Here is a 57,671-nt window from a genome sequence, read left to right as displayed (position 1 = left end):
AAAAACTTCCTCACTAATCACTCAGACTGGGTCATCGACGGCAACTACTCTTGGTGCTGCTATGAGGAAAGGATGGAGCAAGCTGACCAAATCATCTTTCTCAATTTTTCACCATGGACTTGTCTCTTTCGAGCCTTTAAACGGTATCTCACATACCGAGGCAAGGTCAGAGAAAGTATGGCTGCAGGTTGCCCCGAACGCTTTGACTGGGACTTTATCCGATGGATTCTCTGGGATGGGCGGAGCAAATCCGCTAAGGAACGCTACAAGGGGATTCAAGAAACCTATCCAGAGAAAGTAATTCTCCTCCGGTCTCAAAAGGAGATAGACCACTTCTTAGATAATCTCGCATATAACAAGAAAAACCAACGTACCTAACGTTGGTTTTTTGCTATTACCCAATCATACTTCCGTTTGGTACAGCTGGATCAACTGTGAGAAGGGTTAGTTTGCCATCATGTTCAGCTGAGAGAATCATCCCTTGGCTGACATATTTTTTCATCATCTTACGAGGTTTGAGATTGGCAACGATTTGAACTTTCTTGCCGACCAATTCTTGTTCGTTTGGATAGTATTTAGCTATTCCTGAGAGGATTTGACGGTCTTCGCCATCACCAGCATCTAATCGGAATTGAAGCAACTTATCAGAACCTTCTACTTTGGAAACTTCTTTGACTTCTGCGACACGGATTTCAACCTTATCAAAGTATTCAAACTTGATTTCATCCTTGTTGAGTTTGAGTTCAACTTCATCCGGATTCCATTCTTTTTCGACTGCTGGTTTGTTGCCTTCCATTTGTTCCTTGATATAGGCAATCTCTTCTTCCATGTCCAGACGTGGGAAGATTGGTGTTCCTTTGGCAACTACTGTCACACCTGCAGGGAAATCAGCCAAGCTCAAGTTCTCAAGGCTAGAAACTTCTGCTAGACCAAGTTGAGTCAAGACTGCACGACTGGTTTCCATCATAAATGGCTCAATCAAGTGAGCTACAATACGAAGGCTAGCTGCCAAGTGGCTCATCACACTTGCTAATTGGTCACGAAGAGCTTCATCCTTAGCCAAGACCCATGGAGCAGTCTCATCAATGTATTTGTTAGTACGTGAAATAAGAGTCCAGACTGCTTCAAGTGCACGTGGGTAGTCAACTGCTTCCATGTGTGTATGGTAGTCAGAGATAGATTGCTCTGCTACTTGAGCAAGAGCATTGTCAAATTCAGTCACACCTTCTACATAGGCTGGAACTTTTCCATCAAAATACTTATTAATCATGGAAACCGTACGGTTGAGGAGGTTTCCTAGGTCATTTGCCAATTCATAGTTGATACGGCCTACATAGTCCTCAGGAGTAAAGGTTCCATCTGAACCGACTGGGAGGCTACGCATGAGGTAGTAACGAAGTGGATCCAGTCCATAACGTTCTACTAGCATTTCAGGGTAAACGACATTCCCTTTAGACTTAGACATCTTGCCGTCTTTCATGACAAACCAACCATGGGCAATCAAACGTTCTGGCAACTTGATATCGAGCATCATGAGCAAGATTGGCCAGTAGATTGAGTGGAAACGGAGAATATCTTTTCCGACCATGTGGAAGACTGTTCCGTTCCAGAACTTGTCAAAGTTAGTATGATCGTCTTGACCATAACCAAGAGCAGTCGCATAGTTGAGAAGGGCATCGATCCAAACATAGACAACGTGTTTTGGATTTGATGGGACTGGAACACCCCAGGTAAAGGTTGTACGAGAAACCGCTAAGTCTTCCAAACCTGGCTCAATAAAGTTACGCAACATTTCATTAAGACGACCATCTGGAGTGATGAAATCAGGGTGCGATTTGAAAAATTCAACCAAACGGTCTTGGTATTTGCTGAGGCGAAGAAAATAAGACTCTTCTGAAACCCATTCTACCTCGTGACCTGATGGAGCGATACCGCCTGTCACATTTCCAGCTTCGTCACGGAAAACTTCCGCCAGTTGGCTTTCTGTAAAGAATTCTTCATCTGATACTGAATACCAGCCAGAGTATTCACCCAAGTAGATATCATCTTGAGCAAGCAAGCGTTCAAAGACCTGAGCCACTACTTTTTCATGGTAGCCATCAGTTGTACGGATAAATTTATCGTATGAGATATCTAGTAATTTCCAAAGTTCTTTGACTCCAACTGCCATCCCATCAACATAAGCTTGAGGTGTAATGCCAGCTTCTTCCGCTTTTTGCTGGATTTTTTGACCATGCTCGTCAAGGCCTGTCAAATAAAAGACATCATAGCCCATGAGGCGTTTGTAACGAGCTAAGACATCACAGGCGATAGTTGTGTAGGCAGAACCGATATGAAGTTTACCAGATGGATAGTAAATCGGTGTTGTAATATAAAAATTCTTTTCAGACATAATATTTCCTTTCCAGGCTAATGAAACCTGTTTTTCTAACACTTCATTATATCATATTTTTAGTGATTTTCGATAGAGAAATTCATACAAAAACAAGACAGACAAATATCCATCTTGTTTTTTCTGCTCTATATCTTATTCATAACGAAGGGCTTCGATCGGATCAAGCTTAGACGCTTTATTGGCTGGTAGAACTCCGAATATCATACCAACGCTGGCTGATACAGCCAAGCTAAAGAGAGCAATTGGGAGGGAAACCCCAACTTCGATACCTGCAATCATGTTTTGAAGCAGTACTCCGGCTAACATGGTCATTCCAGCAGCAATTCCAAGACCGATGACACCACCCAACAAGGTCAAGATCATGGATTCAATCAAAAACTGTACCAAGATATTAGCCCGTGTAGCACCGAGAGCTTTCCGCAGACCAATCTCACGCGTGCGTTCTGTCACCGAAACCAGCATGATATTCATAACACCAGTTCCCCCAACAAAGAGAGAGATTCCTGCGATGGCACTGATAATGGTTGTCATAAAACCAAATAGTTGTTGTACCTCTTGGAAAGCGGCAGTTGCGTCCGCAACTTGGTACTCCCCTTGCTGAAGACCAGCAATCTCAGTCAATTTTCGAGCCAACTCTGGTCCCAAGGTCTGCGTTAGACTAGTATCATTGACACGAAAGACGATGTTCGAGATTTCATCAGTATTAAAATTGGCTGCTAGAGAGATATTGGTCGTAATTGGAAGACCACCAATCCCAAAGGCTTTAGCAGTTTTAGCTTCAGTACTTGTATATACTCCAATAACTCGATAATGAAAGTTATTAACTGAAATTATCTGATTAAGAGCTGCCTGTGGTGAATCAAAAAGACTTTTAGCCAATTCTTCATCAAGTAAGATAACACTTGCAAAATCTCTGTAATCTTGTTCTCTTAGACTCCTACCAGCGATTATTTCATTTTCAGTGGCAGCCATATAAGTCATATTACCACCTGTTAAACTAGCCTGTTCAACTTTTTTATCTTTATAAGTCAGAGTAACATTTATACTATTCGTCACAAAGTAACTATCTACACCTTTTACTTTAGCGGCTTCCTTAACCCATGCTTCCTGTGTTTTGGGTGGAACAACATAAGCTGTATCTTCTCGACTAGACAGTGTTAGAGAAGATTGTTTTTGGGTAAAAGAGCCATCCTTACTTTTAATAGGCGAGAAGAAGACCTGAATATTTTTCTGAGATTTGGTCATATTTTTATTGACCTGACGAGACATAGAGTCTCCCAGAGCCATGATAACAACGACTGAAGATACTCCTATAATAATCCCAATCATCGTCAAAAATGAACGCATCTTGTGTGCCATAATCGATGAAAAAGCAAATTTTAGATTTTCCATCTCAATGCCCCTCCCCTTCTAAATGCCCACTATCAGATGCAATAACCCCATCACGAATTACAATCTGACGTTTTGCATAAGCTGCAATCTCAGGCTCATGCGTGACCATAATAATGGTTCTTCCTTCTTCATTTAACTCCACCAAAAGTTCCATGATTTGGCTTCCTGTCCTTGTATCCAAAGCCCCAGTTGGTTCATCTGCCAGAATAATCGAAGGATTGTTGACAAGGGCACGGGCAATGGCTACCCGTTGTTTTTGCCCACCAGATAATTCCGAAGGCAAGTGGTGACTTCTATCTGTCAAGTCTACCTTTTTCAAATAGGTCTCTGCCAATTTACGGCGTTTGGAAGCTGAAACTCCAGCATATATTAAAGGCAATTCAACATTTTGAAGGGCATCTAGTTTAGACAAAAGAAAGAATTGTTGAAAGACAAAACCAATCTCTTTATTACGGACTTTGGCCAACCGCTTTTCATCCAATCGAGCCACTTCCTGCCCCTCTACGTAATACTCACCACTAGTTGGTGTGTCCAACATTCCAATAGTATTCATTAGAGTAGATTTTCCAGAACCAGACGGTCCCATAATAGCAACAAACTCTCCCTCATTCACTTCTAAGTTGATATTTTTCAAAACCTGAAGTTCCTGATCTCCATTTCGATAACTCCTACAGATATTTTTTAGACTAATTAGTTTCTTCATCAGCCTTCACCTCTTTTCCTTCTTCCAAGGAAGTTGTTGGATTACTGATGACTTTAGCCCCATTTGTCAAGCCAGAAGTAATTTCCTGGTTTTCTGCGTCAGCATTTCCTAGGCTAACTTCGATTTTCTTAGCCTTATTCTCTTCGTCAACAACCCAGACATAGTTTTTACCTTCTTCTTCTACGATGCTGGTTAATGGTACGAGAAGAGATGTACTGTCGCTCTTAACTTCTACACTAACAGAAAATCCTTGCTTCAACTCACCGATATCACTCGTAATTTCAATAGTGTATGGATATTTAGGGCCAACATTCGATGCACCTTTACCATTGCTTCCATCAGCACCACTCTTTGAATAAGTTGCGATATAGTTGATCTTCCCTGTCCAAGCCTTATCTGGGTAGACCTTAGAAGTGAAGGTCACTTCTTGTCCGACTGAAAGCTTGGCAAGATTGTACTCAGATAATTCACCTTTAACTTGCAAATTTTCATTGCTCACTATATGAACTATTACTTTGCCATTACCCGCAGAAGATTTGGAAAGATCACGATTCACCTCTACAACTGTTCCTTCTATCGTGCTTAAAATAGTTGTCGCATCTAGTTGAGCCTTTGCTTTTTTAACTTGAGCTTCTGCATCTGCACGATTGTCACATGCATCCTTAATTTGAGAATCAAGAGAAGATACTGTGTTACTCTCTGAACCACCGTATTCTTCTGAGTAAGTAAGGGCTTTGCTTCGAGATTCCTTTAATTCACTAATATGACGATCAAACTTTGCTACTGCACGATTGGCAGCATCATATGCTGCCTGAGCATCGGAACTATTGTATTTTACTAATGCTTGTCCTTTTTCGACCTTATCTCCAACAGAGACTAAAATTTCTTCAATCTCACCCATACTTGCATCAAAATATACATACTGTTCATTTTTTACAGTAACAGTACCAGATAAGAGGATAGATGAGGCAACCGTTCCTTCTTTGGCAACAACCAAATGAGAGGTGGCATCTTTAACAGCAGCCTGAGAAGGTTGTCTAAAAAGTAAAATCCCCATAGCCCCTACAATAACAACACTTGCAGTCCCAATAGATGTGTAAAATTGCCATTTTTTTCTTTTCGTATTTTTCTTCATCCCAAAACGCCTTTCATATTTTCCATTAAAGACCATTATATCAAATTTATCCACTCTGAACAATGATTGTACCGTGAGAAAAGAGAAGCATTCCAAAACTCACCTTCAGCTTCTTTCTGGCACATCAATTGTACTAGTTACATAATACATCTTATTTCTATATTTAGCAAGTAATTTCAACTTTTTACTTATGCCGTAGCAGATTTTTGCATTCAAAAAGTAAAAACGATAGAATATGACTATCAAAGCTATAAGGAGTTTTCTATGAGAGAATATGATATCATCGCCATCGGTGGAGGGAGCGGTGGCATTGCCACCATGAACCGAGCTGGCGAACACGGTGCTAAAGCAGCTGTTATCGAAGAGAAAAAATTAGGTGGAACCTGCGTCAATGTCGGCTGTGTTCCTAAGAAAATTATGTGGTATGGAGCGCAAATCGCTGAAAGCTTTCACCACTACGGTCCTGACTATGGGTTTACGAGTTCAGATGTTCAATTTGATTTCGCAAAACTTCGTCAAAATCGTGAAGCCTACATCGATCGTGCCCGCTCGTCTTATGATGGAAGTTTCAAGCGCAACGGTGTTGATTTGATTGAAGGTCGTGCTCATTTCATTGATTCCCACACAGTCAGCGTTAATGGTGAATTGATTCGTGCCAAACATATCGTGATTGCGACTGGTGCTCGCCCAAGCATCCCAACTATCCCTGGAGCTGAACTTGGTGGTAGCTCAGACGATGTCTTTGCTTGGGAGCAACTTCCTGAATCCGTTACGATTCTTGGAGCTGGCTATATCGCCGTTGAATTAGCAGGTGTCCTCCACGCACTAGGAGTAAAAACTGATTTGTTTGTTCGTCGCGATCGTCCCTTGCGCACGTTTGACAGCTACATCGTTGAAGGCCTTGTCAATGAAATGGAAAAAACAGACCTTCCTTTGCACACGCATAAGGTACCCGTCAAACTAGAAGAATCAGAGCAAGGCATTACGATTCATTTTGAAGACGGTTCTAGTCACACTGCGAGCCAAGTTATCTGGGCTACCGGTCGCCGTCCAAATGTAGATGGTCTGGATTTAGAAAAAGCAGGCGTTACACTCAATGAACGTGGATTTATCCAAGTGGATGAGTATCAAAATACAGTTGTAGATGGTATCTATGCCCTTGGAGACGTTACTGGTGAGAAGGAACTAACCCCAGTAGCCATCAAGGCTGGACGTACCCTATCTGAACGTCTCTTTAATGGGAAAACAAATGCCAAGATGGACTATACGACTATCCCTACTGTTGTCTTCTCCCACCCAGCAATCGGAACGGTTGGTTTAACCGAGGATCAAGCTATCAAAGAATACGGCCAAGATAACATCAAAGTCTACAAGTCAAGCTTTGCATCTATGTACTCTGCTGTTACAAGCCATCGTCAGGAATCTCGCTTCAAACTCATCACCGCCGGTGCTGACGAAAAAGTTGTTGGCCTACATGGACTTGGTTACGGAGTGGATGAGATGATTCAAGGATTTGCTGTTGCTATCAAGATGGGAGCAACCAAGGCAGACTTTGATGCTACAGTAGCTATCCACCCAACCGCTTCAGAAGAATTTGTGACCATGCGCTAAATACCAAAAGAGACCTCTCGAGGTCTCTTTTTACTTACAAAATCGGCTGTTACAAAGATTGTCACCTTGGTTGAAAGAATAGGTTGACTTTTGTTCCTGAATTAGTATAATAGTTACTATAATTTTGAAAAGAGGTTAACAGTTTTGAAGAAAGCTCATATCTATGCCATCCCTGCTATCGGTGCTGCTCTCATCGCCGTATTGGCACAAATCAGTCTCCCTATCGGTCCTGTACCTTTCACTCTGCAAAACTTTGCAATTGGTCTGATTGCTACTGTTTTTAGACCCAGAGAAGCCGTTCTATCTGTTGCTCTCTACCTCCTGCTGGGTGCCATTGGTTTACCTGTCTTTGCAGGGGGAGGTGCAGGATTCCACGTTTTAGTCGGTCCAAGTTCAGGCTATCTTTGGTTTGACCTTGTCTATGCAGGACTTACATCTTATCTCATCCATCAAAATAGTGGCTATATTCACATTTTCCTAGCCAACCTCTTGGGTGATTCACTCGTCTTTTTCGGAGGTATTCTCAGCCTCCACTTCCTTGCTGGTATGCCACTTGACAAAGCACTCGCTGTCGGTGTCCTTCCCTTTATCCTTCCTGATCTTGGTAAGATTATTGCCCTTAGTTTCATTAGCCGTCGCCTACTCGAACGATTGAAAAGCCTTCCTTATTTCTCAAGATAAAAAATAGTCCAGAACAAGTGTTCTGGACTATTTCCTTTCCAATTACTTCCTAAGAACTAACTGAAAATCAACTCTCATCTAGAGATTATTTATTTTTACGGCTTACAAAGTACAATCCACCAGTCACTGCCATCAAAGCAAGTCCTGCAACTACTGCTGCGTTAGATGCTTTTTCACCAGTGTTAGGAAGTTGAGGTTTTGGACCTGGTTTTCCTGGTTCATTTGGTTTACCTGGTGTTGGTTTTTCTGGAGTATGTGTATTTGTAACGTTCATGCCATCTACTTCAGCTTGGTAATCTTTAGGAACATCAACTTCTTTAACAGTGTACTTGATTTCTTGACCATTTTCTTTATAACGATCAAGACCTGTAAACTCATAAGCCCACTCGTTATCTGATAGAGCTGTTGCTTTTGTAACTTTTACTGTCTTATCAGTTTCGTTACCATCCGCAAGAAGTCTCACTGTGATAAATTCTGGACGTTTACCATCTTTGTTATTAGCATCATTCCAGATTTTCTTACCTTTAACAGTAATTTTCTCTGGTGTATGTGTGTTGGTAACAGTGTACTTACCGTCTTTGTCCGTAGTAACTGTTGATTTATATTCTTTCACAGCTACTTCTTTGACAGTGTACTTGATTTCTGTACCATTTTCATATTTAGGAAGTGCTTTTGATTCGAACTTCCAACCAGTTGCTTCTGAAACTTCAATTTCTTGAACAACTTTATCGCCATTAAGAATTTGAACTTTCACAGATTTCGTACGTTTGCCGTCTTGGTTATTGTTATCATCCCAAACTTTAGTTCCTGAAAGAACGACTGTTTCTGGATTGTGAGTGTTTGTCACCACTTGACCAGTCACAGAGGCTTTATAGCCAGCTGGTACATCTACTTCTTCGATAGAGTAAGTGATTTCTTTACCAGCTTCGTATTGTGGAAGATTTGTGAAGGATGCTACCCAAGTGTTAGCGTCGGTCTTATCATCAGCTGTCAAGGTCAATTTCTTACCTTTAACGGCTACTGGTTTAGAACCATCTACAGATTTATAAAGTTGAACTGTTACGGACTTAGGACGTTTGCCGTCTTGGTTGTTCGCGTCGTTCCATACTTTTGTTACTTTGTAGTCGATTTGTTTTGGTGCATATTTGTTTGTGATAGTAAAGTCTGTAATAGAAGATTCATACTCTGAAACTTTTTCTTCTGTTACAGTGTATTTGATTTCTTTACCAGCTTTATATTTTGCTAATTTCGTGAATTCGACAGTCCAAGTTCCATCTGCAGCTTCTTGAACTTCTTTCGAATCGACTTTCTGACCATCTGCTAAAAGATTGATTGTAATCTTAGTTGGACGTTTGCCGTCTTGGTTGTTCGCGTCATCCCAGTTCTTAGTTGCTTTTACATCAACTGTTTCTGGAGAATAGCTATTTGTGATAGTGAATCCTGATGCAGCGTCACCAGTAACCTTAGAAGTGTAACCAGGAACAGTTACTTCTACTACAGTGTACTGGATAGGTGTGCCACCTTTATCAGCATCAAGGTCTGTGAAGCTTCCAGCCCAACCGTTTGCTTCGGTCAATTTAAGTGTTTTACCAGTGTCTTGACCATCCGCAAGCAATTTAACTGTGACAGAAGATGGACGTTTGCCATCTTGGTTGTTCTCGTCCTTCCATACTTTCTTCACAGGAACTTGAGTTTTACCTGGAGTATATTTGTTTGTAAATACAAGATCTTTTGCTTCTTTTGAAGCTGTTGCTTTCAATTCAGTCGCGCTTACTTTTTCAACCGTTACTTCAACTTCTTGAACGGTCTTATCGTAAGTGATTCCTGCTTCAGAGCCAGCAACTTCTGAGATGGTGTACTTGTGAGTTCCCACTTGACTCTCATCATATGAGATTGGTGAGAAGGTTACAGTTCCATCAGCAGCGTTTGTCACTGTTTCGACAACAGTTCCATCTTCCTTCTTCAATTCAAAGCTGTATTTACCTGCTTCAAGAGCTTTTCCTTCAAGAACTTTCTTAGCTCCAAGAGTTACACTTGTAGCTCCTGCTGGTGTGTACTTGTTGGTGAAGACTAGGTCTTTTGCTTCTTTCGAAACAGTTGCTTTCAATTCAGTTGCGCTTACCTTTTCAACCGTTACTTCAACTTCTTGAACGGTCTTATCGTAAGTGATTCCTGCTTCAGAGCCAGCAACTTCTGAGATGGTGTACTTGTGAGTTCCCACTTGACTCTCATCATATGAGATTGGTGAGAAGGCCACTGTTCCGTCTGCGGCGTTTGTCACTGTTTCAACAACAGTTCCATCTTCCTTCTTCAATTCAAAGCTGTATTTACCTGCTTCAAGAGCTTTTCCTTCAAGGACTTTCTTAGCTCCAAGAGTTACACTTGTAGCTCCGGCTGGTGTGTATTTGTTTGTGAAGACTAGGTCTTTTGCTTCTTTTGAAGCTGTTGCTTTCAATTCAGTCGCGCTTACTTTTTCAACCGTTACTTCAACTTCTTGAACTGTCTTATCGTAAGTGATTCCTGCTTCAGAGCCAGCAACTTCTGAGATAGTGTACTTGTGAGTTCCCACTTGGCTCTCATCATATGAGATTGGTGAGAAGGTCACTGTTCCGTCAGCAGCGTTTGTAACTGTTTCGACAACACTACCGTCTTCTTTCTTCAATTCGAAGCTGTATTTACCAGCTTCAAGGTCTTTACCTTCAAGGACTTTCTTAGCTCCAAGAGTTACACTTGTAGCTCCGGCTGGTGTGTATTTGTTTGTAAATACAAGATCTTTTGCTTCTTTTGAAGCAGTTGCTTTCAATTCAGTCGCACTTACTTTTTCAACCGTTACTTCAACTTCTTGAACTGTCTTATCGTAAGTGATTCCTGCTTCAGATCCAGCAACTTCTGAGATAGTGTACTTGTGAGTTCCTACTTGACTTTCGTTGTAAGTAAGAGCTTTAAATGTAACATTACCATCTGCATCGTTTGTAACTGTTTCAAGCTCTTTGTCGCCTTCTTTCAGAACAAAGCTGTATTTTCCTGCTTCAAGTTTCTTACCTTCAAGAACTTTCTTAGCTCCAAGAGTCACAGTTGTTGCGCCTGCTGGTGTGTAGATATTGGTGAAGGTTGTGCTGTTAGCTGTACCGTCACTACTGTAGTCAACAACTGCAGTCAGATTCCCTTTGCCATCATCAGTTACAGTTACTTTGGCTGTTACTGTCTTAGAATCGTAGGTGATACCATTTTCAGTTTGACCAGCCTTAACTTCCTTGATAGTGTAGGTGTATGTTCCTACTTTATCAAATTCTAGTTCATCAAACTTAACGTTTCCGGCTGCATCATTCTTCTTAGTATCTTTAACTACGCCAGTTGAATCAGTCAAAGTGAATTCAAACTCACCATCTTGAGCTTCTGTTTCACGACCTGTCAATTTCTTAGTCACTTCGAGATTTGCTTTAGCATTTGCAGCTTTGTAAGTATTTTCGAAGTGTTTTTCATCGTTATCATAAGAAACAGTTGCTTTCAAAGCACCATGACCGTCATCTGTTACTTCGATAGTCACTTCCACAGTCTTATTAGAATAAGTGATACCATTCTCGATTTGACCAGCTTTGTGTTCGTAGATTGTATACTGGTAAGTACCAGCTTTCTCGAATTCTAAATCCTTAAACTTGATGTTTCCATCTGCATCATTTGTAGCTTTTTCTACGGGATCACCTTCGTGATTTAGCAAGGAGAAGACAAACTCGCCACCTTTGAGCGGCATTGGAGTATTGGTGTTCTTATTAATAAATGATTTAGTTGCAGAAACTGGAGCTTTGACTTTTGCAGGGTTGTAAGTATTGGTGAAGGTTGTGCTATTAGCTGTACCATCACTGCTGTAATCAACAACTGCAGTCAGTTTACCATGACCGTCATCTGTTACAGTTACTTTAGCTGTGACTGTCTTAGAATCGTAGGTAATACCATTTTCAGTTGTACCAGCTTTTACTTCCTTGATAGTGTAAGTATAAGTACCTGCTTCATCGAAGGTCAATTCATGAAACTTAACTTTTCCATCTGCATCATTCTTCGCTGTTTCAACATTACCAGCCTGGTCTGTCAACGTAAATTCGAACTCATTTTCTTGAGCTCCTGTCGTACGACCAGTCAACTGCTTAGTTACTTCAAGAATGACCTTAGCATTAGTTGCTTTATAAGTATTTTTGAATGTCTGAATTCCACCATCAGTAGCTCTATTCACTGCATCAGTAAGTGATGGTACAAGATTAGAACTAGGTGCTGAAGAGACCAAATTAGCTGACGGAAGTGCCACAGCAGTAATAGGATGATACAATACTGTCGCAACCAGTTTACCTTTTCCATCATCTGTTACACTTACTGTGACTGGTACTGTTCTAACATCGTAAGTCACACCATCGATGGTTTGACCAGCATTCACTTCAACAACAGTAAATTCGTGTTCACTCGCTTTATCGAAAGGAATATCTTTGAAGACTACGCGACCAGCTGCATCGTTCTTAGCTCTTTGAACTTCTTGGCCATTTTTGTCTTTCAAGATAAATTCAAATTCTTCGTTTTGAAGAGGTGTTGGACGACCACCCACCAATTCTTTTTTGACTTCAATATCAGCCTTAGTTGGTGAAGTACCATAGGTGTTTGTGACAGTTAAATCAGCTGTTTGATTGGCTGTATAACCATCTACAGCAGTGACAAGATTGCCATCTTCATCGACTTCCATCACACTATAAGTGTACTTCACACCGTGCTCATCTGTCGCAGGAAGGTCTGTCCATTCTATAGTTCCATCTGTTTTGGGAACTTCTTTTTGACTAACACCAACTACTTCTTCAATCGCTCCACCTTCTGGCGTACGATAGAGTTTGAAGTAGACAGTTGGACGAATATGTTCCTGACCGCCAACCCAGATTTTCTTAGCCGTCACGTTTGTCTTTGGAACTTCGTAAGTGTTGGTGACTTTGTTGTTTCCGTTATAGGATACAACATAGCTGTTGTCGCCTACTTTGACTTTCTCTCCTTCTTTCAGAGGAAGACCCGTCTGATTTTCAAGTTCTCGAACAGAATAAACTAGCTTGCTTCCATCAACATCACGTTCAGGAAGTTGATTTTTCCATTTATAAGTGTAAACACCATTAGACTCTGTCACTTCAGGGGTGTAGTTCCCAGTAACAGGTTTTGCATCTGCAACAGTTTGTCCTTCTTTGTGCACATACAAACCGAGTTTGACTTTTTTGTAGTCAGTTGCTTTTCCGTTTACCCAAGTCTTGGTTGCTTCAAAGTCAACTGTCACACGTTTGTTGGAGATGTTGAGGGGAACACCCTTCCCAGCTTTCAACTCCACTTCAAACTCTTGACTATTTACCTGATAGCCTGATTTAGGAGTTTTTTCTTTAACGATATACTTACCATTATTGAGAGCCTTTGAGACAGCTATCCCATCCGCATCTGTTGTAACGGTATCAACCAAATTATTAGTGGTTTTCTCACGGATTTCAAAGACAACGCCTGCCAACTTAACAGTTGCATCCGCTTCATCGTATTTTGTGATTTTGATCTTACCAGCAATATCAGCTGTGACTGACGCACCTACAGATTTAACCGTCTTTAAATTAAACGTTGCTTCTGTTCTGGTTCCAATACTACCTCCGTAGTTTTCCCAAATAAGTTGTGGTTGATTATCAATCAAGTACTGCGCTGAGTTACTTATCGTTGAAGTATCTGCTGGTGAGGACGTATCATACGTTAAGAAAAAGCTCTTTGTTCCCATATTGGTCGGCATGAGCAACTCAAATCCTCGTTTCCCGTTGACAAAGGTCAACAAAGCTTTTTTATCTGAGTTAGCCTTGTATACCTCCGGATCGGTTGTGATTTCGTATTCATCACCTAAACGTTTAAGAGCAGATGAATTCGTATTCGTCGTTTCGAATTCCGCTTCATGCATATAGAAAGTACCTTCCACATAGTTAGCAAAGGCTCCCTTTGAAACGTCATCTGTAATCTTCACCACATGTCCAGTCATATCTTTCTTAGCGCGATTAATCTTCATCTGAAAATGTGCTCTCGCCTTATTGTTATCGTTATAACCGTACTTTGTAATAGTTTCTCCAATCACGTCAGTCTGTTCAAATTTATTCACTTTATACGTGATGGTCTGTTTTTTACCATCTGGTAAAACATAGGTAACCGTTTTCCCCTCTTTTTTGAGCGTTTCAGTTGCTTCTGCAACAAAGTCCCCACGAATATTTTGCTTGTCTTCCACCTTTTCGTTGAAAGTAAATACCAGCTGATGGTTAGCATTATCCACCTGGACAGTCCCCATTTTGGTATTTGATGTCGAATCAATCAAATCCAGACTACCATCCGTCAAACTCAAGTTATCTGGAGCCTTTACGATAAAGTAATCTCCAGGCTTAATCACGTTCGCCTGTACACCAGGGAATGAGAATTCACCTGAATATTTCAATTTCATCGAAGTATCATTTGAACCATGAATTCCTTCTGTCTTGCTTCCTGTAGATGCTATAGTAATCTCCAACTTCTCGACATGGGCCTTATCGGTAACATCAGTTGCAGCATGTGCTTCACCTGTCGGGAAGAACATCAGCAATAACAAAAGAGGGAATACTAGAAAACCTAGTACTTTCTTTAGTTTATCCATAAAAAATCCTTTCTATTTGATTAAATTTAATTGAGAAGTATGTCACATCTGTTCAGTAGGCAACACCCCTTTCAATTGCTAGATTTACCATAAGACTCTTCCTATGGTAGCTGCGACGGTTACTTGCTATGGCTAGTAATACTGCTCAAAGTAATGATTTAATTTAATCTTTAATAGGATTTCTTACTCACTTATGAATGAAAACTCGCAAAATATCATTCATCTTATTATACCATAACCTCAAGTATTATATTAATTTTTTATGAATATTCCTTAAAGAAAAAATTTACAGTTTGTCTACTTCCATCATGACATACATAGTGAGTTCATATTGGTGTTTAAGGTATTTGGATTATAAAAGTTCTCAAACATTATAAATTTCAAGGTATATTATCAACAAAAACATTTTCTAAAATACAATCTAGAATAAGCTCATGGAAGATGGATAGTTTTAAATTATATATTATGCAATGCACACTTTGTTCTTTATACATCATTTTAAAGTTTTTATTACATTATTTTTCCTATTATAGTTTAGCAAAATAGACACTTTTTATATCATTCATTAGGAGAATTGTTGATTCTATGTTATAATTTATCTAGTAATATAAACAATATTAAAATATTTTATCGCTGTAATTCTTTACCAACAGTTTCTTTTAAGTTGTCAATTTTATCTAATATTTTAATTGATACCTATTCACAATTTATTTCATAGAAAGGACGCTTATGACTAAAGATACTCGAAATTCTATCATTTCTGCTTTTATATCACTAGCTAAACAAAATCCTCAACGTAGTTCCTTCACAATGAGTGAAATTGCTAAAAAAGCGGGGATTTCAAGACAAGCGATTTATCAAAAACATTTTCATAACTATGATGATATTATCAAATATATTCACGAACAAGCAGATCAACAAATTTTCCAGATATTTAATAATTATTGTTCGAGAAGGGATGGAAATCCGATTGAGTGTTTTGCAAATTTTGCGATTCCTTTGATCTATGAAAATAGGAATATCATTCGAACACTTTTTATAACTCAAGCAGATCCTGGTTGGAAGGAGTTCCTAAGAGATACTTATTCAAAATGGATTCTAAAGAATGTCCACTACAACAAGGAATTTGATTTTAGTGAAGATGACATGACCTATGTCGTCGCAAACATGATTATCACTTTTATTGAAGCTTGGATACGAAAAGAGAACCCTACTCCACCAGAAAAGTTTAAAAAAACGTTTCTCCTATTAACAACAATATCTCTTCGAGACTATATGATTTTACAAGAGAAGGATAGTGAGTAAAATTCACTATCCTTCTCTCATTTCCCGCCTTTAAAGGCATCCACCATTACCTGAAATTCTTCATTTGTAAGAGTAATTCCCTTGCCCATTTTAGTATGATCTGGGCTCCAAGCGCGAATGTCAAACTTTGCAGGGGCTCCATTAAAGCTGACGCGATTGATTTCCTTGGTCCATCCTTTTTCATTTTCGGACAGGGTCAGTAAGTGTTCTTCGATTTCAAATGTAAATTCTGCCATTTTGTTCTCCTTTTAAGTTTTCATTAGATTATTCGAAAAATCTTGTAGTTTTTAGGAAAATTTTATATAATGTGGATATGTAAGAAGGGAGGATTCTATGAGACAGGCATTCCAACTAGTTCTAGATAAACTACATAGTTTTCTCAATGGGAATGATGATCATCCTCAAATCGAGGACAACTCCCTCACTGCTATGATTGAACAAGCCATCCAGAAAAAGACGGCTGTTCATGTGATACTTGCAGAAACAAGTTTTACGGGTGATATTATCAAACACGATGCCAATCGCCAACAAATTATCGTCAAGAATTTTTCAAAAAACGTGACTCGAATCATTCGTATCAGTGATATTAAACGGCTTCGTTTTGTTCCCTCAACCGTACAACAAGCTCAGAAAAGTCTATTTAAGAAAGAGTGAGATGTTCATTGCATCCCACTCTTTTTCTTAACGGATTTGTTCAAAATGAAGATGAACGGCGATATGGTCGCCATAACCACTTCTCTCCAAATCGCGTTGCAAGCGATAAGAGATATAGTGCTCTGCAATGGTAATGTAGCCAGCTCCAAGTAAGCGGTGCTCAACCATTGACTGGATCATGCTGATAGTCGCACGTTCCACTTTTGCTTCTTCCAAGTCCAAAACGACTTTCTTAGTAACTTGTGCAAGGTTTTGACGCAAATCATCTGTCAAAACATAAACGGTTTGAGCTGCTTTTAGGACAGCTTGGTAAATTTTATCTGGATCAAATTCAGCAATTTTTCCATTACGTTTGATTACTTGCATAAGGTTCTCCTTTATTCTTTGTTTTCTTTAATTTCAGCCAGCATTTTTTCTTCTTCGGCTGTTAGTTGATAGTTTTCTAGCAAGTCAGGCCTGCGCTCGTAGGTTTTCTTTAGACTCTCATACAGTCGCCACTGACGAATCTTTTCATGGTGTCCACTCATGAGAACATCTGGTACCACCATGCCACGATAGTCATATGGACGTGTGTATTGAGGATATTCGAGGAGTCCTGAAGAAAAACTGTCATCTTGGTGGCTAGACTCCTTGCCAATCACTTCAGGAATCAGGCGAACGGTCGCATCGATCATGGTCATGGCCGCCAATTCTCCTCCAGTCAAGACATAGTCTCCTAGGGAAATTTCATCGGTTACCAAGGTCTTGATGCGCTCGTCATACCCTTCATAGTGACCACAGATAAAGATCAGTTCCTCTTCCTGGGCCAAATCCTCAGCGTAAGCCTGATCAAACTGTTTCCCAGCAGGATCAAGAAGTATGACACGGGGATTTTTCTTTTCAATGGCGTCAAAGGCATCGAAAATAGGTTGGGCACGGAGCAACATCCCCTGACCGCCTCCGTATGGCTCATCGTCAACATGACGGGCCTTTTCAGCATATTCTCTGAAATTATGATACTGGATATCCAAGAGCCCTTTTTCTCGAGCCTTTCCAACAATCGAGTGTTCCAACGGAGAAAACATCTCTGGAAAGAGGGTTAAAATATCAATCTTCATCATCTAACCCTTCTAAGATGTCCACTTCGACCCGCTTGTTTGGAATATCAACATTGAGAACTACTGGCGGAATGTAAGGTAAAAGCAAATCTCGCTTGCCTTTTCGCTTGACCACCCAGACATCATTGGCACCTGGTTGCAGGATTTCCTTGACGGTTCCAATCAAGTTTTCCCCCTCGTAAACATCCAAACCGATAATCTCGTGATAATAGAATTCACCATCATCTAAATCGTTCAAATCTTCCTCAGCGACCTTGAGACTGTACCCCTTGTATTTTTCAATCGCATTGATATGGTACATGTCTTTGAATTTGATAATGTCAAAATTCTTATGCTTACGGTGGCTAGCGATGGTCACTGTTTGGACAAACTGATCTTTTTCATCAAATAAAGCCAGCTCTGACCCTTTTTTAAACCGTTCCTCAGCAAAATCCGTCACAGACAAGACTCTCATCTCACCCTGTAGACCCTGCGTATTGACGATTTTTCCAACATTAAAGTAGTTCATCTTGTCTCCTGTATTTGTTTCTATCCTTTATTTTATCATGTTACAAGGATTTTCTCAAGTTGAAGAACAGTGACTGCAATCAGCTTTGAGCGTCTAAAAACTTTTCTAAATCACGTTCATGTTGGTACTTAATGGCAGCCTTCTTATCTTTGTCAAAGATGGCTTTGGTTAGATCAATATCGTTGATGGCCGCAATTGCGACGGTATAATGAATGATATCAGCCAGTTCTTTGGCTAGTTCCTCATTTGAGTCCTGGACACCCTCTTTTCGACCAGAGCGCCCATTCAAGACCTCTGCTACCTCTCCGACTTCCTCCACTAGCTTGATAAAGAGGCCTTCCTCAGTTCGAGATTGCTGGTAATGTTCGAGTAAATAATCTTGTAATTGTCTAAACGTTAAATCTTTCATCTTCTGCTTTCCACAAAAAAGCGAGACATCTGTCCCGCTTTTTTTATTTTTCATTGATAACGATTCTTACTTTTTTGTCTTCAGTTGGGACAGAGTAGACAATCGTTCTTATCGCTGAGATAGTGCGACCCTTACGACCGATAACACGACCGACATCGCTTTGGTCAAGATCCAAGTGATATTCCAAAAACTCTGGTGTGTCTTCAATCTTGATAGTTAAGGCATCAGGTTGTGAAATCAAAGGTTTCACAATCGCAATAATGAGATTTTCAATCGTATCCATCTGTCAACCTACTTTAAACTTATTTTGAGAATTTAGAATCGTGGAATTTTTTCAATACGCCTTCTTTTGAAAGGATGTTGCGAACTGTATCTGAAGGTTGAGCTCCATCAGCCAACCATGCAAGAACGCGGTCTTCTTTCAAAGTCACTTGGTTTTCAGCAACAAGTGGGTTGTAAGTTCCAACTGTTTCGATGAAACGTCCGTCACGTGGTGAACGTGAGTCTGCTACGTTGATACGGTAGAAAGGTTTTTTCTTAGAACCCATACGAGTCAAACGGATTTTTACTGCCATTTTTTAATATCTCTTTTCTTATTATTTTATTTCGGTGAAATAGCTGAGCTATTTAGCACATGTTCTATTATAGCAGATTTTTGACAGGTGTCAAGAAAAAAACTTGACAGACTTTAAAATTTTTAAATTTTTTAGACTAATAGGGATAAATTAGAAAGAAAAAATTTATGAATACTACTTTTGATACTATCTATAAAGACTACCCTGTCAAGCCTTATATCTCTACTAATCGTGATATGGAAGCCCCTAAACCTGTCCCAAAACGCAATATGGAACTACTAGAAGACAATCTATTAGCAGGTGATATCATGCTTCTCTGGAGAATCCAGTTTGGCACTTTTACAACCAAAACATGATTTTAAAAACTCCCATTCGAATATGATTCAAAATTCGCTTAAAATCAATGTTTTCTCACTTTTTCAGAAAACAAATTTTCATCTAATTTAAATAACTTTCAATTAAATGGTGTGAACCATGAAGTGTTGTAAATGCTGTATTGTAGCTAGTTCTTAACGTTTAGAGAACTGGCTAGCTTTACGAGCTTTCATAAGATCTGGTTTGAAAAGTATAGGTTTTAATTGGACTAAAAACAGCGAAATATCAAGGATTTTAAGAACGATATCTACTAATTAATTTATAAAATATGAATTAATAGATTCTAAATAGGGGAATAATTTAGTTCTGTAAAAATTAACTTCTACACTTACAAAGCTTATTCTGACAGACTTTATAACAGTCTAAGAAAAAAAGTAGAGATTCATATAGTATCTAGATTTTCCGAAAATTCTTTATCATCAAATATTATTAACGAAACTATTCAAACCAAATCCGATGCATTGCTTCAAAGAATTCTTTAGTTGTTTGACTAGCGAAGGCTTTTATTAAAAAATTTTTTCAAATAATTGCCTCATTGACACATAAATTCTTGCTTTCCAAATTGAAGTGTGATATATTTATAATATAAAGATTGTTAAATATTTCTAACACAAGGAAAGGAGTCTATCATGAAAAAAAGTCAAAAAACGGGTGGCCTCATTACAATGATTTCCGCAGCTCTCTTTATTGATTTTACTGTTTTATTTGGTTCTAATCTTACTTGGGGACCCAAGTTAGTTATTGCTGGTATTTCAGTGTTAGGTCAGATTGTAGCTATTTGGGGCTGGCTACATATGAAACCATGGCCTCATAAGAGTCAGAAAGGTAAAGGAAAGACTATTTTTGACTTGTCTGCTAAGCTTTACACGATACTTTTGTTTGCAGCAAGCATTTTTTATACAGTAGGGATTTGGGTTGCGACCCCAAGCGAAAGTTCTGGTATTAAAGAATGGATTTTGGGAATTGGCCTCGTTATTGAAGTGATTGTATTTGGTTTTTTCTGTTTGAAAAATGTCAAGGAAACTCCGGACGAACGCTTTTATGCTAATTTATCCAAGGCAGCTAGCTTGATGTTTGTTTTTATACTAGGCGCACTGATGATCCTAGCAGTTATCATTGGGTATATGGGGTCTCTCACTCTTTACATGGGCCAGATCTTTATTAGCATAGCTGTCTTGATTTGCATCTTTGCGGTTGTCTATCTTATCTTAGAACGGATAGGATAAGCATGACCAAAGAAAGCAAGATTATTACTAATCTCAAATCTATTCGTGAGTCCACAGGCATGACCCAGCAGGAGTTAGCCGACCTCATCGGCATGCGACGCGAGACAATTCTGCACTTGGAAAATAATCGTTACAATCCTTCGCTGGAAATGGCTCTTAAAATTGCTCAAGTTTTTAATCTGAAAGTAGAAGACCTCTTTGAACTCAGACAGAAAGAGGAAGCATAATTTTTTTCGAGACCTAGTATTAAGTTCATTGATTAATTAGGAATTGAAGCCGAAAGAAAAAATCCGTTTAAAATGTGCTCTTTTAAAACATAGTAATTCTTTCGAATTAACGTTTACTAATTGTGATTCTTTACGAGCTTTCTTAAGAACTGGTTTTCTAAATACTTCAAGTAGACTTATAGCATTGATGCCCCAAAAAATTTAGAAATACCTGTTGAAAAAGGCTATGCTCTTGTCGAAACTGTCTTTGACTCGCTTGATCATCTAAATACCACTATGAAAGAGAATATCCTCAAAAGTAAGGAGAGTTACAGTACTTTCTAAGATGAAGGCTCTAGATTTGGACCAATCCCTTCGTGACAACTTTTCAGGAGAAGAATTAGCAAGTTACTTTTCAATTCGTGGTTACAAATTGACTCCAAAGGGAGAGCAGATACTGGAACAGTACCAGGACATTATCGACCGTCATCCAAAGAAAAATCTCTAAGCAAGCGACTTTCTGGTCGGCTTCCTCTTAAACTACCTTGTCACTAATATTTGAAATCCCCTTCCTTTTAGGGTACAATGATAGAAATGAATTTTTGAGAGGAAAACAATGAAAAAACTAGCAACCCTTCTTTTACTGTCCACTGTTGCATTAGCTGGATGTAGCAGTATCCAACGCAGTCTGCGTGGCGATGACTATGTTGACTCTAGTATCTCAGCTGAAGAAAGTTCTAAAGCAGCTGCTCAGGCTGCCAAAGATTTGAATGACGCTTTAACCAATGAAAATGCCAACTTCCCTCAACTTTCTAAGGAAGTTGCCGAAGATGAAGCCGAAGTGGTTCTCCACACAAGTACAAGTCAGGGTGATATTCGTATTAAACTCTTCCCTAAACTCGCTCCTCTAGCCGTTGAAAACTTCCTTACTCACGCCAAAGAAGGCTACTATAACGGCATCACCTTCCACCGTGTCATCGATGGCTTTATGGTCCAAACTGGAGATCCTAAGGGAGATGGTACAGGGGGCCAATCTATCTGGCATGATAAGGATAAAACGAAGGACAAAGGAACTGGTTTCAAAAATGAAATCTCTCCTTACCTATACAATATCCGAGGAGCTCTTGCTATGGCTAACACTGGTCAACCAAACACCAACGGTAGCCAGTTCTTCATCAACCAAAACTCAACAGATATTTCAGCTAAACTCCCTACAAGCAAGTATCCAAAGAAAATCATCGAAGCCTATAAAGAAGGTGGAAATCCGAGTCTAGACGGCAAACACCCTGTCTTTGGTCAAGTCATCGATGGCATGGACGTTGTTGACAAGATTGCCAAAGCTGAAAAAGATGAGAAAGACAAACCGACTTCTGCTATCACCATTGATAGTATCGAAGTAGTGAAGGATTACGATTTTAAATCCTAAATAACCTAAAAAATACAGTATCCGCATTCGATACTGTATTTCTTTTTCCCTCATTTTTAAGTTAGCTTGTTAAAGTCCCAAATTTGGTCCATCCAACCTTCATAAAAGTCTGGTTCGTGGCAAACCATAAGAATGCTTCCTTTGTATTCTTTAAGCGCCCGTTTGAGTTCTTCCTTAGCATCCACATCCAAGTGGTTGGTCGGCTCGTCAAGTACTAAAACGTTGTTTTCACGGTTCATCAAGAGACAGAAACGCACCTTGGCTTGTTCCCCACCTGATAAGACTTGAATTTGACTTTCGATATGTTTAGTTGTCAAGCCACAACGAGCAAGAGCCGCACGGACTTCTGCTTGGTTAAGTGCAGGAAAGGCATTCCATACAGCCTCAAGAGGAGTTTGGCGATTTCCACCTTCTACTTCCTGTTCAAAGTAACCAAGTTCTAGGTAGTCACCGCGTTCGACTTCTCCAGCGATTGGTGGAATAATACCCAGGAGAGACTTCAAGAGAGTTGTTTTCCCGATACCATTTGCCCCGATAATGGCAACCTTTTGATTCCGTTCAAAGGTAAGATTTAAAGGTTTGGTCAGAGGACGGTCATAACCAATCTGCAAGTCCTTGGCTTGGAAGATAAAACGTCCAGGTGTACGAGCTGGCTTGAAATCAAAGGACGGTTTTGGCTTCTCACTTTGCAGTTCGATAATATCCATCTTGTCGAGTTTCTTTTGACGGGACATGGCCATATTACGCGTTGCGACACGCGCTTTGTTACGAGCGACAAAATCCTTGAGGTCTGCAATCTCTTTCTGTTGACGTTCATAGGCCGCCTCTAGCTGAGATTTTTTCATAGCATAGACTTCTTGAAACTGGTAGTAATCACCAGAGTAACGCGTCAGCTGTTGATTTTCTACATGGTAGACGATATTGATCACATCGTTAAGGAAAGGAATATCGTGCGAAATGAGGACAAAGGCATTCTCATAGTTTTGGAGATAGCGCTTGAGCCAGTCAATATGCTCAGCATCCAAGTAGTTGGTCGGCTCGTCAAGCAACAAAATATCTGGTTTTTCAAGGAGGAGTTTAGCCAAAAGCACCTTGGTTCTTTGTCCACCTGATAAGGCTGTTACATCTGTATCCATGCCATAGTCCATGACACCGAGAGCACGCGCTACTTCATCAATCTTAGCATCCAAGGTATAGAAATCTCGACTCTCCAAACGGTCTTGTAGTTCGCCAACTTCTTCCATGAGTGCATCGATATCCGCTCCGTCTTCGGCCATTTCCATATAGAGGTCATTGATACGAGCTTCTGCTTTAAATAGCTCATCAAAGGCTGTCCGCAAGACATCTCGCACGGTTTGGCCTTCCTTTAGCACAGCATGCTGATCCAGATAGCCAGCAGTCACATACTTAGACCACTCAACCTTCCCTTCGTCAGGTAACATCTTACCAGTCACAATGCTCATAAAGGTTGATTTTCCTTCACCATTGGCACCGACTAAGCCGATGTGTTCTCCCTTGAGAAGGCGGAAGGACACGTCTTCAAAAATTGCACGGTCACCAAAACCGTGACTCAGATTTTTAACTTCTAAAATACTCATTCTAATTCCTTATCTTGTTTTTATGCAGTCCTTTATAGAGGAGCCAAGCCAGATAGCCACCCAGGGTATTAGTCCACAAATCATCAATCTCAAAGACGCGATTAAAATCAAAGAAAAAGTCTAAGACCAGCTGCGTACATTCAATTCCTAGGCTCAGTAGAAAACTGAGAAGGAGGATTTTTTTCGTTTGCCGAAAGTTTGGACAGAGATAGATCAGTTGAAAGACCAGGGGGAAGAGCAAGAAGACATTTAAAATGTTCTGCAAAAAGATCCAAAGGACTTGTCCCAAACTGGTCACTTCACCTAGATTCCAAAGGGAGTTTAAGGGAGTTAAAAGAAAAACCAGGCGTCCAAAAGTTTGAATACCTGGAGTTTCCACTCCTGTAGGAAGTTGAGGCTGGGGAGTGAAGCAAAAACAGACAATGCAAAGACTGTAAATAGCCACTCCCAATCTTAAGATTAATTCTCTTTTTTTAGTCATTTTATGGATTTACCGCTGCGACTGCCTTCTGGCGGTCACGTTTCATTGTATTGGAGCGTAATTGTCCACAAGCTGCATCAATATCTGTACCATGCTCTTGACGGACAACACAGTTGACCCCTTTTTTCTTGAGGGTATCGTAGAAGGCCATCACGCGCTCTTTAGGACTACGGCTATATTGGTCGTGTTCACTAACTGGGTTATAAGGAATCAAGTTTACATAAGACAATTTCTTGATGTTCTTGAGCAATTCCGCCAATTCCAAGGCTTGTTCAACACCGTCGTTGACTTCATTGAGCATGATGTATTCAAAGGTTACACGGCGATTTGTTGTTTCGATATAGTACTCAATGGCTGCGAAGAGTTTTTCAATCGGAAAGGCACGATTAATCTTCATGATGCTTGAACGCAATTCATTATTGGGTGCGTGAAGGGAAACAGCAAGATTGACCTGTACGCCTTCATTAGCAAAGTCACGAATTTTATGGGCCAAACCTGAAGTTGAAACAGTGATGTGACGAGCACCGATAGCCATTCCCTTGTCATCATTGATGGTACGGACAAAATTCAAAACATTGTTGTAGTTATCAAATGGTTCACCAATTCCCATGACAACGATATGACTGACACGCTCGTCCTGACCACGCTCATCAAAGTATTTCTGAACCAACATGATCTGCGCTACAATTTCCCCGTTATTAAGGTCACGTTGTTTCTTAATCAACCCAGAGGCACAGAAGGTACAACCAATATTACAGCCAACCTGAGTGGTCACACAGACTGACAAACCGTAGTGTTGACGCATCAGTACTGTCTCAATCAACATGCCATCTGGCAACTCAAAAAGATACTTAACAGTACCGTCAGCTGACTCTTGTACAATCCGTTGTTTCAAAGGATTTACGATAAACTGCTCATTGAGCTTGGCAATCAAATCCTTGGAAAGATTAGTCATTTCTTCAAATGACTGGACACGTTTACGGTAGAGCCATTCCCAGATTTGATCTGCTCGGAATTTCTTTTCTCCTTGTTCTAATACCCATTCTTGCATGGTTTGACGTGTTAAACTATAAATAGACGGTTTCATCTCTTCTCCTTATTTCTCTATCTATTTCTGACGAATGACAAAATGGCGCTGTCCCTTGTCCTCTTTCTGAGACTTTTGGTCCTTATGACGACGTCTATTTCGCTTATCCGCATTTGGTTTTCTCTTGTTTTGCGAAGGTTTTTTTCCTCTTCTAGGATGATTTTCCTCATCCTTTTTACGCAATTTTTTATCAAATGACGCACGTTTCGGTGCTTGGTTTTCTAGGACAAAATAGGCACAACCATAACTACAGTACTCCAAAAGATAGTCCTGTAAACGACTAATCTTTTCAATTTTTTCCTCTGTTCGGTCATCTTTGTAAAAACCACGTAGGCGGAGCTGTTCATTACTCCAGTCCCCCACGACATAATCAAACTTGGTCAACACTTCTGAGAAGCGTTGATTAAAGACTGTCACATCGAAGGCATCCTTGATATTTTCAACCAAGGTAAAAGCGATTCCTTCAGTCTCAACCTTATCCCCATTTACATGAAATTCTGGGCCAGGAAACTTGTTATAGTTGTATAATTCAGGTGTAATTTCTTTACGCATAGTCTTCCTTTTCCACGATTACTTAACACTCTATTTTACCATAATTTCTAGCAGTTAGCACGTTTCTCATAAAAATGAAATAAGTCTGACGATTTTGTCAGACCTCTACCATATAAAGCAAAAAAGAGAAGAATGACTCTTCCCTTCCTATTTTTTATTTAGCTGCTGCGTAAAGCTCATCTACTTTGTTCCAGTTAATGACTGAGAAGAAAGCTTTAATGTAGTCAGGACGCACGTTGCGGTATTTCACGTAGTAAGCATGTTCCCAAACGTCCAAGCCCAAGATTGGTTTTTTGCCTTCTGAGATTGGTGTGTCTTGGTTTGCTGTTGAAGTCACTTCAAGCTTCCCTTCTTTGTTGACAACCAACCATGCCCAGCCAGAACCAAAGCGAGTTGTAGCTGCTGCTGTAAAGGCTGCTTGGAACTCTTCAAATGAACCAAATGTTGCATCGATAGCTGCTGCAAGTTCTGCTGAAGGAGCTGTTTTTTCTGGAGTCATCAATTCCCAGAAAAGAGCGTGGTTCAAGTGTCCACCACCATTGTTGATAAGCGCTTGGCGGATATCAGCTGGGATAGAGTCTACATCAGCAAGCAAAGCTTCAAGGTCTTCACCGATTTCAGGGTGTTTTTCAAGAGCAGCATTCGCATTGTTGACGTAGGTTTGATGGTGCTTGTCATGGTGCAAGTGCATTGTTTCTGCATCGATGTATGGTTCCAAAGCGTCATATGCGTATGGAAGGTCTGGTAAGATAATAGCCATCTGTAATACCTCTTTTTCTTTCTATATGAAAATGATAACGCAATCATCCTCTTTTTTCAAGTTTTATGCTCATTACGCTTGGCTAGATATCTGTAACAGCGCTCTCTCAAAAAGGTAGCCTTTTTCATAGACCCCTGTTTTAATCTGATAGTCTGCTTCAATTAAATAAGAAATTGCTTGTTTGAGAAAGGCCAAGGAAATCCCTCTCGAATCTCTTAATGCGAACTTGATTTGATAAGGATTAGGATTGCGCCCCAAGTAAATTCCCAGACTGCTTGCAATCTGCGATTCCGACTGACCAGCTTCTGATAAAATCTTCACTTGGGTAAAGGTTCGGAACTGTCCTAACATGACAGCTATGAGCTTGATCTCATCCTCCCCTTGCAAGGTCAAGTCTCTAACCAGTTCACGGGCCAGGTCAATCTTTTTACCCAAGATAAACTGAGTCAAATCAAAAATATTGTCCTGCAAGGTCTTGGGAATAGCCTCGACAATATCCTTCTCCTCAATCACTCCGTCGGACTTATAAGACTGTAAAAAAAGGAGGTTTTTCTGGATTTCGCTAAATTGAAAACCAGATTTGATAAGTAGATTTTCAAAAGATTGCCCCACAAACTGCAAACCTTGTGTCTGACTCCATTTTTGGAAATACTGGCGCAATTCTTGTTCCTTGGGTTCAATAGCATCAAAGACAGTCGCATCTCGTTTGAGCAATTTGACCAGCCGTCTCTTACTATCCAGTTTTCCTTCTGCAAATATCAATAACTTGGTTGTTGGCGAAGGATTGTCAAGATATTCCTCAAATGACTTGAGCTCATCATCTGTTAAAAAACGTTTCTTGGCAGTTGTAATATCGACAAAATGGTCTAATATCACGATTTTCTCATCAGCAAAGAAAGGGAGACTGACCAACTCCAACTCTAAGTCTTTATAAGCTACTTCTTTCATATCAAAGTAAGCAAAATTGAGATCAGCTGGATCATAACCAATCTGCTTCAGCACTTGACTCTTCATAACTTCAAACTGACCCTGATCTGTCCCTGTAAATAGGTTCAAGCTAGATAGATTTGATAAAGTCAACTTCTGACTGTCTTCAATGGCTAGCATCTTCTCTCCTTTCTTCTGATTTTTTATTAAACTTAATCAATATAGCGCAATTTCCCACGGAAATCTTCTAGGTTCTCATAACCTTTTTCTGCCATAATAGCTTTCAGTTCTTTGGTAATGCGTTCAAAAACACCGACGCCTTCCTTGTGGAGCGTCGTTCCTACTTGCACCATACTAGCACCGCAAAGGATGTGTTCAAAGGCATCACGACCCGTCAGAACGCCACCCGTTCCGATGATTTTGATTTGCGGATTTAAGCGTTGATAGAAGGCGTGCACATTAGCAAGAGCAGTCGGTTTGATATACTCTCCACCAATGCCACCAAAACCATTTTTAGGACGAATCACGACCGACTCGCCTTCTATATAAAGGCCGTTTCCGATAGAGTTAACACAGTTAACAAACTTGAGTGGATATTTGTTGAAAATAGCAGCCGCTTGATCAAAGTGAACAATATCAAAATATGGTGGCAATTTGATCCCGAGAGGTTTGGTAAAGTAGGCAAATACCTCTGACAAGATACGGTCTGTTGTCTCAAAATCATAGGCAATCTGAGGTTTTCCTGGAACGTTTGGACAAGAGAGATTGAGCTCTGTCAGTCCTTTAAATTCACTCTCTTGAACTTTTTTCAAGATGGTATGTGTTTCTTCTGGAGACATGCCAACTAAAGATAGGAAGAAAGTACGGTTTGGCTCTTTTTCCTGCAAGTCCAAAAGATAGTCCAGATAGTAGTCTAAGCCATTATTTGGTAATCCCATGGAGTTGATAGAACCAAGTGGAACATCCTGGTAACGTGGTTCAGGATTTCCCTGACGGAAGTCCAAGGTCGCAGTCTTCGTAACAAAAGTACCTGCTGCTGAGTTTTTGACCCCTTCTAGTTCCTCTATCGTCATACAAGCCACACCTGCTGCATTCATCAAGCAATTGTCAAACGCAAAACCAGCAATTTGTGTTTTCGTTGATACCATGATTCTGATCCTCCAGATTCCTTTTATTTCTAATATTATACCATACTTTCATATTTTCTCTTTGAGAAAGTTATTTCTAGAGAAAACGTTCGTTTTTTGATAATGCTCTTAGTATTGACTGAATGTAAATTGAAAGAATTTTTAGAAAATTTTCGTTTTTTTCTTTACACTGAAAAAGAATTCTGTTATAATGGCTCATGTAATAAAATATAACAACAAAAAAAGGAGAACGATATGACATCTGCTAAAGAATATATCCAAAGCGTGTTTGAAACTGTAAAAGCTCGTAATGGGCATGAGGCTGAATTTCTCCAGGCGGTTGAAGAATTCTTCAGTACCTTGGAGCCTGTCTTTGAAAAACACCCTGAGTATATCGAAGAAAATATCTTGGCACGTATCACTGAGCCTGAACGCGTGATTTCTTTCCGTGTTCCTTGGGTGGACCGTGATGGAAAAGTACAAGTCAACCGTGGTTACCGTGTTCAATTCAACTCAGCTGTTGGACCATATAAAGGCGGACTTCGTTTCCACCCAACTGTAAACCAAGGAATTCTGAAATTCCTTGGCTTCGAACAAATCTTTAAAAATGTTTTGACTGGACTTCCAATCGGTGGAGGTAAAGGGGGATCAGACTTCGATCCTAAAGGGAAGACTGATGCTGAAGTGATGCGCTTCTGCCAAAGTTTCATGACTGAATTGCAAAAATACATCGGACCATCTCTTGACGTACCTGCTGGTGATATCGGTGTTGGTGGACGTGAGATTGGTTATCTTTACGGACAATACAAACGCCTGAACCAATTTGATGCTGGTGTCTTGACTGGTAAACCTCTTGGATTTGGTGGTAGCTTGATTCGTCCAGAAGCAACTGGTTATGGTTTGGTTTACTATACTGAAGAAATGCTCAAGGCTAACGGCCAAAGCTTTGCTGGCAAGAAGGTGGTTATTTCCGGTTCTGGTAATGTTGCCCAATATGCTCTTCAAAAAGCAACTGAGCTTGGTGCAACTGTGATCTCTGTATCTGACTCAAACGGTTATGTTATTGATGAAAATGGTATCGACTTCGACCTTCTAGCAGATGTGAAGAATAACCGTCGTGCGCGTTTGACTGAGTATGCAGCTGAGAAAGCAACTGCTACTTACCATGAAGGTTCTGTATGGACTTATGCTGAAAACTACGACATCGCTCTTCCATGTGCGACTCAAAACGAAATCAATGGTGACGCAGCTAAACGTTTGGTTGCTCAAGGCGTTATCTGTGTATCTGAAGGTGCTAACATGCCTAGTAACCTTGATGCGATTAAAGTCTACAAAGAAAATGGAATCCTTTACGGACCTGCCAAAGCTGCCAACGCTGGTGGTGTAGCTGTATCAGCACTTGAAATGAGCCAAAACAGCCTTCGCCTCTCATGGACCCGTGAAGAAGTTGATGGACGTCTCAAAGACATCATGACCAACATCTTCAACACAGCTAAAACAACTGCTGAAACATACGATCTTGGTACTGACTACCTTGCAGGAGCAAATATCGCTGCCTTCGAAAACGTAGCCAATGCTATGATTGCACAAGGTATTGTTTAAGATTCATTTGCTCAATCCTCAATCATTATGATTGGGGATTTTTATTTTGGTTTTAAAAAAGCTCACTATTTTTAATAGTAAGCTTAAAAATCAAAATTCACTTTACTTCTACTAAGGCAAAAGACAGGCATTCAACAATTTCATTCACTGCTTCATCTATGTCTAGGCCCTCATTATTATTCAACATCATTGGAAGAGCATAAGAAAGACTCAAAGCTAAAATATAGCGAACAATTCTTTCATTTGACCAATCTCGGATAACACCATTTTCTTTAAACTGATTCAGAACTGGACTAATTGGCTTAATGATAGAGTGAACAATAACATTCCCTAACTGGTCAGAAATCGTTTCATCAATAAAAGAACGGTTCAAGAGAATTTTAACTTGCATTTGATTCTCCTGAATAAAGACCAGTCTATCCCGAACAATACTTCTTAAAAATAGCGGAAAAGACTCTTGGTTTGCTGTAAATTTCTTCTCAGAAAAATCAGCAATAACATCTGGAATAACTTGCTCAAGAAAAGTCGACAAAATTGCTTCTAAGATGCCTTCCTTGGTTTTAAAGTAACTAAAAACGGTCCCTTCTGAAACTCCAGCCTCCTTAGCAATAAGGCTTGCTGTTGTATTTTCAAAGCCAATTTCTGAAAATAACTTTAGACTTGATAATAATACTTGACGTTGTTTTAAACTCAGGTTGCTATTTTCTAATGTCTGGGCATACTTTTCTTCTAAACTTTCCATTACTAGCACCTCTCTGCTACTCTCTTACTTTTACAACCTTCTTACCTCGAGTATGTCCCGACTTCAGGCTACGATATGCCTCTCTAACTGACTTTAGAGAAAAATCATAAACCTGGTCAATATTCAGCCGAACCTTCCCATCTGAGACCATTTCCGCTAGAGTGTTAAAATCATCATATGTAGAATGTCTCGGACCTGTGAACTGGGCACCTTTTATCATAACATATGGTGAAGGTACTAGAGTTCCAATAGCCATGCCCTTCAATCCCAAACTGAAAGCCAATTTAACATAATCACTTCCATAGCAATCCAAGAATTTTGTAATTGGCTTTGCACTTGCTGATAGAAGAGCATTCTGGATGTTCTCTTCGTAGGCTACCGGTATGGCACCTAAGGACTTTAGATAATCTGAATTTTTCTTACTCGCAATTCCAATAACTGTCGCACCTTTAGCAACCGCATACTGTACTGCGATACTTCCAATACCTCCTGCTGCTGCTGAAATAACTACAACATCTTTAGAGTTTAGCTCAATCTTTCTAAAAGCACCTCCCACTGTTAGAGAGGCTACACCCATAGTAGCTGCATGGTTCATATCAATCATCTCTGGCTTCAACACAATTTCTGATTCATTGACACAAATTTCTGTTGCCAAAGCTCCCCTCTTGGTGCCTAATCCAGGGTCACTGATCATTGTTCCAAAAACCTTATCCCCTACTGCAAACCTACTTACTCCTTCACCGATTTCTGTGATAACTCCAGCAAAATCCCGACCAATACCTCTTGGAAAAAGAGATGATTTTGACTCAAACCAATGACTTGGCTTCCTTAGTTTCGTCATAAAAGATAGAAAACGAAGTGGCTTTGCACCCTCAAAAGTTTTATAATCAATAGGATTTAAACCAACTGCATAAACTTCTACCCTAACTTGATTCACTTTCAAAGAATCAGATTTAATGTTCACTAAATCTAACACTTCTTCATCACCGAAACGACTATATTGTATTGCTTGAACAACCATTGTATGAACTCCTTACACATCTAAAAAAAAATTGAGTGAGCACTCAATCATTTTTCTTAATTATATGCTTATTCTTCATAGATTTCAACTATACTGTTTCCAAAAGTTCTAACTAAGTTAGCTGTTCATGATAAAAATAGATCTATTTTCCCTTTTGAAAGATTATCAAACTATAACTCAAAGAAATCCGACTGCCTATAAAAGCAGCCGAATTTTTATATATCTAATTTTTCAAAAAATTTGCCTGTTGACTGCTTTTCTTTTAGCTTCTCCAGCAGCTCGTTCTCCAGAAAAGGACTTAGTTCGTCAAAATCTTGGCAAACCTTAAAAATCGTCTCTCTATCCATTTGACCATAAGCTAATTCGTAATAGTCCTTATGATGATGCCAGTTCTGGTCATAGTTGACATCTGTACGTTGATAGTAAACGATGTTCTGCTTCGGTGTCAGGTAAAGCTTCTGTGTTAGAATGCTTTTCCGATCTTTGGATAACTTGCTACGACTGAAAATCTTAACACCTTGAAAAATCTTGTGCTCATGGATACCTTGATTTGTGACTTTTAATTCAACTCTTTTATAGTGCATATAGTCTCCTCCAGAAATTACCTACATTATATCAAACTCTGGCAGATTTGCAAGCAAAAGTGTCATTTCCAAAAGTCTTTCGTCGCCTCTAAAATCTGTTCCGTTGGTGTCACAGTTGCTTCAATAATAGTTTTGCCAGTCATTTTCAGATAGGCTTGTATCAGATGATAGCCATAAGCATAGCCCGCAGCATAGGGCATTCCAACCGGTATCTGCCCCTGTATCTCAGCTATTTCATCACCGTAGAGATAAGGAGCCATTTCCGCCATCCCCGTTAGCTGAAGCTGACTTGATATGATGGGCTTAATCTCTTCTAACTGCTCTGGACTGGTTGAAGTGACCCAAGGCCCAATGAGATCCTTACCATAGATCTCAGCCGCAAAAGACTCTGCCAATCCTTCACTGACTACCCAGTCTGCTAATGTCGTCTGCTGATTCCATTTGACAAATTGGAAACGGACATTGTGATTACACTCATGGGCCAACGCCGCCTGTACACGGGGCAAAGTATAGTCATTTGGTAACAGACTAAGCATGAGGTATCCTGGAATTCCACCATCTCCGCTATAACCCTTATTGAGCTGTAGCATAGGTTTTTCTGGATTGCCCAATAAAATAGTAAAATGGTAATCCTCAACCTCTAAGTCATAGCCAGCCTGCTCAAAAAGACCAATACTCCTCTTGATGGTATCTTGACAATTTTGCCAGAGTTGATCAGAACTTAGAGCGTCGATAGCCGGTCTATCCTTTTCCGAGAGAGTTGCAGGCAACTGATTCATAAAGCCAAGTAGAAACAGAGCATCAAATCCTCCAGGATACTTCGCTTTTAAAGGAATGTGTTGAGTTTGGTATTTCGTTGCAAAAGGTCCTAATATTTTGGCTCGAAAGCAACCTTCTCTCTTTTCTAAGGGTAGCTCTAGCATCTCTTGATAAACTTTATCTGAACGAATCATATTGATTTTCATAGTAATCTCCTTTCTTATCTACTATTAGTATAATCCCTTACCCAAGGTCAGGGTCAAGAAGAAAATTGAATTTCTATCAAAATTCTAGTAACTTTTGGAAAAAATGACATACTAAATCTTTCGTATCAGACTATAATTTCAAGTAGGTTTACCCATTTTAAATCAAAACGATCGAGTTTTTTTTGAAGCTTCATCTTCTATCAAAACTTCTTCCTCCATAGCATTTTTTATTTTTTTGCCCAAAGATAATAACGTTTCTACATCAGAGGGTTTGCTTGTCCCGAGAGGATTCCAAGTAGAAGATGATAAACTTTCATATTCCTTAGACCGAACTCGAAATTTAATGTTATCCCCCTTGGTGTCTATGTCTACATTTAAGGCTCTCGCCCCCAGTTTAGGCTCCTTATTTTTTATCCTACAGAAAACAACTTCTCCTGATACAATCTCCTTTCCATCACACCAAATCCTAATATTTCTTCCAGATAATTCTACGACAAAATTCTTCACTAGACTACCTTGTATTTTTTTAATTAAAAGAAAACTAATGCCAAAAAACACTAATACTATCGTATAAAGAAAAAGAGGTTGTGATTTAAAAAAATCATTCAGTTTTAAATAGAATACAGCCAACTGTATTCCCAATACAGGAAGCATGAGGAACATGGGAAAAAGGACACCAATTATTATATCTGATTTTGCTGTTGTCGCTGTAAATTCATATCTTTCCATCAATATCACCTTTATAACATTTCCTTTTTATAGGACATTAATCCCATGCATCAGGGAGTTCAATCTCCCTTTCCCCTAGCAAAGATAGATTTTGAACTATTCTAAGGATATTGTACCACTATTTCTGCAAAAAATACCTTAGCAAACATAATCTCCTTCCACAGATACATCATCGCTTTACCGAGCGTTGGAGTTTGATTGACATGGTTCTCTAATCAAACTCCAGAACTTTATGATGAAAATCTTATGGAACAACTGGAGACACTTTATAAATTTTCTCTTTTCAATTATAAAGAAAAACCGCTACTCCTAAGAATAGCGGTTTAATCATATTTTTAAGCTACTAATGTAGTTGCTCTATTATTTAAGAGTAACAATTTGCAAATCCTATTTTCTCCCAGTATTAGTGGGTTAATTCCTCAATTTTCAACTCTGGCAGGAATTTGGTAGGTAAATTGATAATCCAAGATTATCTAAACTGTTTGTAATCTCTTCTGAAATTGTTGAATCACCTGAATAATACCAGTGACTATATGTATTCAACGTGGTTGACTTATCAGCGTGTCCTAATCGATATGAAACATATAAAGTATCCTTATGTAACACATTTATAAGATAAGATGCATGACTATGTCTTAATCCTTTCCCCGTAATTTCTGGTACGCCAGTAATCTTAGCATGCCTTTTTATTATCCTAGAAATTGTAGACTTACACAAGGGGGCACCAAAACGTGATATTACATAATCTTTATCATCATTCTTGATTTGAACTTCTCGCCATTTTTTAAGTATTGTAATCGTAAAATCATCTAAATCAATTTTACGATTCCCTGCTACTGTCTTTGTTTGTTGTTTAGCATACCATACACCGTTTTTATCTTTCTCAATCGTCGAATGAACATGAATCCATTTACGTTCAAAATCAATATCTTCCCATTTAAGAGCAATACCCTCACTAACTCTTAAACCAGTCATAAAATATAACCAGATCGTCATGTAATTATGGAGTCCCTCATACTCACTAATATCAAAAGAGTTTATTACCTTCTTAAATTCATCAAATGTCCAAAATTTTGTATCAGGGTGCTTTCCTCTAGGATTATCTAATCCTTTAAAAGGAACTCTATCAATATAACCCAATCTTTCTGCATAGCCCAGACATGCTTTAAATCTAGACCACATATTTTTAGCATAGTTACTAGAATACTTGTCTATAATAGCTAAGCGAAATCTTTCACAGTCAATAGTACTAATATCTGATAATTTTTTACTACCAAATTGCTTAATAAATAACTGATGATGTGGTAAAGCGGTCTGATAAGTTACAAATTGAACTTTTTGTTGATAATATTTTAAATAAATCTCTTCCATAAACTCTCTAAAAGTTAGAAAACTATTATTAGTAGTAGAGTTCACAAATTCATGTTTTAAACGAAGTATCTCTTCATATGCTTCCTTAAAAGAATTAAACGGTAGTCCTTGTTGATTTTTCCTTCCTTTCTTTTGGATTCTTTTCCCAGTTATTGGATCAACTCCTAATTCAATTTGAAAATAAATTTTTCCTTTTGAATCTTTGTATACACCTTTATATTTCTTTGTCTTTGATATAACCATTTTTCTCACCTTCTATATCTGAAAAAGAAATACCAATTAAATTTTCTACAATATTTTTAGGAGCAATGCCTAACCTTTTATTATCGAAAGGTGAACATCCTAATTGTACCGCATTCTTATCATTTTTTCTAGCTTCTTCAAACTTTTTTACAGCAATTTTTTTTGCTTGTCTAATAATATTCCTCGATGTGTGCTCTGGAAAACCAATCGCAACTAAATCTTTATAGTTTACTGTTTCCATGATTTTACTACTTCCTTTCTTAGATTTTTTCACCTCCATGGCATGACTGATGAAGTCATCATAAGAATTTCACTTGCTGCTCTTTTACGGTGGCAGCCTGAACGGTCAGAAGTATCATTGTATATCATTTGTATCATGGCATATAAAGTATCGCTCTATTTTATTGATGGTTTTAAAATCGCTCTTATCATGGCGAGCCATTCAAATCTGCTCCACAAATGAGGAAAGTACCATTTTGGACTATTCAATTGTCAATGTGCTTTCTTAACCTAATACTTTTTGGAGTAATGGTCTTCTTTATTATCCACTCGACCTACAAGGTAATCTAAACTTACATTATAAAAATCTGCAAGTTTGATAAGGTCATCTATAGAGATTAACCTGGTACCTGATTCCATTTTAGAATACGCTGATCTTGTACAATTTAAGATTGCTTTTGCAACATATTCTTGTGTCAAATCAGTATCCTCGCGTAAATCTCTAATCCTTTTCAACATTCAATGTCTCCTAAAACAAGTATAATATAGTTATTTTCTTATTTTTAAATATGTGACAAATTGGCACATGAAACTATGCTATATATACTTTTTAGGAAACTGTTTACTCTAAATGTATCTCATTTTCCTTAATAGATTTCATATTTTGTTTTTTCTTATATTTCTGTATTGTTTTATTAAACATTTCAAAGAAATTTATTGCTTCTCTATGTTGTTCCTTCAGTGTTTCAATCTTTCCTTTATATATGTATAAATCCTTCTCTATTGTATCTACTGAACATTTACCTTGAATACTATTTTCTAAATTGCTAGAACTATTTATCGTATTATTCAACAATACTTCCTCTAAATTAGTTAAATCATCAATTTTATTTTGGACTTGTTCAATCATATTCTCTAGATATGATATTTGGGCAATGAAATCATTTGTTATATCTTCGAAATCATTCGGACTATTTTCCGCAGATATAAGAAAATCTAATTGTTCTATTTTTTCTCTAATTTCGCTAAGAGGAATTCTTCTATACATATACTGCGGTTCATACTGAAGATTAAATTGCCTAATCAAAGTTTTACCTTTCATAAAGCGATTTTTTTCTGCTGAATCTTTATGGTATACATAGTAAGAACTAGTTTCTCTGAGAAATACTTTAACTTTTTCTTCTTCCATATTGATTTGAATATTTGGTACAAAAATAAGTCCTTCTTGTCGGATGCCAAAATGTACCTTAATGTACATTCCATCGTCTACTACTTCTTCTATTTGATTAAGATTCAACTCTACCTCAAACTCATGAACTGCATCCCTATTTCTCTTGAAATCTTGATAGGATTTCCATACCACCTCTTCTGTCGGCAACTCTTTTTCTTTAATTAGCTTTTCTTCATTGTAAAGTTCAACTAAATTTTTATTATCTAAGACAACAGTTTCATTTTTGTTATTAAAATAGTCTTGAAAATAACTAACACTATACCGATTCGTTTTTACCAATTCCTGCTCTGAAATCTTAATCTCATCAAATTTAAATTGAACATGTTTTTCTTTCGGAATTATTTTTAATCCAAAAAATTCTGCTCGTTGAATCAATTCATTCATATTCTTCATTTTCGGAAGTAAAAATTCTAAGATGTTTATGATTTCCCTTTGAACAAACTTTTTCTTAAAATAAGTTTCATTATAAGGTTGTTTTCTACTCAATTTACTATCACGTACGACTTGTTTCATATTTGAATCAGTCATAAAAAAAGTAACATGCTTGTGTCTAAAATCAATTTTTAAATGTAAAGCTTTTGCTTTATTCTTGAAATCTTCAAAATTTTTCGAGTTCTCGATTAGAAAATATACTCGTTGTTTTATTTCATATTTGTAATTTGTTTTGCGATAAACTTCATACTGACGATGCGAATAACGATTTTCTATAATTTTTGCCCCTGCAATTTTTGAAAGACGATCAGAAACCATTCGTAGATTATGTTCTGCCTTATAATCCCATAGAAACTTTTTATCAGAATTCTGATCAATTGAATTTAGGATGATGTGATTGTGGATATGATCTTTATCGACATGAGTTGCCACGATAAATCGAAATCTACCTCCTGTCAACTCTTTAACTGTCTCATAACCAATCCGATTGATTTGTTCAGGAGTGAGATGCTCATCTGGAGAAAAGGACTGAATGATGTGATGAGAATGAATTTTTCGTTGATTTACTTCTTGCCTATCATGACGAAATTCATAAAGAGTATCATTACTTAAAAAATTATCATTGTACATCTTCACTAGTTCTTTATAACTAGGAAAATCTAAATAATTTCTCATACCAAAATCTGAAACTAGTGTTAGATTTTTTGTTTTACTTGGATTCAAAATATATTTGATTAGTTTACTACGATAATTTTTTCCATGAATCGCAAAGTGTTTAGTGATGACCATAAAATTTCCTCAATTTTTCAGATTGAATAAGAAAATCTTTCTCCACTTCTACTATTAACTCTTCTATACCTTTTCTCAACTCATTTAATTCAACTTCCGTTATTAAATTCGAATAATTTATGCTTCTGGCTATTTGATTAATATTATTTCCGATTCGTTTTAATTCAAAAATCAAATCTTGATAACTATTTGTATCAATGGTGATAAAATTCATACCAGGATCTAGTAGAGTTCGTCTAGCATATTCTGAGAATGATAAGCAGTTACTTTTTGAGATATTTTCATTCAATTTGACTAATTCTAGGTCAGATAAAAAGACTTTTTTTAAATTTGTTCTATATCGGTGCTCCACTCTACTACCTCATGTATTTGTTACGAAAATTTTCACTAAGAGGACTTGTTTTTTCTACCTCTTTAATTAATTCCTGAATACAAGTTAACAAAATAGAAACATGTTCTTGAGTAACCTGATGATTTATTTTAGCAATTATTAATATTTCATGAACATCACGACTAATTTGTTCCAACTTTTGCTGTTTCCAAAGGTTGAAACATTTTTCCATCTGTTTTTGTCCATCAGACAATAGTAAGCTTTTACGGAGAAAATCAGAAAAATTATCCTCTCCTTTCTCTCTCATTAAATCTAGTATTTGTTTTTCCTCCGTTTCTGTTAAGCGAAATTGTTTCCGAATACTACGTATACATCTTTTCATATGGCTTTTCCTCCTTCATAGATACTTGTACTGACAATGTAAGCTTACAGACACTGTCAGTACGTTTTTCAAAATAGATTCAACATTTTTGTAAGGCTTTGCGAGCTCAGATATTGTGTCCACAATATCCCAAAAATCATATCGCTTGCCATTTCAAACCATACTGTTCAAAAGACAAACGATATGAAAATATGGTGGCTAGCCCCCAAACCCCCAACATAAATCTCAATTAAAAAAAGTATAACAAATACTATTTGAAAAAATTATCACAGAATAAAAGAGCCCAAACGGACTCTTACAAACTTAAATCTATTAAAAACGAAAGGTAGTTGTATTTTTTCTTTAGAAAAATAAAAATTTTAGATAGAAAATTTAACTCTTCATATAATTCTTTAGCTTAAACTCTTTTATTTTTATATTTTTATCTTCATTAAGTAAGAAATCCTCAATATCTATAATCGAAATCTCCTTATCATTCTCAATTGAAATCAAAATATCATAAGAATTATTAGACAACTGTTCTTTTAACTCAACATTATATTTTCTGAAATCAAGTGTCCCTAGATTAGTATAAATCTTACCAAGTAAAGAAATATCAATTGTTTCTAACACTATCTTTGCTTGATAAATTTCATGATTTCTACCATTACTGTGTGTCACTAATTGCACAAGAACAACTATAAAACTACAAAAGGAACCAAATATCCAAAAATCAGCACCAATTGCCATACCTATACCAGCAGTAGCCCATATCCCAGCAGCAGTAGTAATTCCACTAACTTTCTTATCCCGGGTAAAAATAATTCCCCCACCTATAAAGCTAATACCACTAACAATTTGAGCTGCGACCCTAGAAGTATCATAGGATGGTGTATCTAAAAATGCTTCTTTTGAGAGAATCATCATTAAAGCCGACGTTAAAGCAACAATTATATGCGTTTTGACTCCTGCTTGCTTGTTACGTGCCTTACGCTCATAACCAATTGCCCACCCACATGCACAAGCGATTAATATTGAAATAACATGCCTTAACTCGACAATACTATTAAATGAATGATTAAAAATTGTAGACATTAATCCCTCCTACCCTAAAATGACATCGGTGTCATAAATTATATTCTACTACTATTTTAATATTTTATCAAATAAAAAATCGGTATTTTTTACCGATTAAAAGCTTTGTCTTCTAATAATTTTTGAAGATATTTCAACGGATTCTATATTTTCACCGTTAACGATTGCTAAAACACCTTCTATCATTTTTTGGGCTAACATAGCATAATTAGGAGAAATAGTAGACAGAGCTGGAGTATAATATTGCGAAATAGGAATATTATCGAATCCAATTATTGAAATATCATCAGGAATGATAATCCCCTTCTCATAGCACGCACGAATCAGCCCTTGAACCTTCTCATCCCCAGAAACAAATATCATATCTGGATGGTTTTGTTTAGTTAAATGGTTTATAGCATATGAATAAACTGAATCAATTGTAGTTAAACCATAAATAACTTGCAAATCCATTAAATAATTTTTATCAGTCAAAAAAGCACGAATACCTTTTTCACGATCCTTATTAACAAGAGATTCCCCTCCCATAAGTAACAACATACTTTTAATATTCTCTTTTGTTACTAATTCCATCATATCATAAGTGGCTTGAAAATTGTTATTAGATACATAAACAACATCAGGTGTTCGAGATTCTCCAAAAACTATAAAAGGCATATTATTCTTCTGTAAATAATTAATCCGAATATCGTCTTTACTTTCATAAAATACTATTACTCCATCTATTAAGCTTCCTGTACTTGAAATTATTGAATTCCTAATCGTATCTTCTTCACCAAAGTATTCAACAATGGCGTTTACACCAAACTCTTTACAAGTTTGTAGAACTCTATCTAGTAAAGTTTGAAACCAAATCAAGGGAAAAGAATCAATCTTTTTAACGGAAATCAAAATGTTTGTAGTTTCTTTCTTAGTCAAATTTTTTGCATATGCATTTGGAACATACGACAACTCATCAATGACTTTTTGAATAGCTCGATAAGTTTCTTCTTTTACCTTTTCACCACCGTTAATAACACGTGAAACAGTTTTTGGAGAAAAACCTGATAAATGTGCAATATCATAAATAGTTACCTTTTTATCGTTTAAATTTTTCACTTTAGTCCTCCATTTATGATTTATCTAATATTATTATACAATATTTACTTTTTTTAACAAGAGAATTTAGTAAAATATTTTAATGTATCTTAACAAAAACTTTAATTTCAAAATTTCTATTTTGTACTCTATTCTTCCGATTCAAAAAAATAACATTGACAATTAAAATTTTTATTCTTTACAATTCTTTCTACTTCACAACTGATAAACTTGTATGAAAATAACTTACCATAAAAATATAAAGAATCATTTTTGGTAAAATCCATTGAAACTATAAATGTATCTAATAACATTTGAACATAGCAGTCTAAGATCGGAATAATCTTTTCCTTATCAATAAGCTTTGTTAGTATATCATCAGCTGGTAAAGAAGACGAAAATACCATTTCACAAATATCATAAAAAGAATGAAATCTATACACTTGCATTAAAGAATTATATTCAAAATACGTTATTCTTCCACAGTCAAAATTAATATTATACACCTTCATTTATGTACACCTTTATACATTGAAAATAATCTTGAGTAATTTTTAATCTAAAAAACAAAGGGACAAGAATAACTGCCCCTTTGTTTATTCTATATCAACTAACTTCTTCAACATAAATAACACCAACAATATCTGCTATTTCTTCCATTAGTTTAAGATGTTCAAACTTACCTGAAAGTTCTAGAGTCATAAATGATGCTATTCTTTTGTCTGGAACATCAAAATATTCAATTCTTTCAGTATTAACATCTCCAAAAGCAGTTCTTGAATCATTCAATCGAATTCCATTTTCTGCACAATAAACCAATACTCGATTATATGCCTCAGTAGATTTAACTACAATATATAATTCAATAACTTTTGAACGACTTTGAAGATATTTTTTTAAAGGCTGAAACATAGTAATCACACTCCACACAGAAATAGCTACTAACAGAGCACCTTCATAAAAACCTACTCCAATAGCTAAACCTATTCCTGCAGAAGCCCAGATTCCTGCTGCAGTTGTCAGACCCGTAACCTTCTTTTTATCTGTGATAAGAATTGTTCCAGCTCCAAGAAAACCAACACCAGAAATAACTTGAGCACCTAAACGTGTCGGATCTCCTGTTCCAAACTTATAAGATACAAATTCATTAGTCATCATAATCAAACAAGCAGCCATACAAACGATACTATGTGTACGAATACCTGCTGGTTGAGATTTACTTCCTCTTTCCAAGCCAATAATACTTCCTATGACCAAAGATAATACGACTCTAATGATAATTTCAATGTATGGTAGTCCCATGCCGGATGATTGCATTACTATTTCCTTTTCTTACCGCGTGGTCTCTGTGTGAAGTATAACACAGTTCCAGAAATAATCATTAGAATAATTGTATAAACGAATACAAGAGCTTGTGCGTTAGATGTTGCTGTTTCATCACCTGCAGAACGAATCGTAATACCTAATGGTTGAGCCAATGGATGATAAAGGAATACAGATAAATCGAAATCGGTCAATAAAGAGTTAAAGTTGAGTGCGATAACAGAGAGAACAACCGGCAAGATGAAAGGAATAATAACCTTCATCATTGTGTAAAATGGTGAAGCCCCCATACTTCTAGCAGCATCCTCCATCTCATCATCAACACTAAATAAGATTGCACGTACCATTCTATAAGAGAATGGAATTTTTACAACAATATAAGCGATTAGCAAAATTACTAAACTACCAACTAGAATCTGGTTAAAGACTAAAAGTTGAGGTTGGTTGAAAGTGAACAATAAACTAACTGCTAGAAGTGTACTTGGTAATAGCCAAGGAAGAAGAGCTCCGTATTCGAACAAGAAATCAAATCGAGCTTTATGTTTACGAACTACTCGCGCAAACACAACAGCAAGAACTGTTGCAGTAGTTGCTGCAATGATAGAGTATATAAAGCTGACTAAGAATGGAGAGAACGCAGCACTATTACTAAAGAATAACTTATAATTATCTAAAGTAAAGTTTGATAATGATAAGTTTCCTGTCTGTATTGCAACTGGGTCAGTAAATGAATACAATACAATGAAAATCAATGGTAACATGAAAACAGTGAACAAAGCATAAGCAACAATATGTGCAATGATATTCCATGGTTTAGATGTGATTTTTTGTTTTTTCAAAGGTGCTTTTGTTTTAGAAATAGAAATATAATTTCCGCCTTTTTCGATCTTGTTCATAATAGTAAGCAAAATCGTAGTGGCAATACCCAAAATAATTGCTAGAAAGGCAGCTAAGTCACGAGAATTTCCCATTCCAGCAAATGTTATGATCATTGGGTTAATAGTTTGGAATTCTTTCCCACCAACAATCATAGGTGCTGCTACTGCTGATAACCCACTTAGAAAAACCATAATTGTCAGAGCGAATAAAGTAGGAATTAGAGTTGGCAATACTACTTTTCTAAACACTGTAAATGGTTTTGCACCCATATTACGTGCAGCTTCAATAGTATGATAGTCTACACTACGAATTGTATTAGTTAGGAATAAGGTGTGATTAGCAGTACCAGAAAATGTCATAATAAATAGAACTGCACCATAACCAATAAACCAGTTAGGATCTAAAGATGGAATAATACTTTGTAAAAATTTGGTAATCATTCCATATGGTCCATAAACGAATTTATAACCAGTAGCCAAAACTACTCCACCGTAGATTAGTGACGTCATGTATCCTAGTTTTAATATTTTAGCTCCTTTAATATCAAAATATTCTGTAAACAATACACAAAGTACACCAACAACATTAACAGTTATAATTAGTGAGAATGCTAACTTGAAACTGTTAAAAATACTCTGAATCGCACGTTGAGATTTAAAAGCTCGTTGTACGACATCAAGTGAAAACTCCCCACCTTTCACAAATACATTAACTACTAAATCAAAGTTTGGATAAATGATGAAAGTTACCAAGAACCAGATTAAGCCTAAACGAATGAGCCAATCTTTCCAATTTAATTTATGACGCATACTGCACCTCCTTAAAATTGCAGAACGTCTGATGGTGTGATAAATAATTCCACACTTTCTCCGACAGATCTAATAGCTGACTGACTATCGATACTTGTTACATTAAGAATTTGATTTTCAGATACCTGAACAGTATAGTGAATTGTAACTCCTGAAAATTCCACATCAATAATTGAACCTTTTAAGACAAAATCCTGATCCGTTTCACGTTTGAAGCGAACTTTTTCTAAACGAATGTAACCTTTTTTATCTTCCAAAAGAACATGAGCATTATTTAGAAGAATTCCGTGAACAGTTTCATCTGTAAGTACGTTAATGTCTCCAATGAAATCACATACAAATTCTGTTTGAGAATTATGATAAATTTCTACTGGTGTTCCCACTTGTTCAATAAAACCATTATTAAAGACAGCAATCCTATCAGATAGCGTTAACGCTTCCTCTTGGTCATGTGTAACATATAGAGTTGTAATTCCCAATTCTTTTTGAAGACGTTTCAACTCTTTTCTCAAATCCACACGTAATTTTGCATCTAGGTTTGACAAGGGTTCATCCAAACATAGGATTTTAGGTTCCAAAACAAGAGCACGAGCTAAAGCTACACGCTGCTGTTGTCCTCCAGATAATTCTGAAACGTTACGTTGCAATTGTTGATCTGAAATCTTAATTTTAGCAGCCACTGCAGAAACCTTGGCTTTAATAACATCTGGAGCAACTTTTTTAACTTTTAAACCAAAAGCAATATTATCAAAAACTGTCATTGTTGGAAATAGTGCGTAAGATTGGAATACGATCCCGATTCCACGTTTTTCAGGCTCCAAGTGCGTAACATCTGTGCCATTAACCTCAATACTTCCAGATGAAGGGTCTAAAAAACCTACCAAAGCTCTTAAAGTTGTTGATTTACCGCAACCAGATGGTCCAAGGAAGGTAAAGAATTCTCCTTCCTTAATATCTAAATTTAGATTATCAATCGCGATAAAATCACCGTATTTAATTTGAATGTTATCAAATTTAATCATATTACTAACTTCCTTTACTTATAAATGAAAAGTCTCTCTTAATTTCTCATGTAGGTTTAGAAACTTTAGAGAGACCTGGAATTTTAAAATTTACACTTATGTCCTATTTTACATATTCTAGTTCAGCTTTTTCAACCCATTCATCCAAATGTTTTCCAACAGCTTCCCAATCAATACTTTGCGGTTTCACTTGATCAACAAATTTCTTAGTAGCTTCTGGTAACTCTTTCACTGCCTCAGTATTTGCAGGAATAGAACCAAAGTTTTTGCTGTACTCTACTTGAATTTCTGTTTGACCAAACCAATCAATAAATTCTTTAGCTAAAGCTTGTTTCTTACTAGTATTCAAAATCATTGTTTGTTCAGTTACAAACGGAACACCAATTTCAGGAGACATTACTTTAAATACAACATTGTTTTCTTTTTGTCCAACTAATGCACCAGAACCCCACATCATACCGTACTGGATTGGGTCATCCTTATCTAACATTTTAACAATTGAACTTTCACCCTTTTGAAGAGTGTACGCATTTTCCAAATATTCTTTAGCTGCTTGCCAACCTTTTTCAGAAACACCCAATTCTCCTTTATCATCTAGATAACGAACAAGGATACTTGCCAAAATAGCACGTCCTGTTCCACCTGAGAGCCCAGAAATTGAATATTTACCTTTATACTTGCTACCTAACTCAGTCCAATCTTTTGGCATTTCAGTAACATCAGGAGCACCAATCAAGACCAATGGTTGAACAATTACAGGATTGTAATAATTATCTTTATCTGATAAAGATTGGTCAATTTTATCTAACCATTTAGGCTTGTACTGTACTAGTAATTTTTGATCTCTAATTTTATTTGAGTCAACAGCTCCAATACCAAATACCATATCAGCTACTGCATTATTTTTTTCAGCAATAACACGATCTGCCAACTGAGCACCTGGAATGTCAACCATTTTAATATTGAAACCAGCTTCTTTTGCTTTAGCAGTTAGCCAATCTCCACGTCCGTTTGAAACAGAGTTAGAATAAATTACTAATTCTTGGCTCTTATCAGCTTTTTCTTCTGATTGAGGTGTATCGCTCGAAGAATTTGATGAATTAGTTGAACCACCTGAACATGCTGCCAATGTTGTAACCGCAACCCCTGCAGCTAAAAACGATAATAATTTAGATTTTTTCATATGAAATCTCCTTTTTATTTTTAATTATAATTTTATTTTAAAATTTTTCGCAATATGGAACAAAGCGTCTCATATCTTCAAATACTGTGTAATCGATACGATTTACTGTAATGACAGGAATCTTTTCAAGCAGAACTTCGGTTAATTCCTTTTTCACTTTAGTAAACTCTTCATTTTCTTCTTCAGTTAATGGAACTCGAAGATATCCAATTGAGATATGGAATTGATAGCGATCATGATTAGGGAATCGAACACCTGCTTTTTCAGAAACATATGTTCTAATTTCTTCTAATCGTTTAGCTGATTTTTCATCGGCTGGTTCTACTAAAATGTTTTGATTTCCCATTTCAGTCACACGCATATGAATATCTTCGTTTAGCAATGGGAAAATTTCTAGTTGTTTTGCAAAGTAATCATGAATTTCTTGTAATGGCGTATCCAATGGTAGATGGCTACTCCAAAATTCAGGCTCACGATTTTCATGGCAAAGCAATTCAATTACAGTCATATGAATAGAATCTCTTGGAGTTAATGTGAATTTGTCTATAAATGGTAACTCTCTATAGCGTGATTGAATGATATCAACAACTTCCATCAAATCTGAATTAGTATAAAGATTTGCTACAACTGTATTTCCGGGAAAATGATTAAATTCTCCGTTCTCTTTGAACTTAATTTTTGTTAAGTTTTTCATAAACAGACCTTCTTTTATATTTTTTGACATCGGTGTCATTCATATTTGTATTATACAATGTAACCGTTTACTTTGTCAAGCGCTTTCATTGTTTTTTTTTAAATTTTTTTAATTTTTTTAATATATACATGTTACAAGACTACTTGAACTTTATTATTTATTGTATCCATTAGGGTTTTTTGATTGCCAATTCCATGTATCTCTACACATGTCTTCGACCGTTTTTGTAGTCTTCCAATTTAATTCCTTATACGCCTTATCTGCATTTGCATAACAAGTCGCAACGTCTCCTGATCGTCTTGGTACAATTTTATACGGAATTGGAACCTTATTAACACTTTCAAATGTATTTACAAGTTGTAATACACTTGTGCCTTCTCCTGAACCAAGGTTATAAATATAAACATCTGTTTTTTCAGATACTTTTTCTAAAGCTTTTATATGCCCTATCGCTAAATCCACTACATGGATATAATCGCGAACACCAGTACCATCTACCGTATCATAATCATCTCCAAAAACACTTAGCTCTGGTCGCTTACCTACCGCTACTTGTGCAATAAAAGGCATTAAGTTGTTAGGAATGCCTGATGGATCTTCTCCAATCAACCCAGACTCATGAGCACCAATCGGATTGAAATAACGAAGCAACGCAATACTCCACTCTGAATCTGCTACATGAACATCTTTTAAAATTTGTTCAAGCATCACTTTTGTGTACCCATACGGATTCGTTGCACTTGTTGGCATCGTTTCAATAAGAGGAGACTGATTGTGAACGCCGTATACAGTCGCACTCGATGAAAATACAATCTTTTTAACATTAAACTCTGACATCACTTCAACAAGAGATAATGTACTCATAATATTATTTTCGTAGTACATCACAGGCTTTTGCACGGATTCGCCGACAGCTTTGTATCCTGCAAAATGAATTGCAGCCTCAATAGATTCTTGTTCAAAAACTTTTCTCAATCCTTGTTTATCACAAACATCTAATTCGTAAAACGCAGGACGTTGCCCTGTAATTGCTTCAATACGATCTAATACTAAAATGCTTGAGTTTGAAAGGTTGTCGACAATAACGACTTCCTTTCCTAAATTTAGTAATTCTACTACGGTATGGCTACCAATATAACCAGCTCCGCCTGTTACCAATATTGCCATTTTTATTTCCTCCTAATTAATTCCAACCGATTTAACAAATCTCATAAATGCTTCATGTCCGTTTTGAGTATTCTTATAAACACCTGCATCTTCGAGAACTCTCGCAAATACTTGCCCTACTTCATGTTGAACTACTCTATGAACCTCCTCCTCTTTAAGGACAGGATATTTTTCTTTCAATTGAACGGCCCATTCTAAATGATAATCAGCAATTGCGTTATCTTTTCCTAAAAGATATTTCTCAACTTCTTCTAACTCTGTTTTCAAACGAGGTGGTAAAATCGCAAGTCCCATCACCTCAATTAACCCGATGTTTTCCTTTTTAATATGTTGTACATCTTGATGAGGATGGTAAACACCATCTGGGTATTCTTCAGTAGTATGATTATCTCTCAAAACAATATCCAATTCATATCTCCCATTCACTTTACGAGCAATAGGAGTCACCGTATGGTGTGGAATATCTTCAGTCTTAGCAATAATGTTTACGTCTAAATCTGAATATTCTCTCCAGGTATCTAGGATTTTAGTGGCTAATTCTACCAAACGATTTTTATTTTCACCTTGTAGCCTAATCACTGACATCGGCCATTTTATAATCCCAGCTTTAATATCCTCAAAGTCTTTAAAAAGAAATTCTCTCTCAAATTTTGCTTTTTCCATTGGGAAAATATGTTTTCCTCCCTGGTAGTGATTATGACTAAGGATAGATCCTCCTGAGATAGGAAGATCAGAATTTGAACCAGCAAAATACCCTGGTAAAATATCAACAATCTCCAATAATTGTTCAAATGTTTTGGACGTAATAGCCATAGGTACATGTTGACTATTCAAGAATATCGCATGCTCATTAAAATATGAGTATGGAGAATACTGGAACCCCCATACTTCGTCTCCCAGTTCCAATCGAATAATTCTATGATTAGCACGTGCTGGATAATTTATTCTCCCCTGATAACCTTCATTTTCCATACAAAGTAAACATTTTGGATAATTAGATGACTTTACTAATTTCTCTGCCGCGATTGTTTTCGGATCTTTTTCCGGTTTTGATAAATTGATTGTAATTTCAAGTGAACCATAATTAGTTTCAGTATGAAAAGCTATATTTTTAGAGATAGCTGACAATTTAATATAGTCGCTATCTTTACTTAGCTGATAGAACTCTTCAACTGCTTCCTGTGGCGAAACATCATATGAACTCCAAAAAATATCATTAAGGCGACTTGGTAATGGAATGATGAAATTCATCAGCTCTGCACCTAAACATTCCTTCGCCTCACCTAAATCAGCAATTTTACCATTCTTTAAAGCTATTTCTACTAAATCGTCTTTTAATTTTTTAAGATCACTATCATTTGAAATCTTATCAGTTCCTTCTTCCCCGATTAAGGCCAAAACTCTATTTTTTATATATATCTGGTCCATCGGTTTATAAATTCCATATTCAATAACTCTATTAACAAAATTATCTACTATTGTCTGCATATTTACTCCTCTTTATCTATAATACTCCTCTTTCCTGATAATCTAACCATTTATAAATAGATTGTGTTGTATGGGATATCTTATCAAGAATATTAACAACTTCTAAAAATACAATAGCTTCATCAACATTTTTGGGTTCAATAAGAAAATTCTCTACTGCTTTATCTCCTAGTTTTTGACATAAATTAGATATTAAATGATATTTTTTATTATAGTCATATACGTCAAACTCATAATTTCTCTTCTTAAACCATAATAAAGCTTTCTTTAAGTACTCGCCTAGTTCAAAATGTATTTTCAGCATTTCATAAAATAATGGTCCCCATTCATGCATTGTATGAATATTTTTTAAATTCTTAACTATTTCAACGACTCGATCACCAATGCGTTCAATATCTGTGGATAATTTTACTATAGTTATAATTTTTCTCAAATCAACAGAAACAGGATGTTGTAAACAGATGAGTTCAATACCTTTCATATCTATTGTAACAACAGCTTCATTAATTAATAGATCATTATCTATAATACTTTGTTTTTGAACTTCGGTTAAGTCATCAAATATCATTTCATACTTTTTTATTATAGAAGCCCATACATCTTCTAGATTATTAGACAACTCAATAATTTCATTGTCAAAATGCTTTCTTAACATTATCTAACCTCAATAATCAATTACACTATAAAGAACTCGTATAGATAACTGTCTTTATAGTGCATTATATGATGAAATTATTTTAAACATCAATTATCAAAATACTTGCATCATCTTTTTTACCATAAATTGGATCAATATTTGTAGATTCTTTTCTCATTTCAATTAACTCTCCAAAATTGTATCCTGAATTTTGAGTATAAAAATCGTAAAAACCATCAGTCATTAAAACAATATGATTACTAGTTACTTCCAAGCTACCATTTATAACATGATTTATACTACTTTTGTCTAGTGAACCTATCCAATATCCTTCTGGTTTATTAGCTAGCTTCCTAATATTTTGTAATATTGTCTTTTTATCAACTTCATGATTAGTTTTGATTGAAAATTTTCCTTGCTCAAAAAGACAATCTACTCTATGGTCTGTAATAACTTGATTGTTGACTATCATAACACAATCGCCAATCATTATGTATTCTAGTTTTATATCAGACAATTTTGCAAAAATAAAGGCAAACGTTGGTAACTGGTAATAATCATCAAATTCACACTTATCTATCTCTATTCTTGTTCTAACGTCATCTAAAGCAAGCTCGAAAATTTTCTTCAATGATAACGAATCGTCACAATACTTTTTGAGACATTCAGAAATAAGGTGAGATACTTCTGAAACTGAATAACCTATAGAGTCTTTTGCATTAAATAAATCTGTTGCTCCATCTATAATCCAGAAATATTGGTTTTTGTAATCTACGCTATCTTCGTTCTCTTTAGCGCTACCTTGTATTGAGCAAATTCTATCTATCTTCATAACGACGTTTTAAACTCCATTGTCCAAATAGAAGGCAAATTCCAATTACAGTTATAACCATCTCAGCCATTTTATTTAATCCAGTTTTTGGTAATGCATGTTGATTATCTTTTACCTTCACTACTTCACTAATATTGGTTACATCATCTTGTTTTTGTGAAATTTCTACTGTTACTACATTATCTGAATCATGATTTGATTTTTCAATTTTATCATCTACACTATTTGCTGAGTAATTATTAGCTAAATTATTTTTGTTTTCAACTACAGGTTTTAATTTCTCCACATGATTATCTGAGTGGTTATCTGAGTGGTTGTCTGAATTTTGGGAAAAGATTTTATAACTTTCATTCTCAGTTATAATATTAAAATCACCGACACTATTATTTGTGTCTGAATTGGTCCCATTAAAATCCGTTTTAAGTAAAGAAACGTGATTTCCTGTTAAATTGAAAAGTTGATTATTTAAGACAGTGATACTTCCAGCAGATTCTTCAATTACGATTCCGTCTTTACCGCCTGAAATGATATTATCAGACACTACCAAATTGTCGCTGACTCTTAACATTTCAATGTTTGGCTGTTCAGTATTTTTCGAATTATTATGAATGATATTCTTTGTTACAGTAATATCAGACACTTTTCCAAGATAGTCTGCACTATCTTTTGCAACACGTATTGCTTTTGTTTTAGCATCAGCAATATTAAATACATTTTCAGTAATAGTCACATGTTTATTCAGATCTAATACGTCTTTAACATTTTTATAACTATAAGCATTAACTAAAGCAGCACCATTTTCACGATAGTGTTCACTTTCCTCTTTAGTTTTCTTATCAAACCTATTTCCTTTTATTAAAATATCAGTAAATCCTGTAAAGCGAACACCCGCATACATCATATTATCAAAATGATTATTTAGAATTTTAATATTTGAAGGATTTTCAGTTGTTGCAGTTTGATAATGTGTCCCAATTGCAGTTACTAATTCACCTGATTTTTCACTTTTACCAAAATAAGAATTTTGAATCGTTACATTTTCAGATTTTTGACCATTATCATTTAATGCATATGGAAAGCCTTTTCTGGTTAATGGCTCTATTTGAATAGACTCCTTACTGATGATCTGACCATCCTTCATAGTCTTAGGAAGAGCTTGTCCCAAAAAACGAGAGTTATCTACTAGTACATTTTTTGAACCTGCAATTTGAATGGCATGCCCCTGATAGCTATCTTTAAAGGTAACATTACTTATTGTTACGTTTTTTGAATTTCCTATAGCAAAGGCTCCTGAAGAATTAATCAAAGGGAGATTCTTAGCTTTTGTCCTCTCTTCATTCAAAGCTCCGTTCATATCAATTGTTCCACCAGAGTAACTGATATCTTCAGTTGGTTCCCACTCAACTTGATCTCCATCGTCAGTGAATAAACCTGTCATGAATACAATAGAAGGATGATTTTTGATATTGATACCATTTAATATAGTAGCTTTTTCATGTACTTCTAGGTGTGTATGACTTCTCAAAAAGACAATCTCTTTAACTAAATAAGTCCCCTCAGGAAAATATACTTTCCCTCCACCTAATCCTTTAGCAGCTGCATCTATTGTATCCTGAATTGCTTGTCGGTCATCATTAACCCCATCGCCTACTGCACCATAATCTTTTACATTTAAAGCAATTTTTTCAAAATCTTTTTTTATAGTGCTATCATTTACAATATCTTCTTTACTATTCTTACTTTCATTATTAGATTTTTCTATAGATTCAACAGTTTTATTATCTTGTGAATCAGAATGAATAGTATTATTAGAGTTATCACGATTAACACCTGACAAACTATCTAAATTATTAGTAGATGAATTAGTATCGATACTTCCAATAGAATCATTATTAGAAATATTTTGAGAGTAACCTAAATCATTGGTAGTTACATTAGAAATCTCTTTTGTATCAATCTGTGATGTAGTAGTACCAACTTCATCAGCTAAAATACTTTGGCTTCCCAAAATTGAAATAGCCAATAAAACTGAGCATGTTCCAACTTTCAATTTACGAATGCTAAATACTTCATTATGAAAAATGTGTTTCATAAGGACCTCCAATATTTTTATTAATTTACAATTTATTATTACTTTTCTTAAAATAGAGAAAATGACACCGCTGTCATTATCTTTATCATATATTTTCTAATTTGAATTGTCAAGAAATAACACAATAAAATACAACATTTTTGAAAACGCAATCATATTTAAATTTTTATATCTAATCAATATATACAAAAAAATTTTTTAACTTCTTCCAATATTTCTAGTTTGAGATAATAGTTTCATTGTTTCGAAAAAATCTTCTAAAATATCACTAAATTCTATTTAATAAAAGTCGTAATCTTTTAATTATAATTTAAAATCATGACCATCCGTCAAACGGGTGATCTGTGCTAGGGCTATAAGTTCAGATTACTAGCTAGCGTCTAAAGACGCTGGCTTTCACTATGTGACTATTAGTCCGTCTCACACCTAGCGGAGCGAGACGGACTAATAGTCACGTAAAAAAGAACGCTTGGTAAAAAGTCTTTAAAATAAAAAAACGCATATTATCAGGTATCTAAAACCTTAATAATATGCATTCTTGTGGAAAGATTTACTTCATTTTCTCCTCAAATTGAGTTTTACTCAGCCTCCAGTATTGTTATAGAATTACTTAGAGTCCTAATTTTTCCTTTATAATCATGTCAAACGAAATAGTTAATTCATCGCCTCCTATTATTTTTTTGGATGTTATCAATATTAGAATGAGATAGTTTTTAATTATAGTATTAAAACAGTCGTGATGTTTTTTAATTTATTTATTCAACTACTATATTTCTTGTTTCACAATTAAAATTATTTTATTAATCTTTAATTTTATCTATTGATTTTTGTTTTCAATTGTTCAATAATTTTCATAAACTAAAGCAATGTCTCTGATATTCATACTGCCTAATCCCACTACTATCTTTATTCATCTTGATAGAAAAAACAAAGTAATGGTCCCGACCGTCTAAAGATTTACTTTTGTCAAGTTTAAAATAATGTTTTTGAGACATAGCCATTGTGCGTAAAATATCATCGGTAATAAATGTTAATGGTATATCTAAAGCAGAATACTTGTAAAAATCTGACTCAAATCGTAAATAAGAATCAGAAAAATAATCTAGCTGCAATTTATCGTCATATAATTCTTTACGATTCATGTAATTCCTCACCTTCTATCTGGATATCAAGTATATCTAACCATTCTAATCGAAGAAATCCAATGTCTGATTTTATAGATATAAACTCTTTCCCAATTTCTTTAACAATACCCGATACTACTTTTCTTCTATTTGAGTGCTTAAAAATAAACGTTGCAGGGAATGTATTCGTATAAAGTTGACGAACAAGTAAAACTTTCACTTCCATTGATAAAGTAATTGAGACATCTTCTTTATTTTTTTCTTCCCAAAGAGAACTTGAATGTTCTGACAAAAAGAATCCCATCCACTTAGCCATCCCACGATCTTGATACTCTCTTGCAGATAAAAACGGCAAATAAGAACGATTCATCATTTTAGCCCATCTAATCCTCCAGCTGAATGACCACCAATGAGTTTACTTCTTGCAATTGTTCTAGAAGCCTGATCCAGAGCATTTCCTTTCAATAGTGAAGTAAAACCAAATTCTGTTCGAATAGCATCGATTGCGGACTGGAGCCTTTCTTCTTTTTCTATTTTCTCAATATCATCAAATAATGAAATCAATCCAAAGGATTCATCTACTAAACCAGAATAGTTAACCGCAACATTCCTAATAGCTCCTGAAGTATATTTAGTGTTAAATAACTTTAAAACGTAATTTGTCAGTAATGCTGTTTGATTGGTCGGTTCAATCTTCATTTGAGTATGAATAGATCGTTTCTGTTCTACTTTAGAATATCCTAAGTGTATAGAAACCACAGTCGCTTTTTTACCAGCTCTTCTCAATCTAACTGCAACTTGTTCTGCCATTTCACGAAGTATAATTTCAATATCTCTTTGTTTGACATAATCTCTAGGTAAAACTTGAGAGTTCCCTATCCCTTTTGACTTCGGCTTATAAGGTTTATGAACATTACTTTCATCAATACCATTAGCGTGAAACCACAACTCTAGTCCCATAATCCCAAGCTCTTTTTTAATCAAGTCAGGATTAGCCTGTGCCAATTCTTTAATCGAAAAGATACTTAGATTATGTAATCTCTTCTCCATTCTATTTCCAATTCCCCAGAAATCTGTCATTTTAGGAATAGCCCATACTTTCTTTTCTATATCCTCATAGGACCAATTAGCTCTCATTGTCGGAGTCTTTTTAGCTTCATTATCAAGTGCCAACTTAGCTAATAAGGGATTGGCGTTAGACATACCTACCGTTGAATAGATTCCTGTTTTTCTCCAAATCTTTTTTTGAATAGCAGCCGAGATAATATCTAATTTATCTTTCCGACTAATACTTTTATCTGGCACAAAATAATTTAATGAACTTGTTAAATCAATAAATCCTTCATCAATTGAATAAGGATAAATATCGTCTGGTGCCGCAAAATCTTGAAAGATTTTTTGAATTTCCATATTGACTGCTATATAAGTATCCATTCTCGGAGGAACAATCACAGTTGATTTTGCCCATTCCTCAATAAAACGCACATAATCAATCGTTGTCGGTAAACCTTGCTTCTTAGCGTTATAGTAAGAGAACTTCCTAGTTTTTACATCAAATGGTAAATCATAGGAACGTCCAACGTTTGATTTTCCAAAGACCTTTTTAAACATAGGAGAGGAAGCAAGGATTAACCCGGCAGAATTATCTGCACGACTCATAACACAAAGCGAAGTCTTAAGTGGATGTAAGCCTCTATCGACACACTCTACACTTGCGTAAAAAGATTTCATATCAATAAATGCAACGTCACTCTTTGGTTCGAGACTATAATCAAACCAAGTCATACTCAATCCTCTAAAGGCATAAAGTTTCCAACGATTTTCCCTATGATACGAGGATTCTCATCATAAGGCGCAAACTTATCTGAATAGTTCCGATTGAGTGAAACTAATCGAAGCCCATTTTCTTCACGATACACTTTCTTAATATAGGTTTGACCATCCCAATCTATCGCATAGATAGCCCCGTCATAATCAAATCCCGTTTGCTTAATAAGGGCTACCGAACCATTTTCATATGTCGGTTCCATTGAATTACCAAACACCCACGATGCAAAATCATAATCAAATTGATGATCGAAGTAAACTGTATCGTAATTACCATCATCAAAATAAGCTGTTCCTATACCAGCTGATAATTTTTCGTAGATCTTATAGGCAAAACGCTGAGGAATGTCTACAACCTTTGCATTCTGTTTGTTCAACAATTCTGTAGCATAATGAAGTGTTGCTTCTTGATTCCTTTCCGTTAGTTTGAGATAGATTTCAACTATTTCATACTCTGATTCAAAATATCGAAGATCTACATTCAAAATCTCACTCAATTTGCTTAAATTGTTTTGATTAGGCTTTGTTTTACCTGATTCCCAATTAAAGTATGAGGCTCTACTAATTCCCAAACTGGATGCAAGTTGAGATTGAGATAATCCTTGACTTTCTCTTTTTCTTTTTAATTTAGTAGGTGAAAACATTTATTCTCCTTTTGTAAGTTTATTAACTAACAAAAGGATACCATAGCTTGTTGAAAAAATCAAGAGTTTAATAACCCTCAAGATTTAAAATAATCATAAACTGCGCTAAATTCGTACTTTTATTGTTAGGAAATCATCACTGAAGAATGCTAAAACTTTTGAAAAAATATGAAGAAGAAAATAGAGAATATAAAAAAGAATCGTTATTTTTTAATTAACGATCCAATAGACTTTATTTTAAAAATCTAACTCTACAAACCATTT

59 protein-coding genes (2 of these 59 only partly in view) are annotated in these 57,671 nt (G+C 36.5%); 11 read left to right on the top strand and 48 right to left on the bottom strand.

All coding sequences use genetic code 11. The features are described from left to right. Positions 1-378 carry the 3' portion of a DNA topology modulation protein gene (locus M9H69_RS04520; RefSeq protein WP_250316040.1) on the top strand. Its footprint begins 156 nt before the window's first position, so 378 of the gene's 534 nt are visible here — the last part of the coding sequence; its start codon lies beyond the left edge, outside the window; the stop codon is at positions 376-378. A gap of 16 nt (positions 379-394) precedes the next feature. On the opposite strand, the gene metG is transcribed toward M9H69_RS04520, so the two are convergent. The 4 genes from metG to M9H69_RS04500 all read right to left on the bottom strand — a co-directional run bounded on the left by metG (position 395) and on the right by M9H69_RS04500 (position 5,625). Continuing rightward, positions 395-2,392: a methionine--tRNA ligase gene (gene metG, locus M9H69_RS04515; protein ID WP_250316039.1), complete on the bottom strand. Its 1,998-nt coding sequence runs from the start codon at positions 2,390-2,392 to the stop codon at positions 395-397. Between the two features lie 135 nt (positions 2,393-2,527). Then, positions 2,528-3,787, bottom strand: coding sequence for an ABC transporter permease (locus tag M9H69_RS04510; protein ID WP_250316038.1), 1,260 nt, complete (start codon positions 3,785-3,787; stop codon positions 2,528-2,530). Position 3,788: 1 nt separating this feature from the next. Beyond that, positions 3,789-4,490 carry an ABC transporter ATP-binding protein gene (locus M9H69_RS04505; RefSeq protein ID WP_000733792.1) on the bottom strand — a complete coding sequence of 234 codons (702 nt, stop codon included), beginning with the start codon at positions 4,488-4,490 and terminating at the stop codon, positions 3,789-3,791. Continuing rightward, the gene (locus M9H69_RS04500; RefSeq protein WP_250316170.1) at positions 4,474-5,625 is read right to left on the bottom strand and encodes an efflux RND transporter periplasmic adaptor subunit; all 1,152 of its coding nucleotides are present in this window, start codon (positions 5,623-5,625) and stop codon (positions 4,474-4,476) included. The genes M9H69_RS04505 and M9H69_RS04500 overlap by 17 nt, the downstream gene beginning before the upstream one ends. Positions 5,626-5,889: 264 nt before the next feature. Between M9H69_RS04500 and gor the strand changes: the two genes are divergently transcribed. Then, positions 5,890-7,236 (top strand): glutathione-disulfide reductase, encoded by a 1,347-nt coding sequence (gor, locus tag M9H69_RS04495; protein WP_061598262.1) that lies wholly within the window; start codon positions 5,890-5,892, stop codon positions 7,234-7,236. 144 nt (positions 7,237-7,380) lie between these two features. Beyond that, entirely contained in the window at positions 7,381-7,917 is a 537-nt protein-coding gene (locus M9H69_RS04490) for a biotin transporter BioY (RefSeq protein ID WP_250316037.1), read from the top strand. Positions 7,918-8,002: 85 nt separating this feature from the next. On the opposite strand, the gene M9H69_RS10410 is transcribed toward M9H69_RS04490, so the two are convergent. Beyond that, positions 8,003-14,581: a Spy0128 family protein gene (locus M9H69_RS10410; RefSeq protein WP_434481178.1), complete on the bottom strand. Its 6,579-nt coding sequence runs from the start codon at positions 14,579-14,581 to the stop codon at positions 8,003-8,005. Between the two features lie 729 nt (positions 14,582-15,310). On the opposite strand from M9H69_RS10410, the gene M9H69_RS04475 reads away from it, so the two are divergent. Continuing rightward, positions 15,311-15,886 (top strand): TetR/AcrR family transcriptional regulator, encoded by a 576-nt coding sequence (locus M9H69_RS04475; RefSeq protein WP_250316036.1) that lies wholly within the window; start codon positions 15,311-15,313, stop codon positions 15,884-15,886. Positions 15,887-15,903: 17 nt separating this feature from the next. Here M9H69_RS04475 and M9H69_RS04470 read toward each other — a convergent pair whose 3' ends face one another. Beyond that, positions 15,904-16,122 (bottom strand): YdbC family protein, encoded by a 219-nt coding sequence (locus tag M9H69_RS04470; RefSeq protein ID WP_084920649.1) that lies wholly within the window; start codon positions 16,120-16,122, stop codon positions 15,904-15,906. Positions 16,123-16,219: 97 nt separating this feature from the next. Between M9H69_RS04470 and M9H69_RS04465 the strand changes: the two genes are divergently transcribed. Then, positions 16,220-16,540: a hypothetical protein gene (locus M9H69_RS04465; RefSeq protein ID WP_001248070.1), complete on the top strand. Its 321-nt coding sequence runs from the start codon at positions 16,220-16,222 to the stop codon at positions 16,538-16,540. A gap of 27 nt (positions 16,541-16,567) precedes the next feature. Here M9H69_RS04465 and M9H69_RS04460 read toward each other — a convergent pair whose 3' ends face one another. The 6 genes from M9H69_RS04460 to rpsP form a co-directional block, all read right to left on the bottom strand. Beyond that, positions 16,568-16,906: an ATP cone domain-containing protein gene (locus tag M9H69_RS04460; protein ID WP_195216452.1), complete on the bottom strand. Its 339-nt coding sequence runs from the start codon at positions 16,904-16,906 to the stop codon at positions 16,568-16,570. 11 nt (positions 16,907-16,917) lie between these two features. Then, complete coding sequence (trmD, locus tag M9H69_RS04455; protein ID WP_002882191.1) at positions 16,918-17,637, bottom strand: tRNA (guanosine(37)-N1)-methyltransferase TrmD; 720 nt, start codon at positions 17,635-17,637, stop codon at positions 16,918-16,920. After that, positions 17,627-18,145 (bottom strand): ribosome maturation factor RimM, encoded by a 519-nt coding sequence (gene rimM / locus M9H69_RS04450; protein ID WP_250316035.1) that lies wholly within the window; start codon positions 18,143-18,145, stop codon positions 17,627-17,629. The genes trmD and rimM overlap by 11 nt, the downstream gene beginning before the upstream one ends. Before the next feature lie 79 nt (positions 18,146-18,224). Then, positions 18,225-18,554, bottom strand: coding sequence for a MazG nucleotide pyrophosphohydrolase domain-containing protein (locus M9H69_RS04445; protein ID WP_061599279.1), 330 nt, complete (start codon positions 18,552-18,554; stop codon positions 18,225-18,227). Positions 18,555-18,597: 43 nt separating this feature from the next. Next, the gene (kphA, locus tag M9H69_RS04440; RefSeq protein ID WP_000379619.1) at positions 18,598-18,837 is read right to left on the bottom strand and encodes an RNA-binding protein KphA; all 240 of its coding nucleotides are present in this window, start codon (positions 18,835-18,837) and stop codon (positions 18,598-18,600) included. Between the two features lie 19 nt (positions 18,838-18,856). Next, positions 18,857-19,129: a 30S ribosomal protein S16 gene (rpsP, locus tag M9H69_RS04435; protein WP_000268760.1), complete on the bottom strand. Its 273-nt coding sequence runs from the start codon at positions 19,127-19,129 to the stop codon at positions 18,857-18,859. A 167-nt stretch (positions 19,130-19,296) separates the two neighbouring features. Between rpsP and M9H69_RS04430 the strand changes: the two genes are divergently transcribed. From M9H69_RS04430 to M9H69_RS04410, 5 genes are all read left to right on the top strand, one after another. Continuing rightward, on the top strand, positions 19,297-19,485 hold the full coding sequence (locus M9H69_RS04430) for a hypothetical protein (protein ID WP_001098308.1): 189 nt from the start codon (positions 19,297-19,299) through the stop codon (positions 19,483-19,485). A gap of 648 nt (positions 19,486-20,133) precedes the next feature. Next, positions 20,134-20,730, top strand: a complete 597-nt coding sequence (locus M9H69_RS04425; protein ID WP_250316034.1) for a DUF3796 domain-containing protein — start codon at positions 20,134-20,136, stop codon at positions 20,728-20,730. Positions 20,731-20,732: 2 nt separating this feature from the next. Further along, positions 20,733-20,957, top strand: coding sequence for a helix-turn-helix transcriptional regulator (locus M9H69_RS04420; RefSeq protein ID WP_250316033.1), 225 nt, complete (start codon positions 20,733-20,735; stop codon positions 20,955-20,957). A gap of 325 nt (positions 20,958-21,282) precedes the next feature. Further along, complete coding sequence (locus M9H69_RS04415; RefSeq protein WP_002875929.1) at positions 21,283-21,444, top strand: hypothetical protein; 162 nt, start codon at positions 21,283-21,285, stop codon at positions 21,442-21,444. 108 nt (positions 21,445-21,552) lie between these two features. Beyond that, on the top strand, positions 21,553-22,362 hold the full coding sequence (locus M9H69_RS04410) for a peptidylprolyl isomerase (RefSeq protein WP_250316032.1): 810 nt from the start codon (positions 21,553-21,555) through the stop codon (positions 22,360-22,362). A gap of 56 nt (positions 22,363-22,418) precedes the next feature. Here M9H69_RS04410 and M9H69_RS04405 read toward each other — a convergent pair whose 3' ends face one another. The 7 genes from M9H69_RS04405 to M9H69_RS04375 all read right to left on the bottom strand — a co-directional run bounded on the left by M9H69_RS04405 (position 22,419) and on the right by M9H69_RS04375 (position 28,915). Next, positions 22,419-23,960 carry an ABC-F family ATP-binding cassette domain-containing protein gene (locus tag M9H69_RS04405; RefSeq protein ID WP_049485069.1) on the bottom strand — a complete coding sequence of 514 codons (1,542 nt, stop codon included), beginning with the start codon at positions 23,958-23,960 and terminating at the stop codon, positions 22,419-22,421. A gap of 1 nt (position 23,961) precedes the next feature. Beyond that, positions 23,962-24,441 carry a VanZ family protein gene (locus M9H69_RS04400; RefSeq protein ID WP_250316031.1) on the bottom strand — a complete coding sequence of 160 codons (480 nt, stop codon included), beginning with the start codon at positions 24,439-24,441 and terminating at the stop codon, positions 23,962-23,964. A gap of 1 nt (position 24,442) precedes the next feature. Beyond that, positions 24,443-25,528, bottom strand: coding sequence for a 23S rRNA (adenine(2503)-C(2))-methyltransferase RlmN (rlmN, locus tag M9H69_RS04395; RefSeq protein ID WP_250316030.1), 1,086 nt, complete (start codon positions 25,526-25,528; stop codon positions 24,443-24,445). Positions 25,529-25,549: 21 nt separating this feature from the next. After that, positions 25,550-26,080 (bottom strand): YutD family protein, encoded by a 531-nt coding sequence (locus M9H69_RS04390; RefSeq protein WP_250316029.1) that lies wholly within the window; start codon positions 26,078-26,080, stop codon positions 25,550-25,552. A gap of 154 nt (positions 26,081-26,234) precedes the next feature. After that, on the bottom strand, positions 26,235-26,840 hold the full coding sequence (gene sodA, locus M9H69_RS04385; RefSeq protein ID WP_000974728.1) for a superoxide dismutase SodA: 606 nt from the start codon (positions 26,838-26,840) through the stop codon (positions 26,235-26,237). Positions 26,841-26,912: 72 nt separating this feature from the next. Next, the gene (holA, locus tag M9H69_RS04380) at positions 26,913-27,947 is read right to left on the bottom strand and encodes a DNA polymerase III subunit delta (protein ID WP_250316028.1); all 1,035 of its coding nucleotides are present in this window, start codon (positions 27,945-27,947) and stop codon (positions 26,913-26,915) included. 32 nt (positions 27,948-27,979) lie between these two features. Next, positions 27,980-28,915 (bottom strand): dihydroorotate oxidase, encoded by a 936-nt coding sequence (locus M9H69_RS04375; RefSeq protein ID WP_250316027.1) that lies wholly within the window; start codon positions 28,913-28,915, stop codon positions 27,980-27,982. A 234-nt stretch (positions 28,916-29,149) separates the two neighbouring features. Here M9H69_RS04375 and gdhA point away from each other — a divergent pair, with 234 nt between their 5' ends. Next, a complete protein-coding gene (gene gdhA, locus M9H69_RS04370) occupies positions 29,150-30,496 on the top strand; it encodes an NADP-specific glutamate dehydrogenase (RefSeq protein WP_250316026.1) in 1,347 nt (448 codons plus the stop codon). 97 nt (positions 30,497-30,593) lie between these two features. On the opposite strand, the gene M9H69_RS04365 is transcribed toward gdhA, so the two are convergent. From M9H69_RS04365 to pezT, 29 genes are all read right to left on the bottom strand, one after another. After that, positions 30,594-31,238 (bottom strand): TetR/AcrR family transcriptional regulator, encoded by a 645-nt coding sequence (locus M9H69_RS04365; RefSeq protein WP_084872075.1) that lies wholly within the window; start codon positions 31,236-31,238, stop codon positions 30,594-30,596. Positions 31,239-31,254: 16 nt separating this feature from the next. Beyond that, positions 31,255-32,259: an NADP-dependent oxidoreductase gene (locus tag M9H69_RS04360; RefSeq protein ID WP_250316025.1), complete on the bottom strand. Its 1,005-nt coding sequence runs from the start codon at positions 32,257-32,259 to the stop codon at positions 31,255-31,257. Between the two features lie 215 nt (positions 32,260-32,474). Beyond that, positions 32,475-32,843 carry an EXLDI protein gene (locus tag M9H69_RS04355; RefSeq protein ID WP_000559018.1) on the bottom strand — a complete coding sequence of 123 codons (369 nt, stop codon included), beginning with the start codon at positions 32,841-32,843 and terminating at the stop codon, positions 32,475-32,477. A gap of 62 nt (positions 32,844-32,905) precedes the next feature. Continuing rightward, positions 32,906-33,808 (bottom strand): DUF2268 domain-containing protein, encoded by a 903-nt coding sequence (locus M9H69_RS04350; RefSeq protein WP_250316024.1) that lies wholly within the window; start codon positions 33,806-33,808, stop codon positions 32,906-32,908. Between the two features lie 162 nt (positions 33,809-33,970). Further along, positions 33,971-34,537 (bottom strand): hypothetical protein, encoded by a 567-nt coding sequence (locus M9H69_RS04345; RefSeq protein WP_084851452.1) that lies wholly within the window; start codon positions 34,535-34,537, stop codon positions 33,971-33,973. 426 nt (positions 34,538-34,963) lie between these two features. Next, the gene (locus tag M9H69_RS04340) at positions 34,964-36,151 is read right to left on the bottom strand and encodes a tyrosine-type recombinase/integrase (protein ID WP_250316023.1); all 1,188 of its coding nucleotides are present in this window, start codon (positions 36,149-36,151) and stop codon (positions 34,964-34,966) included. Then, positions 36,123-36,392, bottom strand: coding sequence for a DUF3173 family protein (locus M9H69_RS04335; protein ID WP_000450956.1), 270 nt, complete (start codon positions 36,390-36,392; stop codon positions 36,123-36,125). Before M9H69_RS04335 ends, M9H69_RS04340 begins: the two co-directional genes overlap by 29 nt. Positions 36,393-36,661: 269 nt before the next feature. Beyond that, positions 36,662-36,889 (bottom strand): helix-turn-helix domain-containing protein, encoded by a 228-nt coding sequence (locus tag M9H69_RS04330; RefSeq protein WP_000919634.1) that lies wholly within the window; start codon positions 36,887-36,889, stop codon positions 36,662-36,664. A gap of 103 nt (positions 36,890-36,992) precedes the next feature. Next, complete coding sequence (locus tag M9H69_RS04325; RefSeq protein WP_250316022.1) at positions 36,993-38,822, bottom strand: SAG1250 family conjugative relaxase; 1,830 nt, start codon at positions 38,820-38,822, stop codon at positions 36,993-36,995. Next, positions 38,809-39,174: a MobC family plasmid mobilization relaxosome protein gene (locus M9H69_RS04320; protein ID WP_000401235.1), complete on the bottom strand. Its 366-nt coding sequence runs from the start codon at positions 39,172-39,174 to the stop codon at positions 38,809-38,811. The genes M9H69_RS04325 and M9H69_RS04320 overlap by 14 nt, the downstream gene beginning before the upstream one ends. 4 nt (positions 39,175-39,178) lie before the next feature. Further along, positions 39,179-39,535, bottom strand: coding sequence for an SAG1252 family conjugative relaxosome accessory protein (locus tag M9H69_RS04315; RefSeq protein WP_250316021.1), 357 nt, complete (start codon positions 39,533-39,535; stop codon positions 39,179-39,181). A 372-nt stretch (positions 39,536-39,907) separates the two neighbouring features. Further along, positions 39,908-40,609, bottom strand: a complete 702-nt coding sequence (locus M9H69_RS04310) for an MgtC/SapB family protein (protein WP_250316020.1) — start codon at positions 40,607-40,609, stop codon at positions 39,908-39,910. A gap of 96 nt (positions 40,610-40,705) precedes the next feature. After that, on the bottom strand, positions 40,706-41,707 hold the full coding sequence (locus M9H69_RS04305) for a LacI family DNA-binding transcriptional regulator (RefSeq protein ID WP_250316019.1): 1,002 nt from the start codon (positions 41,705-41,707) through the stop codon (positions 40,706-40,708). A 128-nt stretch (positions 41,708-41,835) separates the two neighbouring features. Continuing rightward, entirely contained in the window at positions 41,836-42,198 is a 363-nt protein-coding gene (locus M9H69_RS04300; protein ID WP_000870370.1) for a hypothetical protein, read from the bottom strand. 94 nt (positions 42,199-42,292) lie between these two features. After that, positions 42,293-43,003, bottom strand: coding sequence for an MgtC/SapB family protein (locus tag M9H69_RS04295; protein ID WP_250316018.1), 711 nt, complete (start codon positions 43,001-43,003; stop codon positions 42,293-42,295). 2 nt (positions 43,004-43,005) lie between these two features. Beyond that, on the bottom strand, positions 43,006-44,697 hold the full coding sequence (locus M9H69_RS04290) for an ABC transporter permease (protein WP_250316017.1): 1,692 nt from the start codon (positions 44,695-44,697) through the stop codon (positions 43,006-43,008). An 11-nt stretch (positions 44,698-44,708) separates the two neighbouring features. Continuing rightward, positions 44,709-45,719 (bottom strand): ABC transporter ATP-binding protein, encoded by a 1,011-nt coding sequence (locus tag M9H69_RS04285; protein WP_250316016.1) that lies wholly within the window; start codon positions 45,717-45,719, stop codon positions 44,709-44,711. A 103-nt stretch (positions 45,720-45,822) separates the two neighbouring features. Next, on the bottom strand, positions 45,823-46,902 hold the full coding sequence (locus tag M9H69_RS04280; protein ID WP_223140866.1) for an extracellular solute-binding protein: 1,080 nt from the start codon (positions 46,900-46,902) through the stop codon (positions 45,823-45,825). Between the two features lie 37 nt (positions 46,903-46,939). Next, entirely contained in the window at positions 46,940-47,596 is a 657-nt protein-coding gene (locus tag M9H69_RS04275; protein ID WP_000793817.1) for a DUF1868 domain-containing protein, read from the bottom strand. Between the two features lie 153 nt (positions 47,597-47,749). Continuing rightward, positions 47,750-48,763: a UDP-glucose 4-epimerase GalE gene (gene galE, locus M9H69_RS04270; RefSeq protein ID WP_250316015.1), complete on the bottom strand. Its 1,014-nt coding sequence runs from the start codon at positions 48,761-48,763 to the stop codon at positions 47,750-47,752. Positions 48,764-48,775: 12 nt separating this feature from the next. After that, the gene (gene galT, locus M9H69_RS04265; RefSeq protein WP_250316014.1) at positions 48,776-50,251 is read right to left on the bottom strand and encodes a UDP-glucose--hexose-1-phosphate uridylyltransferase; all 1,476 of its coding nucleotides are present in this window, start codon (positions 50,249-50,251) and stop codon (positions 48,776-48,778) included. A gap of 16 nt (positions 50,252-50,267) precedes the next feature. Beyond that, positions 50,268-50,906: a phosphate uptake regulator PhoU gene (locus M9H69_RS04260; RefSeq protein ID WP_250316013.1), complete on the bottom strand. Its 639-nt coding sequence runs from the start codon at positions 50,904-50,906 to the stop codon at positions 50,268-50,270. An 82-nt stretch (positions 50,907-50,988) separates the two neighbouring features. Then, positions 50,989-51,720 (bottom strand): protein phosphatase 2C domain-containing protein, encoded by a 732-nt coding sequence (locus tag M9H69_RS04255; RefSeq protein ID WP_223140863.1) that lies wholly within the window; start codon positions 51,718-51,720, stop codon positions 50,989-50,991. Then, positions 51,707-53,812 carry a glycosyl hydrolase family 28-related protein gene (locus M9H69_RS04250; protein WP_250316012.1) on the bottom strand — a complete coding sequence of 702 codons (2,106 nt, stop codon included), beginning with the start codon at positions 53,810-53,812 and terminating at the stop codon, positions 51,707-51,709. The genes M9H69_RS04255 and M9H69_RS04250 overlap by 14 nt, the downstream gene beginning before the upstream one ends. A gap of 851 nt (positions 53,813-54,663) precedes the next feature. Beyond that, positions 54,664-54,954 (bottom strand): DUF5960 family protein, encoded by a 291-nt coding sequence (locus tag M9H69_RS04245; RefSeq protein ID WP_001080185.1) that lies wholly within the window; start codon positions 54,952-54,954, stop codon positions 54,664-54,666. Continuing rightward, positions 54,944-55,309 carry a hypothetical protein gene (locus tag M9H69_RS04240; protein WP_000981958.1) on the bottom strand — a complete coding sequence of 122 codons (366 nt, stop codon included), beginning with the start codon at positions 55,307-55,309 and terminating at the stop codon, positions 54,944-54,946. Before M9H69_RS04240 ends, M9H69_RS04245 begins: the two co-directional genes overlap by 11 nt. Then, positions 55,306-56,721 carry a Y-family DNA polymerase gene (locus M9H69_RS04235; RefSeq protein WP_250316010.1) on the bottom strand — a complete coding sequence of 472 codons (1,416 nt, stop codon included), beginning with the start codon at positions 56,719-56,721 and terminating at the stop codon, positions 55,306-55,308. Before M9H69_RS04235 ends, M9H69_RS04240 begins: the two co-directional genes overlap by 4 nt. Positions 56,722-56,723: 2 nt before the next feature. Next, the gene (locus M9H69_RS04230; RefSeq protein ID WP_250316009.1) at positions 56,724-57,407 is read right to left on the bottom strand and encodes a LexA family transcriptional regulator; all 684 of its coding nucleotides are present in this window, start codon (positions 57,405-57,407) and stop codon (positions 56,724-56,726) included. A 263-nt stretch (positions 57,408-57,670) separates the two neighbouring features. Next, position 57,671 carries a 1-nt sliver of a type II toxin-antitoxin system toxin PezT gene (gene pezT, locus M9H69_RS04225; protein WP_250316008.1) on the bottom strand. 758 nt of this gene lie beyond the right edge of the window, so only 1 of the gene's 759 nt is visible here; its start codon lies beyond the right edge, outside the window; the stop codon is cut by the window's right edge — 1 of its three bases falls inside, at position 57,671.

It is taken from the genome of Streptococcus oralis, assembly GCF_023611505.1.
GTDB lineage: Bacteria > Bacillota > Bacilli > Lactobacillales > Streptococcaceae > Streptococcus > Streptococcus oralis_CT.
The sequence above is the reverse complement of the archived record's forward strand: the minus strand, read 5'-3'. Positions and strand labels throughout refer to the sequence as shown.

Excerpts from the sequence above, each read along its gene's own strand:
- metG (WP_250316039.1), bottom strand. The coding sequence starts at position 2,392 with ATGTCTGAAAAGAATTTTTATATTACAACACCGATTTACTATCCATCT.
- M9H69_RS04510 (WP_250316038.1), bottom strand. The coding sequence starts at position 3,787 with ATGGAAAATCTAAAATTTGCTTTTTCATCGATTATGGCACACAAGATG.
- M9H69_RS04505 (WP_000733792.1), bottom strand. The coding sequence starts at position 4,490 with ATGAAGAAACTAATTAGTCTAAAAAATATCTGTAGGAGTTATCGAAAT.
- M9H69_RS04500 (WP_250316170.1), bottom strand. The coding sequence starts at position 5,625 with ATGAAGAAAAATACGAAAAGAAAAAAATGGCAATTTTACACATCTATT.
- gor (WP_061598262.1), top strand. The coding sequence starts at position 5,890 with ATGAGAGAATATGATATCATCGCCATCGGTGGAGGGAGCGGTGGCATT.
- M9H69_RS10410 (WP_434481178.1), bottom strand. The coding sequence starts at position 14,581 with ATGGATAAACTAAAGAAAGTACTAGGTTTTCTAGTATTCCCTCTTTTG.
- M9H69_RS04475 (WP_250316036.1), top strand. The coding sequence starts at position 15,311 with ATGACTAAAGATACTCGAAATTCTATCATTTCTGCTTTTATATCACTA.
- M9H69_RS04470 (WP_084920649.1), bottom strand. The coding sequence starts at position 16,122 with ATGGCAGAATTTACATTTGAAATCGAAGAACACTTACTGACCCTGTCC.
- M9H69_RS04465 (WP_001248070.1), top strand. The coding sequence starts at position 16,220 with ATGAGACAGGCATTCCAACTAGTTCTAGATAAACTACATAGTTTTCTC.
- M9H69_RS04460 (WP_195216452.1), bottom strand. The coding sequence starts at position 16,906 with ATGCAAGTAATCAAACGTAATGGAAAAATTGCTGAATTTGATCCAGAT.
- trmD (WP_002882191.1), bottom strand. The coding sequence starts at position 17,637 with ATGAAGATTGATATTTTAACCCTCTTTCCAGAGATGTTTTCTCCGTTG.
- rimM (WP_250316035.1), bottom strand. The coding sequence starts at position 18,145 with ATGAACTACTTTAATGTTGGAAAAATCGTCAATACGCAGGGTCTACAG.
- M9H69_RS04445 (WP_061599279.1), bottom strand. The coding sequence starts at position 18,554 with ATGAAAGATTTAACGTTTAGACAATTACAAGATTATTTACTCGAACAT.
- kphA (WP_000379619.1), bottom strand. The coding sequence starts at position 18,837 with ATGGATACGATTGAAAATCTCATTATTGCGATTGTGAAACCTTTGATT.
- rpsP (WP_000268760.1), bottom strand. The coding sequence starts at position 19,129 with ATGGCAGTAAAAATCCGTTTGACTCGTATGGGTTCTAAGAAAAAACCT.
- M9H69_RS04430 (WP_001098308.1), top strand. The coding sequence starts at position 19,297 with ATGAATACTACTTTTGATACTATCTATAAAGACTACCCTGTCAAGCCT.
- M9H69_RS04425 (WP_250316034.1), top strand. The coding sequence starts at position 20,134 with ATGAAAAAAAGTCAAAAAACGGGTGGCCTCATTACAATGATTTCCGCA.
- M9H69_RS04420 (WP_250316033.1), top strand. The coding sequence starts at position 20,733 with ATGACCAAAGAAAGCAAGATTATTACTAATCTCAAATCTATTCGTGAG.
- M9H69_RS04415 (WP_002875929.1), top strand. The coding sequence starts at position 21,283 with ATGAAGGCTCTAGATTTGGACCAATCCCTTCGTGACAACTTTTCAGGA.
- M9H69_RS04410 (WP_250316032.1), top strand. The coding sequence starts at position 21,553 with ATGAAAAAACTAGCAACCCTTCTTTTACTGTCCACTGTTGCATTAGCT.
- M9H69_RS04405 (WP_049485069.1), bottom strand. The coding sequence starts at position 23,960 with ATGAGTATTTTAGAAGTTAAAAATCTGAGTCACGGTTTTGGTGACCGT.
- M9H69_RS04400 (WP_250316031.1), bottom strand. The coding sequence starts at position 24,441 with ATGACTAAAAAAAGAGAATTAATCTTAAGATTGGGAGTGGCTATTTAC.
- rlmN (WP_250316030.1), bottom strand. The coding sequence starts at position 25,528 with ATGAAACCGTCTATTTATAGTTTAACACGTCAAACCATGCAAGAATGG.
- M9H69_RS04390 (WP_250316029.1), bottom strand. The coding sequence starts at position 26,080 with ATGCGTAAAGAAATTACACCTGAATTATACAACTATAACAAGTTTCCT.
- sodA (WP_000974728.1), bottom strand. The coding sequence starts at position 26,840 with ATGGCTATTATCTTACCAGACCTTCCATACGCATATGACGCTTTGGAA.
- holA (WP_250316028.1), bottom strand. The coding sequence starts at position 27,947 with ATGCTAGCCATTGAAGACAGTCAGAAGTTGACTTTATCAAATCTATCT.
- M9H69_RS04375 (WP_250316027.1), bottom strand. The coding sequence starts at position 28,915 with ATGGTATCAACGAAAACACAAATTGCTGGTTTTGCGTTTGACAATTGC.
- gdhA (WP_250316026.1), top strand. The coding sequence starts at position 29,150 with ATGACATCTGCTAAAGAATATATCCAAAGCGTGTTTGAAACTGTAAAA.
- M9H69_RS04365 (WP_084872075.1), bottom strand. The coding sequence starts at position 31,238 with ATGGAAAGTTTAGAAGAAAAGTATGCCCAGACATTAGAAAATAGCAAC.
- M9H69_RS04360 (WP_250316025.1), bottom strand. The coding sequence starts at position 32,259 with ATGGTTGTTCAAGCAATACAATATAGTCGTTTCGGTGATGAAGAAGTG.
- M9H69_RS04355 (WP_000559018.1), bottom strand. The coding sequence starts at position 32,843 with ATGCACTATAAAAGAGTTGAATTAAAAGTCACAAATCAAGGTATCCAT.
- M9H69_RS04350 (WP_250316024.1), bottom strand. The coding sequence starts at position 33,808 with ATGAAAATCAATATGATTCGTTCAGATAAAGTTTATCAAGAGATGCTA.
- M9H69_RS04345 (WP_084851452.1), bottom strand. The coding sequence starts at position 34,537 with ATGGAAAGATATGAATTTACAGCGACAACAGCAAAATCAGATATAATA.
- M9H69_RS04340 (WP_250316023.1), bottom strand. The coding sequence starts at position 36,151 with ATGGTTATATCAAAGACAAAGAAATATAAAGGTGTATACAAAGATTCA.
- M9H69_RS04335 (WP_000450956.1), bottom strand. The coding sequence starts at position 36,392 with ATGGAAACAGTAAACTATAAAGATTTAGTTGCGATTGGTTTTCCAGAG.
- M9H69_RS04330 (WP_000919634.1), bottom strand. The coding sequence starts at position 36,889 with ATGTTGAAAAGGATTAGAGATTTACGCGAGGATACTGATTTGACACAA.
- M9H69_RS04325 (WP_250316022.1), bottom strand. The coding sequence starts at position 38,822 with ATGGTCATCACTAAACACTTTGCGATTCATGGAAAAAATTATCGTAGT.
- M9H69_RS04315 (WP_250316021.1), bottom strand. The coding sequence starts at position 39,535 with ATGAAAAGATGTATACGTAGTATTCGGAAACAATTTCGCTTAACAGAA.
- M9H69_RS04310 (WP_250316020.1), bottom strand. The coding sequence starts at position 40,609 with ATGTCTACAATTTTTAATCATTCATTTAATAGTATTGTCGAGTTAAGG.
- M9H69_RS04300 (WP_000870370.1), bottom strand. The coding sequence starts at position 42,198 with ATGAAGGTGTATAATATTAATTTTGACTGTGGAAGAATAACGTATTTT.
- M9H69_RS04295 (WP_250316018.1), bottom strand. The coding sequence starts at position 43,003 with ATGCAATCATCCGGCATGGGACTACCATACATTGAAATTATCATTAGA.
- M9H69_RS04290 (WP_250316017.1), bottom strand. The coding sequence starts at position 44,697 with ATGCGTCATAAATTAAATTGGAAAGATTGGCTCATTCGTTTAGGCTTA.
- M9H69_RS04285 (WP_250316016.1), bottom strand. The coding sequence starts at position 45,719 with ATGATTAAATTTGATAACATTCAAATTAAATACGGTGATTTTATCGCG.
- M9H69_RS04280 (WP_223140866.1), bottom strand. The coding sequence starts at position 46,902 with ATGAAAAAATCTAAATTATTATCGTTTTTAGCTGCAGGGGTTGCGGTT.
- M9H69_RS04275 (WP_000793817.1), bottom strand. The coding sequence starts at position 47,596 with ATGAAAAACTTAACAAAAATTAAGTTCAAAGAGAACGGAGAATTTAAT.
- galE (WP_250316015.1), bottom strand. The coding sequence starts at position 48,763 with ATGGCAATATTGGTAACAGGCGGAGCTGGTTATATTGGTAGCCATACC.
- galT (WP_250316014.1), bottom strand. The coding sequence starts at position 50,251 with ATGCAGACAATAGTAGATAATTTTGTTAATAGAGTTATTGAATATGGA.
- M9H69_RS04260 (WP_250316013.1), bottom strand. The coding sequence starts at position 50,906 with ATGTTAAGAAAGCATTTTGACAATGAAATTATTGAGTTGTCTAATAAT.
- M9H69_RS04255 (WP_223140863.1), bottom strand. The coding sequence starts at position 51,720 with ATGAAGATAGATAGAATTTGCTCAATACAAGGTAGCGCTAAAGAGAAC.
- M9H69_RS04250 (WP_250316012.1), bottom strand. The coding sequence starts at position 53,812 with ATGAAACACATTTTTCATAATGAAGTATTTAGCATTCGTAAATTGAAA.
- M9H69_RS04245 (WP_001080185.1), bottom strand. The coding sequence starts at position 54,954 with ATGAATCGTAAAGAATTATATGACGATAAATTGCAGCTAGATTATTTT.
- M9H69_RS04240 (WP_000981958.1), bottom strand. The coding sequence starts at position 55,309 with ATGATGAATCGTTCTTATTTGCCGTTTTTATCTGCAAGAGAGTATCAA.
- M9H69_RS04235 (WP_250316010.1), bottom strand. The coding sequence starts at position 56,721 with ATGACTTGGTTTGATTATAGTCTCGAACCAAAGAGTGACGTTGCATTT.
- M9H69_RS04230 (WP_250316009.1), bottom strand. The coding sequence starts at position 57,407 with ATGTTTTCACCTACTAAATTAAAAAGAAAAAGAGAAAGTCAAGGATTA.